General features: G+C 65.4%; 49 protein-coding genes and 2 pseudogenes (2 of these 51 cut by a window edge). 25 read left to right on the top strand and 26 right to left on the bottom strand.

All coding sequences use genetic code 11. The features are described from left to right. From PQV96_RS02830 to PQV96_RS02820, 3 genes are all read left to right on the top strand, one after another. Positions 1-1,624, top strand: partial view of a DUF748 domain-containing protein gene (locus PQV96_RS02830; RefSeq protein ID WP_273624494.1) — the 3' end only. It extends 2,186 nt beyond the left edge of the window; the window shows 1,624 of its 3,810 coding nt (coding positions 2,187-3,810); the start codon falls outside the window, past its left edge; its stop codon occupies positions 1,622-1,624. A gap of 235 nt (positions 1,625-1,859) precedes the next feature. Then, complete coding sequence (locus PQV96_RS02825; RefSeq protein WP_273624493.1) at positions 1,860-4,085, top strand: protein-disulfide reductase DsbD family protein; 2,226 nt, start codon at positions 1,860-1,862, stop codon at positions 4,083-4,085. A gap of 68 nt (positions 4,086-4,153) precedes the next feature. Next, entirely contained in the window at positions 4,154-4,600 is a 447-nt protein-coding gene (locus PQV96_RS02820; protein WP_273624492.1) for a CoA-binding protein, read from the top strand. 32 nt (positions 4,601-4,632) lie between these two features. Here the strand turns inward: PQV96_RS02820 and PQV96_RS02815 are convergent, their stop codons facing one another. From PQV96_RS02815 to PQV96_RS02805, 3 genes are read right to left on the bottom strand one after another with little or no spacing between them, the layout of a single operon-like run. Beyond that, positions 4,633-5,184 (bottom strand): DUF2062 domain-containing protein, encoded by a 552-nt coding sequence (locus PQV96_RS02815; protein WP_207373406.1) that lies wholly within the window; start codon positions 5,182-5,184, stop codon positions 4,633-4,635. A gap of 12 nt (positions 5,185-5,196) precedes the next feature. Beyond that, positions 5,197-5,358 (bottom strand): hypothetical protein, encoded by a 162-nt coding sequence (locus PQV96_RS02810; protein WP_167336956.1) that lies wholly within the window; start codon positions 5,356-5,358, stop codon positions 5,197-5,199. A gap of 12 nt (positions 5,359-5,370) precedes the next feature. After that, positions 5,371-6,354, bottom strand: coding sequence for a TerC family protein (locus PQV96_RS02805; RefSeq protein WP_044397771.1), 984 nt, complete (start codon positions 6,352-6,354; stop codon positions 5,371-5,373). A 170-nt stretch (positions 6,355-6,524) separates the two neighbouring features. Here PQV96_RS02805 and PQV96_RS02800 point away from each other — a divergent pair, with 170 nt between their 5' ends. The 4 genes from PQV96_RS02800 (at position 6,525) to priA (ending at position 13,818) form a co-directional block, all read left to right on the top strand. Continuing rightward, the gene (locus PQV96_RS02800; RefSeq protein WP_273624491.1) at positions 6,525-7,412 is read left to right on the top strand and encodes a LysR family transcriptional regulator; all 888 of its coding nucleotides are present in this window, start codon (positions 6,525-6,527) and stop codon (positions 7,410-7,412) included. A gap of 874 nt (positions 7,413-8,286) precedes the next feature. Further along, positions 8,287-9,867, top strand: a complete 1,581-nt coding sequence (locus PQV96_RS02795) for an MFS transporter (protein ID WP_273624490.1) — start codon at positions 8,287-8,289, stop codon at positions 9,865-9,867. Between the two features lie 87 nt (positions 9,868-9,954). Further along, entirely contained in the window at positions 9,955-11,070 is a 1,116-nt protein-coding gene (hemE, locus tag PQV96_RS02790) for a uroporphyrinogen decarboxylase (protein ID WP_273624489.1), read from the top strand. Between the two features lie 621 nt (positions 11,071-11,691). Then, positions 11,692-13,818, top strand: coding sequence for a replication restart helicase PriA (gene priA / locus PQV96_RS02785; protein WP_273624488.1), 2,127 nt, complete (start codon positions 11,692-11,694; stop codon positions 13,816-13,818). A gap of 339 nt (positions 13,819-14,157) precedes the next feature. Here priA and PQV96_RS02780 read toward each other — a convergent pair whose 3' ends face one another. Further along, positions 14,158-16,128, bottom strand: a complete 1,971-nt coding sequence (locus PQV96_RS02780; protein ID WP_207373402.1) for a gamma-glutamyltransferase family protein — start codon at positions 16,126-16,128, stop codon at positions 14,158-14,160. Positions 16,129-16,504: 376 nt separating this feature from the next. On the opposite strand from PQV96_RS02780, the gene PQV96_RS02775 reads away from it, so the two are divergent. Further along, entirely contained in the window at positions 16,505-17,293 is a 789-nt protein-coding gene (locus PQV96_RS02775; protein ID WP_273624487.1) for a MetQ/NlpA family ABC transporter substrate-binding protein, read from the top strand. Between the two features lie 187 nt (positions 17,294-17,480). On the opposite strand, the gene PQV96_RS02770 is transcribed toward PQV96_RS02775, so the two are convergent. Both PQV96_RS02770 and PQV96_RS02765 read right to left on the bottom strand, forming a co-directional pair. Continuing rightward, the gene (locus PQV96_RS02770) at positions 17,481-18,434 is read right to left on the bottom strand and encodes an AEC family transporter (RefSeq protein WP_273624484.1); all 954 of its coding nucleotides are present in this window, start codon (positions 18,432-18,434) and stop codon (positions 17,481-17,483) included. A gap of 141 nt (positions 18,435-18,575) precedes the next feature. Beyond that, positions 18,576-19,850, bottom strand: a complete 1,275-nt coding sequence (locus PQV96_RS02765) for an ABC transporter substrate-binding protein (protein ID WP_207373401.1) — start codon at positions 19,848-19,850, stop codon at positions 18,576-18,578. Positions 19,851-20,120: 270 nt separating this feature from the next. On the opposite strand from PQV96_RS02765, the gene PQV96_RS02760 reads away from it, so the two are divergent. From PQV96_RS02760 to PQV96_RS02740, 5 genes are all read left to right on the top strand, one after another. Beyond that, positions 20,121-22,193: an ATP-dependent helicase gene (locus PQV96_RS02760; RefSeq protein ID WP_273624482.1), complete on the top strand. Its 2,073-nt coding sequence runs from the start codon at positions 20,121-20,123 to the stop codon at positions 22,191-22,193. A gap of 269 nt (positions 22,194-22,462) precedes the next feature. Next, on the top strand, positions 22,463-22,693 hold the full coding sequence (locus PQV96_RS02755; protein WP_242638045.1) for a hypothetical protein: 231 nt from the start codon (positions 22,463-22,465) through the stop codon (positions 22,691-22,693). Beyond that, entirely contained in the window at positions 22,690-23,916 is a 1,227-nt protein-coding gene (locus tag PQV96_RS02750; protein WP_420482180.1) for a phospholipase A, read from the top strand. The genes PQV96_RS02755 and PQV96_RS02750 overlap by 4 nt, the downstream gene beginning before the upstream one ends. 270 nt (positions 23,917-24,186) lie before the next feature. Next, positions 24,187-24,573: a hypothetical protein gene (locus tag PQV96_RS02745; RefSeq protein ID WP_044397796.1), complete on the top strand. Its 387-nt coding sequence runs from the start codon at positions 24,187-24,189 to the stop codon at positions 24,571-24,573. Positions 24,574-24,696: 123 nt separating this feature from the next. Beyond that, complete coding sequence (locus PQV96_RS02740; RefSeq protein ID WP_273624481.1) at positions 24,697-26,007, top strand: IS4 family transposase; 1,311 nt, start codon at positions 24,697-24,699, stop codon at positions 26,005-26,007. A 48-nt stretch (positions 26,008-26,055) separates the two neighbouring features. Here PQV96_RS02740 and PQV96_RS02735 read toward each other — a convergent pair whose 3' ends face one another. Together PQV96_RS02735 and PQV96_RS02730 are read right to left on the bottom strand one after the other, a co-directional pair. Then, on the bottom strand, positions 26,056-28,434 hold the full coding sequence (locus PQV96_RS02735) for a cytochrome P450/oxidoreductase (protein ID WP_207373397.1): 2,379 nt from the start codon (positions 28,432-28,434) through the stop codon (positions 26,056-26,058). A 93-nt stretch (positions 28,435-28,527) separates the two neighbouring features. After that, positions 28,528-29,340, bottom strand: coding sequence for an IclR family transcriptional regulator (locus tag PQV96_RS02730; protein WP_242638044.1), 813 nt, complete (start codon positions 29,338-29,340; stop codon positions 28,528-28,530). Positions 29,341-29,425: 85 nt separating this feature from the next. Here PQV96_RS02730 and PQV96_RS02725 point away from each other — a divergent pair, with 85 nt between their 5' ends. Beyond that, positions 29,426-30,403: a Bug family tripartite tricarboxylate transporter substrate binding protein gene (locus PQV96_RS02725; RefSeq protein WP_207373396.1), complete on the top strand. Its 978-nt coding sequence runs from the start codon at positions 29,426-29,428 to the stop codon at positions 30,401-30,403. Between the two features lie 74 nt (positions 30,404-30,477). Here PQV96_RS02725 and PQV96_RS02720 read toward each other — a convergent pair whose 3' ends face one another. Next, entirely contained in the window at positions 30,478-30,948 is a 471-nt protein-coding gene (locus PQV96_RS02720; protein ID WP_207373395.1) for a universal stress protein, read from the bottom strand. Between the two features lie 119 nt (positions 30,949-31,067). Here PQV96_RS02720 and tgt point away from each other — a divergent pair, with 119 nt between their 5' ends. Together tgt and PQV96_RS02710 are read left to right on the top strand one after the other, a co-directional pair. Next, positions 31,068-32,240 carry a tRNA guanosine(34) transglycosylase Tgt gene (gene tgt / locus PQV96_RS02715; RefSeq protein ID WP_067513174.1) on the top strand — a complete coding sequence of 391 codons (1,173 nt, stop codon included), beginning with the start codon at positions 31,068-31,070 and terminating at the stop codon, positions 32,238-32,240. A 154-nt stretch (positions 32,241-32,394) separates the two neighbouring features. Continuing rightward, positions 32,395-33,288 carry a TIGR01777 family oxidoreductase gene (locus PQV96_RS02710; RefSeq protein WP_273624480.1) on the top strand — a complete coding sequence of 298 codons (894 nt, stop codon included), beginning with the start codon at positions 32,395-32,397 and terminating at the stop codon, positions 33,286-33,288. Between the two features lie 299 nt (positions 33,289-33,587). On the opposite strand, the gene PQV96_RS02705 is transcribed toward PQV96_RS02710, so the two are convergent. From PQV96_RS02705 to PQV96_RS02685, 5 genes are all read right to left on the bottom strand, one after another. Further along, entirely contained in the window at positions 33,588-34,040 is a 453-nt protein-coding gene (locus PQV96_RS02705) for a hypothetical protein (RefSeq protein ID WP_273624479.1), read from the bottom strand. Between the two features lie 144 nt (positions 34,041-34,184). Beyond that, entirely contained in the window at positions 34,185-35,240 is a 1,056-nt protein-coding gene (locus PQV96_RS02700) for a serine endopeptidase (protein WP_273624478.1), read from the bottom strand. Between the two features lie 80 nt (positions 35,241-35,320). Then, a complete protein-coding gene (locus PQV96_RS02695; RefSeq protein ID WP_242638050.1) occupies positions 35,321-36,127 on the bottom strand; it encodes a DUF2145 domain-containing protein in 807 nt (268 codons plus the stop codon). 131 nt (positions 36,128-36,258) lie between these two features. Then, positions 36,259-36,723, bottom strand: a complete 465-nt coding sequence (locus PQV96_RS02690; protein WP_156445073.1) for a hypothetical protein — start codon at positions 36,721-36,723, stop codon at positions 36,259-36,261. A 52-nt stretch (positions 36,724-36,775) separates the two neighbouring features. Further along, on the bottom strand, positions 36,776-37,255 hold the full coding sequence (locus PQV96_RS02685) for a YiaA/YiaB family inner membrane protein (protein WP_207373391.1): 480 nt from the start codon (positions 37,253-37,255) through the stop codon (positions 36,776-36,778). A 286-nt stretch (positions 37,256-37,541) separates the two neighbouring features. Between PQV96_RS02685 and PQV96_RS02680 the strand changes: the two genes are divergently transcribed. Together PQV96_RS02680 and PQV96_RS02675 are read left to right on the top strand one after the other, a co-directional pair. Beyond that, a complete protein-coding gene (locus PQV96_RS02680) occupies positions 37,542-38,723 on the top strand; it encodes a saccharopine dehydrogenase family protein (protein WP_273624476.1) in 1,182 nt (393 codons plus the stop codon). A 103-nt stretch (positions 38,724-38,826) separates the two neighbouring features. Beyond that, positions 38,827-39,729 (top strand): EamA family transporter, encoded by a 903-nt coding sequence (locus tag PQV96_RS02675; RefSeq protein WP_420482200.1) that lies wholly within the window; start codon positions 38,827-38,829, stop codon positions 39,727-39,729. Positions 39,730-39,741: 12 nt separating this feature from the next. Here PQV96_RS02675 and PQV96_RS02670 read toward each other — a convergent pair. Then, positions 39,742-40,246: pseudogene (locus tag PQV96_RS02670) on the bottom strand (Lrp/AsnC family transcriptional regulator). A 45-nt stretch (positions 40,247-40,291) separates the two neighbouring features. Here PQV96_RS02670 and PQV96_RS02665 point away from each other — a divergent pair. Continuing rightward, positions 40,292-41,109 (top strand): annotated as a pseudogene (locus tag PQV96_RS02665) (1-aminocyclopropane-1-carboxylate deaminase). Between the two features lie 100 nt (positions 41,110-41,209). Here PQV96_RS02665 and PQV96_RS02660 read toward each other — a convergent pair. Both PQV96_RS02660 and PQV96_RS02655 read right to left on the bottom strand, forming a co-directional pair. Further along, a complete protein-coding gene (locus PQV96_RS02660) occupies positions 41,210-43,162 on the bottom strand; it encodes an MFS transporter (protein ID WP_207373388.1) in 1,953 nt (650 codons plus the stop codon). A gap of 48 nt (positions 43,163-43,210) precedes the next feature. After that, positions 43,211-44,059, bottom strand: coding sequence for a hypothetical protein (locus tag PQV96_RS02655; RefSeq protein ID WP_207373387.1), 849 nt, complete (start codon positions 44,057-44,059; stop codon positions 43,211-43,213). A 136-nt stretch (positions 44,060-44,195) separates the two neighbouring features. Here PQV96_RS02655 and PQV96_RS02650 point away from each other — a divergent pair, with 136 nt between their 5' ends. Further along, positions 44,196-44,936 carry a helix-turn-helix domain-containing protein gene (locus PQV96_RS02650; RefSeq protein ID WP_044397820.1) on the top strand — a complete coding sequence of 247 codons (741 nt, stop codon included), beginning with the start codon at positions 44,196-44,198 and terminating at the stop codon, positions 44,934-44,936. A gap of 149 nt (positions 44,937-45,085) precedes the next feature. Here the strand turns inward: PQV96_RS02650 and PQV96_RS02645 are convergent, their stop codons facing one another. The 3 genes from PQV96_RS02645 to sorT all read right to left on the bottom strand — a co-directional run bounded on the left by PQV96_RS02645 (position 45,086) and on the right by sorT (position 47,574). Next, positions 45,086-45,889 carry a 2-keto-4-pentenoate hydratase gene (locus tag PQV96_RS02645; protein ID WP_207373386.1) on the bottom strand — a complete coding sequence of 268 codons (804 nt, stop codon included), beginning with the start codon at positions 45,887-45,889 and terminating at the stop codon, positions 45,086-45,088. A gap of 118 nt (positions 45,890-46,007) precedes the next feature. Continuing rightward, a complete protein-coding gene (sorU, locus tag PQV96_RS02640) occupies positions 46,008-46,337 on the bottom strand; it encodes a SorU family sulfite dehydrogenase c-type cytochrome subunit (protein WP_420482199.1) in 330 nt (109 codons plus the stop codon). A gap of 22 nt (positions 46,338-46,359) precedes the next feature. Beyond that, entirely contained in the window at positions 46,360-47,574 is a 1,215-nt protein-coding gene (sorT, locus tag PQV96_RS02635; RefSeq protein WP_066690548.1) for a SorT family sulfite dehydrogenase catalytic subunit, read from the bottom strand. 292 nt (positions 47,575-47,866) lie between these two features. Here sorT and PQV96_RS02630 point away from each other — a divergent pair, with 292 nt between their 5' ends. Next, a complete protein-coding gene (locus PQV96_RS02630) occupies positions 47,867-49,030 on the top strand; it encodes a PhnD/SsuA/transferrin family substrate-binding protein (RefSeq protein WP_207373384.1) in 1,164 nt (387 codons plus the stop codon). Between the two features lie 37 nt (positions 49,031-49,067). Here the strand turns inward: PQV96_RS02630 and PQV96_RS02625 are convergent, their stop codons facing one another. From PQV96_RS02625 to PQV96_RS02610, 4 genes are all read right to left on the bottom strand, one after another. Next, positions 49,068-50,384, bottom strand: a complete 1,317-nt coding sequence (locus PQV96_RS02625; protein WP_273624475.1) for an FIST signal transduction protein — start codon at positions 50,382-50,384, stop codon at positions 49,068-49,070. Between the two features lie 107 nt (positions 50,385-50,491). Continuing rightward, on the bottom strand, positions 50,492-51,436 hold the full coding sequence (locus PQV96_RS02620; protein ID WP_273624474.1) for a PhaM family polyhydroxyalkanoate granule multifunctional regulatory protein: 945 nt from the start codon (positions 51,434-51,436) through the stop codon (positions 50,492-50,494). A gap of 198 nt (positions 51,437-51,634) precedes the next feature. Further along, positions 51,635-52,165: a copper chaperone PCu(A)C gene (locus PQV96_RS02615; RefSeq protein WP_066691326.1), complete on the bottom strand. Its 531-nt coding sequence runs from the start codon at positions 52,163-52,165 to the stop codon at positions 51,635-51,637. A gap of 283 nt (positions 52,166-52,448) precedes the next feature. After that, positions 52,449-52,820, bottom strand: coding sequence for a DUF2946 family protein (locus PQV96_RS02610; RefSeq protein WP_066691331.1), 372 nt, complete (start codon positions 52,818-52,820; stop codon positions 52,449-52,451). Between the two features lie 152 nt (positions 52,821-52,972). On the opposite strand from PQV96_RS02610, the gene PQV96_RS02605 reads away from it, so the two are divergent. The 3 genes from PQV96_RS02605 to PQV96_RS02595 all read left to right on the top strand — a co-directional run bounded on the left by PQV96_RS02605 (position 52,973) and on the right by PQV96_RS02595 (position 54,569). Beyond that, a complete protein-coding gene (locus PQV96_RS02605; RefSeq protein ID WP_066694069.1) occupies positions 52,973-53,614 on the top strand; it encodes a glutathione S-transferase in 642 nt (213 codons plus the stop codon). 144 nt (positions 53,615-53,758) lie between these two features. Beyond that, a complete protein-coding gene (locus tag PQV96_RS02600; RefSeq protein WP_142083255.1) occupies positions 53,759-54,133 on the top strand; it encodes a TraR/DksA family transcriptional regulator in 375 nt (124 codons plus the stop codon). Positions 54,134-54,194: 61 nt separating this feature from the next. Then, positions 54,195-54,569, top strand: a complete 375-nt coding sequence (locus PQV96_RS02595; protein WP_273624473.1) for a hypothetical protein — start codon at positions 54,195-54,197, stop codon at positions 54,567-54,569. A 110-nt stretch (positions 54,570-54,679) separates the two neighbouring features. On the opposite strand, the gene PQV96_RS02590 is transcribed toward PQV96_RS02595, so the two are convergent. Further along, positions 54,680-55,234: an Rrf2 family transcriptional regulator gene (locus PQV96_RS02590; protein ID WP_273624472.1), complete on the bottom strand. Its 555-nt coding sequence runs from the start codon at positions 55,232-55,234 to the stop codon at positions 54,680-54,682. Positions 55,235-55,378: 144 nt separating this feature from the next. On the opposite strand from PQV96_RS02590, the gene nhaR reads away from it, so the two are divergent. Further along, positions 55,379-56,287 carry a transcriptional activator NhaR gene (gene nhaR, locus PQV96_RS02585; RefSeq protein WP_273624471.1) on the top strand — a complete coding sequence of 303 codons (909 nt, stop codon included), beginning with the start codon at positions 55,379-55,381 and terminating at the stop codon, positions 56,285-56,287. A gap of 7 nt (positions 56,288-56,294) precedes the next feature. Here the strand turns inward: nhaR and PQV96_RS02580 are convergent, their stop codons facing one another. Continuing rightward, positions 56,295-56,915, bottom strand: the 3' end of a protein-coding gene (locus PQV96_RS02580; protein WP_273624469.1) for an ATP-binding protein. It continues 2,178 nt past the right edge of the window; only the last 621 of its 2,799 coding nucleotides appear in the window; its start codon lies beyond the right edge, outside the window; the stop codon is at positions 56,295-56,297.

Here is a 56,915-nt window from a genome sequence, read left to right as displayed (position 1 = left end):
GGCCATTGAACTGCTGCGCGCAGATGTGGGCTTTCGCGGCCAGGTGGCGTTTGCGCAGTCTGACAAGGGCCCCAGCCTGAAGCTGGCGGGCGACGCGGCCATTGAAGAACTCAAGGCCAACAGCACTGCAGCATCCACCCCCATGACCGAAGCGCAGGTAGGCGAGGAGCTGCTGGCCTGGAAGAGCCTGAACCTGCGTGGCCTGAACGTGGCCACCGCCCCCGGCACCGCCCCCAAGGTGCAGGTGGGCGAGACCAGCCTGCAGGACTTTTTTGCGCGCATCACCATCAACGAAGCCGGGCGCATCAACCTGCGCGACATCGTCAAAGGCGAGCCGCAAACCCCACCGGCACCGGCCGCCATGGCTGCAGCGTCAGCCCCCGTGCCAGTGGCCTCGGCTGCATCAGCACCGCAGCCCGTGCAAACCGCTGCGCGCGACCCGCTGGCGCCCGTGGTGCAGTTTGGCCCCATGAGCCTGGTCAACGGGAAGGTGCTGTTTTCCGACTTTTTCATCAAACCGAATTACTCGGCCGACCTGACCGAGCTGACGGGCAAGCTGGGGGCGTTCTCGTCCGAAGCGCCGGGTAGTGAGCCCCAACTGGCCGCGCTGAAGCTGCTGGGCCGCGCCGAGGGCTCGGCCTCGCTGGAGGTCTCTGGCCAACTCAACCCCCTGGCCCAGCCGCTGGCGCTGGACATTGCGGGCAAGGTGCGCGACCTGGACCTGCCGCCGCTCTCGCCCTACTCGGTGAAGTACGCAGGCCACGGCATCGAACGCGGCAAGCTGAGTGTGGACGTGGCTTACAAGGTGCTGCCCAACGGGCAACTCACGGCCAGCAACCGCATCGTGCTGAACCAGCTCACCTTTGGCGAACCCGTGGCGGGCGCGCCCAACAGCCTGCCCGTGCGCCTGGCAGCCGCACTGCTGGCCGACCGGCGCGGCGTGATCGACCTGGACCTGCCCATCAGCGGCTCGCTGAACGACCCGCAGTTCCGCATCGGGCCGGTGATTGGCAAGATCATCCTCAACCTCATCGGCAAGGCCCTCACCTCACCTTTCAGCCTGCTGGCCAGCGCTTTTGGTGGCGGTGAAGAAATGAGCAGCGTGGCCTTTGCCCCTGGCAGCGCCACCTTGAGCCCCGAAGCGCAGCAAAACCTGGGCAAGGTGGCCAAGGCCCTGGTGGACCGCCCCGCCCTCAAACTGACCGTGACCGGCACCGCCAACCTGGAAGCGGAACGTGAAGGCCTGCAGCGCGAACGCCTGCAGCAACTGGTGCGCGCCGAAAAGCGCCGCGCCCAGCCGGACGGCACCGAGCCCGTCACCGCCGACGAATACCCCGCGCTGCTCAAAGCCGCCTACGGCCGCGCCAACATTCCCAAGCCGCGCAACTTGGTGGGCATTGCCAAAGACCTGACGGTGCCCGAGATGGAAGCCCTGCTGATGGCCAACCAGCCCGCCACCGAAGCCATGGCTGCCGAGCTGGCCGCCCAGCGCGGCCATGCCATCCAGAGCTATCTGGCCGCGCAAAAGCTGCCCGCCGAGCGCCTCTTCCTGGCCGCCCCCAAAACTGGCAGCCAGGTGCCCAAGGGTGCACCCCAGGCAGAGTTGAGCCTGGCGACGCAATGAGCAACACACCCCCTGAGTCGCCTACGGCGCCTTCCCCCTCTCTCGCTGCGCGGGAGGGGGACGCCCCCGGCGCGGCGGGGCGGCGCGGCCGGCGTAGGCCCTTGCGCGGGGGCACTGGTACTGGCGCCGCGCCAGTTTCCACGGGCTTGGGGGCTCCGAGCACAATGACGCATTGAGAATCGAAACCATGGCGGGGCCGGAACTAAACCCGTTCCCCCCGCTCCCACACTGCACCATGCCTTCACGCCTGTTCCACCACCTTGCAGTCACTCTCTTTTTCATAGCTGCTAGCGCTTTAGGAATAAGCGCTAGCGCCCAATTTGGCCCCAAACCCGCCAACCTAGGCGGCAGCACCGTCACCACCCCCCATGTGCAGGCCGAGCTGGTCGCCCACGCGCCGCAGGGCGTGCGCCCGGGCCAGCCGCTGTGGCTGGGCTTGCAAATCACCCACCAGCCCGACTGGCACACCTACTGGAAGAACCCCGGCGACTCCGGCCTGCCCACCGAGCTGACCTGGCAACTGCCCTCCGGACTGGATGCGGGCGACATCGCCTGGCCCGTTCCGCACAAGATCGCCATTGGCACCCTGGCCAACTACGGCTACGAAGGCACCGTGCTGCTGCCCGTGCCAGTCACCGTGGCCCAGACCTTTGCCCCTGGCCCATTGGCCAAGGACGTTACCGTGCAGCTCAAAGCCTCGTGGCTGGTATGCCGCAAGGAATGCATCCCCGAAGAAGGCCACTTCACCCTGCAATTGCCCATCCAGAGCACCACCGCGCTGCACAGCGCTGCCTTTGATGCGGCCCAGAAGGCGCAACCCCAGCCGCTGGCAAAGCCGAGCGCGCAGCAACAAGCCCAGGTCGATGGTGATGCGCTGCAGGTGCGCGTGGCTGGCCTGCCCGCCGCGCTGCACGGCAAAACGTTGGACCTGTTCCCCGAAACGCCGGAAGTGCTGCACAACGCGGCCGACGGTACGCAGCGGTGGGAGGGCGACGTATGGACCGCCCGCATCCCGCTGGCCGAGCAACGCAGCAACAGCCCCAGCACCCTGCCCGTGGTGCTGGCCGAGCGCGTGCAAGGCAGCACCCCACGCCCCGGCTACCGGGCCGATCTGACCGTGCAGGGCCCCTGGCCGGCCGCGGCCGCCAAGGCCAGCGTGTCGCCCGCACTTGAAGCAGCGCTCAAGGCCAATGCGGCCCTGGCGGGCAGCGGGCTGCCCCCTGCGGCGCCCTCAGGGGCGTCCAGCCTCACCCTCACCGCCGCACTGCTGGGCGCCTTGCTGGGAGGGCTCATCCTCAACCTCATGCCCTGCGTGTTCCCGGTGCTGGCCATCAAGGTGGTGGGCTTTACCCGACACGCGCAAGACCGGCGCGCCCACCGCATCAGCGGCCTGGCCTACACCGCCGGGGTGGTGCTGTCGTTCCTGGCGCTGGGTGCTCTCATGCTGGGCCTGCGGGCTGCGGGCGAGGCGGTGGGCTGGGGCTTTCAGTTGCAGTCACCCGCCGTAGTGGCGGCGCTGGCCGGGCTGTTCACCCTCATCGGGCTGAACCTGGCCGGGGTATTTGAGTTTGGAAACATGCTGCCCACGTCCGTGGCCAGCCTGCGGGCACGCCACCCGGTGGCCGACAGCTTCTTGACCGGCGTGCTCGCTGTGGCCGTGGCATCGCCTTGCACGGCGCCGTTCATGGGCGCCTCCATGGGCCTCACGGCCACACTGCCTGCCGCGCAGGCGCTGGCGGTGTTTGCCGCCCTGGGCCTGGGCTTGGCGCTGCCCTATCTGGCCGCCAGCCTGTGGCCCGCCGTGGCGCGCGCCCTGCCCCGCCCTGGCGCGTGGATGGACACCTTCCGCCGCTTCATGGCCTTCCCCATGTTTGCCACCGTGGTGTGGCTGGTGTGGGTGCTGGGGCAGCAAAGCGGCATCGATGGCGCGGCCTCCCTGCTGATCTTGCTGGTGGGCCTGGGCCTGCTGGCGTGGTCGCTGGCCTTGCAAGGCCGCGCACGGCGCTGGCTGGGCAGCGTGGCCACGGTGGCCATGGCCTTGCTGCTGTGGGCCTTTGGCCCCCATGTCACGCGCATGGCAGAGGTGGCGGCAGCCCCAGCCAACGCCACAGCCACCGCCGCACAAGACTGGCAGCCCTGGGCCCCCGGCGCTGCAGAGGCCTTGGTGGCCAGCGGCCGCCCGGTGTTTGTGGACTTCACAGCCGCGTGGTGCGTGACCTGCCAGTACAACAAGAAAACCACCCTTGCCAACGCCGAGGTGCTGGCCGATCTGCACGCCAAGAACGTCGCCCTGCTGCGTGCCGACTGGACCCGCCGCGACCCGGCCATCACCGCCGCCCTGGCCCAGCTGGGCCGCAACGGCGTGCCGGTGTATGTGCTCTACCGCCCAGGCAAGCCCCCGGTGGTGCTGACCGAAGTGCTGAGCGTGGACGAAGTGCGCAGCACCATTGCGCAGTTGTAGGTGGTCAAGATGCTTTGGACGACTGCGGCATCTTTCCTCCACACACCCGCCTGACCGAGGCAACCACCATGCAGACAGACGACCTCCAACCCTACCTGTCCATCCTGCAAAGCGCCAAGACGATTGCCATCGTCGGCCTCTCTCCCAAGCCCGAGCGCGACAGCCACCATGTGGCGCAGTACCTGCAGGAGCAGGGGTACCGCATCGTGCCCATCAACCCTTCGGCCACCGAGGTTCTGGGCGAGCGCAGCTGGCCCTCATTGACCGAGGCCGCAAAGCACCACCGCATTGACCTGGTGGATGTGTTTCGCGACAGCGCTGCCGTGCCGCCCATTGCCGACGAAGCGATTGCCATCGGCGCCAGGGCCTTGTGGCTGCAGATCGGTGTGTGCCATGACGAAGCCCTGGCCAAGGCCCAGGCGGCGGGGCTGAAGGTGGTGCAAGACCGCTGCACCCTGGTGGAGCACCAGCGCCTGCGCAGCGCTGGGCTGTTGGCAGCAGGCGTCCCTCAATGAAACGGGGGCTTGATCACAAGCCCCCGGTCACTTCACCGCCCTCGCGCCCAGCGGCGCTTGCGCTGCAAGGCGGGGGTTAACCACATCAGCTGCACGGCAACGTAGCCCAGCACCGCCATCAGGGCTGCCAAGGCGGGCAAGCCCACCAGCAGCGGCGTGCCCAGGGCCTGCACCCAGGTGGCCAGCGCCTGGACCGACAATTCCCCCGCAGGGGCCACCGAACTCCAAGCAGGCAAGGTCTGCTCACCCGGCATGACCAGTGCCCCCAGGTAGAAGGCCAGCGCATACAGCGGCACGGTAGTGAGGGGATTGGTGTAGAACGTGGCCACCCCCCCGGCCACGATGTTGCCGCGCAGCCAGGCACACACCAGCAAGGTGCCTGGAATCTGCAATGGCCCCGGGATGAGCCCACAGAACATGCCCGCCGCCACGCCCCGTGCCAGGGGCTGGCGCTGGAAGCGAAACAGCGCGCGCCGCTCTAGCCAGGGCTGAAAGCGGGCCAGCGCGCTGCGTTCCAGCCGGGTACGCACCTGGGGCTCCAGCCCCCGAAGCCAGCGACGCAAGGTACACAAGGTCTGCATCATGCGCCCGGCCCCTCAACCCATCAGCACCGCTGCGGCGGTGCCAGCGCCCCACACGGTGGTCAGGGCTGCCAGCAGACCCACGTCACGCAATTCGCTGCCCGCACTGCGGGCCGTCACGGTAGCGATCAGCAGGGCCACCAGCATGCACAACATGACTGATTCGAGCAGGTCCACGGTGCGCGCCTCTCAGTCTTTGTGGGGCAAGGCAGCAGGCTTGCCGTGGGCGCTTTCGCCCGAGCTGCGCAGCGACAGGATGATGGAGCCTGCGATCAGAGAGGCAGTCACCAGCAGCGCGTAGCCGATCGGGATCTTGTAGAAGTCAATCATCAGCATCTTGGCGCCGATGAACACCAGCACCAGGGCCAGGCCATACGCCAGCAGGTGGAAGCGGTTGGCCAGGTCTGCCAGCAGGAAGTACAGCGCACGCAGACCCAGGATCGCGAAGATGTTGGCCGTGAGCACGATGAACGGGTCGCTGGTGATCGCGAAGATGGCAGGAATGCTGTCCACCGCAAAGATCACGTCGGTGGTGCCAATCAGCACCAGCACCGCAAACAGCGGGGTGTAGTGCTTGACGCCATCGACCATGGTGCTGAGCTTCTCACCGTCAAAGTGGTTGGTGATGCGAATGCGCTTCTTCAACAGCTTGAGCACCGGATTGGTGGTGATGTCAGGCTCCTGGCCCGCTGCAAACCACATCTTCACGCCCGTGATGACCAGGAAGGCACCGAACACATACAGCAGCCAGTGGAACGTGGCCAGCAGCCATGCACCCACCAGAATGAGCAGCGTGCGCAGCACGATGGCACCGATGATGCCGATGATGAGGGCGCGCTTTTGGTACTGGGGTGGCACGGCAAAGTAGCTGAACAGCATCAGGAAGACGAAGATGTTGTCCACCGAAAGGCTCTTCTCCACCAGGTAACCGGTGATGAACTGCATCGACACGGTGTTGGCGACGGTGCGCCCCTGCGTGCCATCGAGATACCACCAGAGGATGGCAACAAAGACAAACGCGAGCGAGAACCACAGAATGCTCCAGCGCAGCGCCTCGCCCATGGTTACCTTGTGCGCCCCCTGGCGCTCCATGACCAGCAGGTCGATGGCAATGGCCACCACCACAAACACGGCGAATCCCGCCCACATCCACCACGTTCCTATTGTTTCCATGTTTCTTCTCCAAAGGTGTTTCGGCACATCGCGCAGCCAGCGCGATGGAGCACCGGACTGTAGGGACACTCGGCATTCCTAAAAACCTGTCATCTTGGTACTATTGGTTCGGTTTTTACGAACCAAATGACACCAGACCCCCTGCTTTGCACGAACCCACGGAGTGTGCCATGAGCCAAAGCTTCAATTACCGCCACCTGTATTACTTCTGGGTGGTGGCCAAAGAGGGCGGCATTGCCCGGGCGGCAGAGCGGCTGGACATGGCGGTGCAAACCATCAGCGCTCAGGTGCGCGAACTGGAAAAAGCCCTGGGCGTGAGCCTGCTGCGCAGCGAGGGCCGCAACCTGGTGCTGACCGATGCCGGCGTGGCGGCCATGCACGAGGCCGATCAGATCTTTGCGCTGGGCGAGCAATTGCCGCACCGGGTGCGCGAAGCCGCCGCCGGCCCCACCCTGCGGCTGAACCTGGGCATCTCTGACGGCATTGCGAAACTGGCCGTGCACCGGTTGCTGACCACCGTGCTGGACGAGCCCCACCTGCGGCTGCTGTGCCACGAGGGCGAGTTCCAGCCCCTGCTGGGTGAGCTGGCCATGCACAAGCTCGACGCCGTGCTGGCAGACCGCCCGGCGCCGCCCAACCCCGCCCTCAAAACCACCAGTCAGTTGCTCAGCACCAGCGCAGTGGCCTGGTATGCGCCCCCCTTGTGGGCAGACGCGGCGCGGCAGGCCTTCCCCAAAAGCCTGGCCGTGGTGCCTGTTCTGCTGCCCACCGACCATGCGGCCATGCGTGCGCGGATTGACCACTGGTTTGAACGGGAGCGCATTCGTCCCCGCATTGCAGGCGAGTTCGAGGACAGCGCCTTGCTGAGCACCTTTGCGGCCACAGGCATGGGCGTGATGCCCGCGCCCGTGTTTCTGGGCGAGCACCTGCGGGAGACGCACGGGCTGGAGCATGTGGGCACCACCCCCGAGATCGAGGAGCACTTTCACCTGATCTACAGCGCCCGCAAGGTCATGCACCCGCTGCTGCTGCGGCTGCTTGAAAAGCCGCAGGTGTAAGAACCTGCCGAGAGAATCCGTTCAAAGGCCCCGCGTGGGGCTACCCGAACGCCATCTCACCCCCCCAGGTTACGCACATTCAGCCAGGGTGACGCTCCGCTCCTGAAAAAGTGGTGGCGCGGGCCTGCACATTTCACAATAACTCTGTAAGTCATTGATTTACTTACGATGTTTGGAAATGCCTTTTTGCTAGGCAAACCAATGAAAGCGCGTATCTACGCGGGTTTGGAGCGTACGCAGGGGTGATATCAACAAAGTTATCCACAGAAATTCTGGACTTTCCCCAAAACCCCCGATGAATCAACCACTTGCGTCGCTTTGTGCATATTTATTTGAAAAAGACGGCACAAATCCAGCACCCCATCCGTCGCTCGACCCTTGACTTATGCACACATTTTTGTATGCAGGGCATCAATCAAATAGCACCCCTGCCTAGCACAAAAAAAGCACCATTTCCGCCTCAGATGATTGATTCATAACGTTTTTTTGAATTGCTGAATTGGTGGGCAATGTGTTCAAAGCCTTGTGGCATGCGGGTTTGGCGCGGGTACCGACAGGCTTTCAACAAAGTTATCCACAGAAACTCTGAATCGCTTTTTCCACTGCAGGGTGTGAAGCCTCGTGCCGTCACGCTAAGAGCGGCTAACAAAACTCAGCGAAGCGGTTCTGGCTAGGCGCCGCGTCGCAGGCAGTACGCGTAGTACGACAAGACGCGGCAACGACGCCAGAAGAGTTTTGTTAGCCGCTCTAAGCACGCAGGGTTCGTGCAAGCTTGGTCGCACGGCGATATGCTGTCACGCTCGGTGGGCACGCCCTCCACCACCCTATCTGCCGCCGCTGCTGCCCCAGCGGTTTCCTGCCCCACTTTGCTGCCATGTCTTCTTCTACCTCCTTGTGGAGCCCCCTGCGCCAACCTGCTTTCCGGGGGCTTTGGCTGTGCGGGGGGGTGTTCTTTGTGGGCAATGGCATGCAGGCCATGGCAGCGGCCTGGCTGATGGTGGAGCTGACCGGTTCTTCCTTCCTGGCAGCGCTGGTGCAGACGGCCGTGTTTCTGCCCATGTTTTTGCTGGCCCTGCCCGCCGGCGTATTGGCCGACACCAACGACCGCCGACGCCTCATCTCCGGGGCACTGATCGCCCAAACCGCCGCTTTTGCCCTGCTGACGCTGCTGGTGCTGCTGGGTTGGGGCGGCCCCGCCACGGTGCTGCTGCTGGTGTTTGTGGGCGGATGCTGCACGGCCATGCTGACGCCCGCGTGGAATTCCTCGGTGATCGACCCGGTGCCGCGCGATGAGTGGCCGCAGGCCATCACGGCCGTGAGCATTGCCTACAACGCGGCGCGCGCCGTGGGGCCCACGCTGGCCGGGCTGGTGTTTGCGCATTGGGGGGCGGGGTGGGTGTTTGCCATCTCGGTCTTGTCCACCCTGGTGATGTGGGAGTCCATTCGCCGCTGGCCTCCCAAGGCCCATCCACCGTCCCGCCTGCCGGCCGAGCGCTTGTGGGGCGGCATGCTCAGCGGTTTGCGGTTTGCCTGGCATTCCGACCTGATCCTTGCGCAACTGGTGCGGGTGATGGCTTTTGGCGCCGCGGGCTCGGCCCTGTGGGCGCTGCTGCCGGTGATTGCCCAGCGCCAGCTGGGCACGGGCGCACAGGGGTTCGGCCTGCTCATGGGCTGCCTGGGCACCGGGGCCGTGACCGCCGGGCTGGTGCTGGGCAAGGTGCGGGCCCGCTTCAGCCTGGACACCATCGTGTTGGTCAGCGGCCTCGTCTTTGCGGGGGCCATGGTGGTGGCGGCACTGACCAAAATAGCTCCCCTGGTGTACCTGGCCATGCTGCTGGGCGGCGCGGCGTGGATGTCGGCGATGTCCACCTTCAATACGGCCACACAAGCCAGCGCCCCGCCCTGGGTGCGTTCGCGTGCGGTGGCGCTGCACATGGTGGCAGCCCTGGGGGCTTTTGCGCTGGGCTCGGCCTTCTGGGGCGCGGCGTCTGACGTGGCCGGGCTGGCGCCCACCCTGTGCGCTGCCGCTGCCGCCATGGGCGTGGGCCTGCTGCTGGCACGCCCCATGCCGCTGCGCATGGGTGCGCTGCACGAAGTGACCCCCGCCACCCCCTGGGACGAACTGTTCATTGAAGCCGAGCCCTTGCCCGAGGCGGGCCCCGTGGCAGTGGAAATTGGCTACCGCATCACGCCCGGCACCGATGCCGCGTTTCTGGAGTCCATCAGCCGCCTGAAGGCGCCGCGTCGGCGCGATGGCGCCACCTTCTGGCGGGTCTACAAAGACTTGGGGCAACCCTCGCGGTATGTGGAGCGCTTCATCGTCGAATCGTGGGCCGACTACCTGCACCAGCGCGCCCGCGCCACGGTGGCCGACCAGACGCTGGAGACCGAGGTACGCGCCTTCCTGGCGCCTGGGCAAACCACAACCATGTCGCACTACATTGCCGAGCGGTAGGGCCAGGCCCCTCGGCCTTTCCATCTTCTGCGCTGGCGCAAACGCGGCCATGCGGTGCCAGGCGCGCAGCCTGCGACAATCGGGGCCATGAGCTACGCCCCTCTCACCAACGACACCTTCCTGCGCGCCTGCCGTCGCCAGGCTACCGACTACACCCCCCTGTGGCTCATGCGCCAAGCGGGCCGCTACCTGCCTGAATACAAGGCCACGCGCGCCCAGGCTGGCAGCTTCATGGGCCTGGCCACCAACGTGGATTACGCCACCGAAGTGACTTTGCAGCCGCTGGAGCGCTTCCCGCTCGACGCGGCCATCCTGTTCAGCGACATCCTCACCGTGCCCGACGCCATGGGCCTGGGCCTGTCGTTTGCCGAGGGCGAAGGCCCACGCTTTGCCAAGGTGGTGCGCGACGAGGCCGCCGTGGCCGAGCTGACCGTGCCCGACATGGACAAGCTGCGCTACGTGTTCGACGCCGTGACCAGCATCCGCAAGGCGCTCAACGGCCGTGTGCCCCTCATCGGCTTCTCGGGCAGCCCCTGGACGCTGGCCTGCTACATGGTCGAAGGCAAGGGCAGCGACGACTACCGCCTCGTCAAGAGCCTGATGTACGCCCGTCCCGACCTGATGCACCGCATCCTGGCCGTGAATGCCGACAGCGTGGCCGCCTACCTCAACGCCCAGATCGATGCGGGCGCCCAGGCCGTGATGATTTTTGACAGCTGGGGCGGCGTGCTGGCCGATGGCGCCTTCCAGGAATTCAGCCTGGCCTACACCAAGCGGGTGCTGGCCCAACTCAAGCGCACCGGTGTGGACGGCACGGACGTGCCGCGCATCGTCTTCACCAAGGGCGGCGGCATCTGGCTGGACGACATGAAAGACATCGACTGCGAAGTGCTGGGCCTGGACTGGACGGCCAACCTGGGCAAGGCCCGCGCCATCGTGGGTGGCACGGCAGGTGGCCCCGGCAAGGCCCTGCAAGGCAACATCGACCCCAACGTGCTGTTCGCTCCACCCGCACAAATCGTCACCCAGGTGCACGCCGTGCTGGACAGCTTTGGCAAGCCGCATACCGACCGCACCACCACCGGCCCCACCCACATCTTCAACCTGGGCCACGGCATCAGCCAGTTCACCCCGCCAGAGCATGTGGCAGCCCTGGTGGAGGCCGTGCACAGCTACTCGCGTTCGCAGCGCCAAGCCGGCTGAACCACGCTGGTTGTGCACAGCGGCGGTGCAGGCATCAAAATTTCAAGTCTGGCCCTCAGGTCGATTGAAATTCTTTTGCAGCGCCACCGCCGCTGCGCTAAGTGTTTGATTCATATAGCCACCTGCCCTGTGCCGATTTAGCGGGCAAAGTACTCCAGCCCAAGCATTTCAAGGGTTTGGAGCGGGTATACCGACGATATCAACAAAGTTATCCACAGATTTTCTGAATGACAGGCAAAGCATCAGAAAAATCAACAACTTAGCGTCACATCTGCAACCAGTGGCGCAAGTTTCACCTCCGCAGCAAATCTGACGGCCATCCACGCCGGGGGCTTGACGCCGCAGGCTGTTCCACTTATGCACAGTGCCGCAGCGGCACCAACGACGCGGAGATGGCGTACGGCATACCACAGAAAAAATGCCAAAAATCCCTTCATCTGCTTGATTTAGAAGGATTTTTTCCCTCTGCCTATTTCCCAGGCATTCTGTCAAAAGCCAGCAGTGGCGCGGGTTTGGCGCTGGTCGCTACAGGCTTTCAACAAAGTTATCCACAGAATTTTGGGATTACCCCACGACGGGGCAGCGACAATCACAGCCCCTGTTGCCTTTCACGCCTGAGCCTTGAGTGCTTCTTCCCCTTTCATCGCCCCGGTAGCCCTGCACACACCGTCACACAGCGGCGTGGGTGATTTGCTGAGCTATGCCAGCGACCGGCCCCTGCCGCCCGGCACGCTGGTGCGCGTTCCCCTGGGAAACCGCGAGGTGCTGGGTGTGGTGTGGGACAGCGATGCCGCCACCGGCGAGCTGCCCGATGGCGCCACCCTGCGCGCCATCAGCGGGGTGCTGGAAGGCGTGGCGCCGCTGGATTTGCCCTGGCGCCGCCTGGTGGCCTTCACGGCGCGCTATTACCAGCGGGCGCTGGGCGAGGTGGCACTGGCCGCCTTGCCGCCCCAGCTGCGGGATCTCAAGCCCGAGCAGCTCGCACGGCGCCTGCGCCGCCCGGCCCTGGCCACTGATGATTCTGGCAACGCTATTGAAAACATAGCACTTACCGCTGAGCAGGAAAGCGCCAGAGCCCAAATTGCTTCAAACCCTGGCCCCTTTCTGCTGTTTGGCAGCACCGGCAGCGGCAAAACCGAGGTGTACCTGCGCTGCGTGCAAGAGATGCTGGAAGCCAACCCCTCCGCGCAAGCGCTGGTGATGGTGCCCGAGATCAACCTCACGCCCCAGCTGGAAGAGCGCTTCGTCAGCCGCTTTGCGCCGCGCTTTGGCGCGGGCGCGGTGGTGTCGCTGCACAGCGGCATGACCAACCCGCAGCGCCTCAAAAGCTGGCTGGCCGCGCACAGCGGCACCGCGCGCATCGTGCTGGGCACACGCATGGCAGTGTTTGCCAGCCTGCCAGGCTTGAAGCTCATCGTGGTCGATGAGGAGCACGACCCCAGCTACAAGCAGCAGGAAGGGGCCCGCTACTCGGCGCGCGACCTGGCCATCTGGCGCGGGCGTGAGCAAGGCGCCAAGGTACTGCTGGGCTCGGCCACACCGTCGCTGGAAAGCTGGCACGCCAGTCGCCCCCCCACACCCGAAGACCCTGAGGGCGGGCGCTACCAGCGGCTGCACATGCCGAGCCGCATTGGCGCGGGCGCGCTGGCCCGCGTGCGCCGGGTGGACATGAACCAGCAACCCCGGCGCGCCGTGTTCAGCGCCCCGCTGCTGCAAGCCATTACCGAGCGCGTGGCGCGCGGCGAGCAAAGCATGGTGCTGCTCAACCGCCGCGGCTACGCCCCCGTGCTGCACTGCGTGGACTGCGGCTGGAAGAGCGACTGCCCGCACTGCAGCGCGCACCAGGTCTTCCACAAAACGGACCGCACCCTGCGCTGCCACCACTGCGGCTTCACCGTGCGCGTGCCCCACCACTGCCCCACCTGCGGCAGCCCTGACATCCACGCCATGGGCCGGGGCACCGAGCAGCTCGAAGAACAACTGGCCGCCCTGCTGCGCAACGTGCAGCGCCCCGATGGCAATGCCGCCCGTGTGGCCCGCATTGATGCCGACACCACCAAGGCCAAAGGCGCGCTGGAAGCGCAACTGGCCCAGGTGCACGCGGGCGAAGTGGACGTGCTGGTGGGCACGCAAATGATCGCCAAGGGCCACGACTTCCGCCGCATCACCCTCGTGGCTGCGGTGCAACCCGATGGGGCGCTGTTTTCCAGCGACTTTCGCGCACCGGAACGGCTGTTCGCGCTGCTGATGCAAGCCGCAGGCCGCGCCGGCCGCGACGCCGCTTACATGGCGGCCCAAGGCACACCGTGCGAGATGTGGGTGCAAACCTTTCACCCCCAGCACGCGGTGTACGAAGCGCTGCGCAGGCATGACTACGAAGCCTTCGCCGCGCAGCAACTGAAGGAACGCGAAGAAGCAGCCATGCCCCCGTTTGCCTACCAAGCCTTGGTGCGCGCCGATGCCCGCACGCAAGAGGCCGCACAGGGCTTTTTGCAGGCTGCCACCGCCGCCGCCCACGCGGCTGAACTGCCGGGGCTGGAGGCCGTGACGCTGTTTCCCCCCGTGCCGCTCACCATCCAGCGCGTGGCCAATGTGGAACGCGCACAAATGCTCATGGAAAGCCCCAGTCGCGCGGCCCTGCAACGCTTTCTGGCCGCGTGGCAGCCCATCCTGCAAACCACACGCCAAAGCCGCGAGCACAAGGGCTTGATACGCTGGCTGGTGGATGTGGACCCGCTGACGATTTGAGGGGCGATGCGGGTGCTTCTTGGTAAGGGCTGCCAGCCTTGCGCAAGACACCCTCAAAAAGCGCGCTTGCGCCCACCTAATAAGCGCAAGCAGCTATAAATTCAATAGCAAATGCAGCCAAAGCCGTATGCAAACCACACCGGCGCGCGCCGCACTGTGCCAGCAGCTGAGTGAGCACCACAAGCCTCCGGCGACAGCGCCACAACTGCGCAAGCGTTTGCCCGCGCCTGGCACGGCACATGCCAAAGGAAAACGGCGCACTGCTCGCACAGTGCGCCGTTTAGCACAAGGGTTGCCTTCAGTCAGCGCCAGTGCGCCAACGATGGCCCTGTGCTGCCATCAGAGGGCACCATCGCCCAGCACAATCCCCTCACGGCGAGGATCCACGCCGCCTTCCAGCTTGGTCTGGCCATTGCGGTTGACCCGCATGATGGTGGAGACGCCGCTGGACTGCGCGCCGTTGTTCACCGTGTGGCCCTTGGCCTTGAGGCCGTCGATCAGGGCGGTCAGATCCAGCGAGGTATTGGCACCGTCCACGTTGGTGGTGGGGCTGTTGGTGGCGCCAAAGTTCACCAGCGAGGTGGCCTGCTGTGCATCGAGCCCCCAGTCCAGCGCACCCACCACGGTCTTGAGCACGTACTGGATGATGGTGCCGCCGCCGGGCGAGCCGGTGGCCATCACAAAGTCGCCAGGGCCGGTGCCCTTGAAGACCAGGGTCGGGGCCATGGTGCTGCGGGGCCGCTTGCCGGGAGCGACGCGGTTGGCCACGGGCACGCCTGCGGCGTCAACGGGCTGTGCCGAGAAGTCGGTGAGCTGGTTGGTGAGCAGGAAGCCACCCACCATGTGGTACGAGCCCATGCTGGATTCGACGGTGGAGGTCATCGACACCACGTTGCCGTAGGCATCGACGATAGAGAAGTGGGTGGTGCCCTTCTCCACGGTCTTGTCCACGCCTAACGGCACGTTGCCCAAATTACCCGCAGTGGCCGTGCCCATGGAATTGCCATTGGGGTTGATGAGCGATGCGCGTTGCTTGAGGTAGGCCTTGTCGATCATCGACGACACGCCGTTACCGGGCAGCGGAATGAAGTCGGTGTCGGCCACGTACTTGTCGCGGTCGGCATAGGCCAGGCGCTGGGCTTCGGACACCAAATGCACGCCCATCACACTGGGCACGCCGCCCTCGTTGCTGGGGTTGGTGGGGCCGTATTGAGACAGGTCGAAGTTCTCCAGAATGCCCAGCGATTGCGCGATGGCGATGCCGCCCGAAGACGGTGGCGACATGGTGCAGATGTAGTAGCTGCTGCGGTAAGTGGTGCACACCGACTCGCGCTTTTTGGCCTGGTAGTTCTTGAGGTCGGTGACCGTCATCAGGCTGGGGGTGATAGGCGTTTTGGCTGCATCGTCGCCCACCGATTGGGCGGCCTTGGCCACGATGGCTTCCGCCAGAGGGCCGGAGTACATGGCATCGGCCCCGCCGGTGGCCAGGGTGCGCAGCGACTGGGCGTAAGGCAGGTTGGTGGTCACGGTGCCTGTGGTCTTGGGTGTGCCGTCGGCGTTGAAGTAGGCGGCCACGGCGTTGGCATCAAGCTGCAGGTTGGCGGCGTTGGTGCGGATGGCGTCGCCCATGCGGCCAGGGATCTTGTAGCCCGATGACGCCAGGCGAATGCCTTCGTCAAACAATGGCGCCCAGGCCAGCTTGCCGTGTTCCTTGTGGGCCATGTCCAGCATGCGCATCACGCCCGGCACACCAATGGAGCGGCCGCTGCGCCGCGCGCTGGGCACGGGGGCGGGAGACGAGGCATTGCTTTGGTCCTGCCGCGCCAGGTAGTAGCCGGTGGCGGCGGGTGCGGTTTCGCGGCCGTCATAGGCCACCACCTTCTTGTTGGCGGCGTCGTAATACATCATGAAGGCGCTGCCAGCGATGGTGCTGGACTGCGGCTCGACCAGGCCCAGCACGGCCTGCACGGCCACGGCGGCATCCACCGCCGTGCCACCGGCCTTGAGCACATCGCACCCGGCCTTGGTGGCCAGCGGGGTGTTGGCCACCACCATGTAGTTGCTGGACTGCTTGGCCTTGTAGCCCAGGCGGTAGCCCGAAGCGGCTTCGGGCGCAGCAGGGTCGCCCGGCAGGCCGGAACCCACCACCACCGCAGAGCCGGTGCCCGAGACGACCGAACAGCTTTGCGCGTTGTTGTCCACCGCCAGATCGGAATCTGAGCCATTGCCGCACCCGTACAGCGACAAGGCCACGGCCACGGGCGGCCTGCACTGACGCAGCAAGTTGTGTGCCGCATCACCTCCCCCCATTGCCGCGCGGCTGGTAAAGCACACGGGCTGGCGGCGCGGCCATCATTGCACTGGCTTCACAACGTTGCCAGGCCGCTGGCGAATAACCCACGAATGGCGTCCAGCGCTCAGCGCTGCCAAAGCGCGAGCCAGCCTGTGCTGCACGGAGCCAACAACTCTTCTGCGCCCTGCGCATCAACCGTGCGAACCCCTCTGCCTGCAGGTTTCGCAGGGCAAGGCAACGCCGATAGACGTGTTCCCAATATCAATATGAGAACAAAGTGTTGGACTGATTTTTTGCGCTACCTAGACTTCACCATTCACCACCAGCGCCGGGGTGCACAAGGCATCCACGGTGGTGTTGAACCTTTGTTACTGCCTTAGAAAGTCATTTTTCATGTTGAAGAAAACAATCTCCGCGATTGCCCTGGCCACCCTGGCCCTGGGCGCACAGGCCGCCGATGTGGTGCTCAAGGTCGCCGCGTCTGCCGTGCCACACGCCGAGATCCTGAACTTTGTGAAACCCCAGCTCAAGGCACAGGGTGTGGATTTGCAGGTGCGCGAATTCAGCGACTACATCCAACCCAACGCCGCAGTGGAAGAAAAACAGCTGAATGCCAATTTCTTCCAGCACCAGCCCTACCTCGACAGCTACAACCGGGATCGCAAGAGCAGCATCGTGGGCGTTGCAAACGGCACGGTGCATGTGGAGCCCTTCGGCGCCTACTCGCGCAAGATCAAGGCAGCCAGCGAACTCAAAGACGGCGCCACCATCGCCATTCCCAACGACCCCGCCAACACGGGGCGTGCGCTGTTGCTGCTGCAAAAGCAGGGGCTGATCGAACTCAAAGACCCGAAGAACATCACGGCAACGCCGGTAGACATCGTGAAGAACCCCAAAAATCTCAAGTTCCGCGAACTGGAAGCCGCCTTGCTGCCGCGAGCGCTGGACGACGTGGACCTGGCCCTCATCAACACCAACTATGCGATCGAAGCCAAGCTCAACCCCACCAAAGACTCGCTGTTCCTGGAGTCCGGCAGCTCGCACTACGCCAACTTCATCGCAGCGCGCAAAGATCGCGCCAACGACCCGAGCATCCTGAAGCTGGTGAAAGCCTTGCGCACACCGGAAGTGAAGAAGTTCATTCAGGACAAGTACAAGGGCGCCATCATTCCGGCGTTCTGATGCCCCCAATGGCCTGCCGGAGCTTGCGCTGACGAAGAAAGGCGCAAGCACTCTGCGGGCCCACTGGATTTAGAAGATTTGAGGCTCCAGCGCTCATGAATAAAGCGCTGGCAGCTATCAAAAGTGAAGCACGCAGCGCAACTACCGGTGCTCAAAAATACCCGGTTCGACTGCGCAGTGCCGGAACTCAGGTCAGGAGTGCCACCGCAGCCGAGAAGCTCACAAACGCCAGGGCGGTGGACACCAAAATGATGCGGGCGATGCGCCCGTTGTGCGCGCCGAATTTTTCGGCCAGCAGCGACACATTGCTGGCACTGGGCAGCGCAGCCAGCAGCACCAGCACCGTGAGGGCAAACGGCGCCAGCGGCACCCCCAGGGCGATGGCGGCTGTGCCCACACACCACACCAGCAGCGGGTGCACCAGCAACTTGGCCAGTGCCACGGGCACGTAGTCGCGCGCGAGCACCTGTTCGTGCTGGTTCATCTGCGAGCGGGCCAGCACGGCACCAATGGTGAACAGCGCCACGGGCGATGCGGCGTCGGCCAGCATGGCCACGGTCTTGTCCACCGGCCCCGGCAGCTGGACCTGCAAAGCCGAGGCCACCGCGCCCAGCGCAATCGACCAGGGCATGGGATTCGTGGCGATGCCCTTGAGTGCGCTGCGCACGGCCGCGCCCGCGCCCTGCGCACCGGCACCATCCAGCCGCGACAGCGCAATGCACACCGAGCTGGTGAAGACCATATCGATCAGCACGATGAAGATGGCAGGCCCGGCGCTTTGCGCCCCCAGCAAGGCCACCAGCAGCGGCACGCCCATGAAACCGGTGTTGGGAAAAGCCGCGACCAGGGCGCCGAAAGCAGCGTCGTTCCAACCGATGCGGGCATTGCGCGTGAGCGCCACCGTGCCTGCCACCATGACCAGGGCGCACAGCACATACACGCCCGCCACGGCCGGGTCCAGCAGCTTGCCAATGGGCGTGCTGGCGCCAAAGCGGTACAACATGCAGGGCAGCGCAAAGTACAGCACGAAGGCATTGAGCCCCGGGATGGCCGGCTGGGGCAGCACGCCGCGCCGCGCGGCCAGGTAGCCGCACAGCACGAGCGCGAAGAACGGAAAAGTGATGGTGAGGACGGAAAGCACGGCGCTATTGTGGGTGCTGCGCCCCGCGGCCAGGCATAGCGCGCAGCGGGTTGGTCAGCGCAAAGTCAGGCGGCAGCCATCACCCGCCGAGAATGCGCGGAGCGGGCGGGCGGCAGTGGCTGACCGTTTTTTGAGTCGCTCCTACTGCTTGCGCTGCACGATGAGGTTGCGCTTGGCATCCTCAGGGTAGGCGAAGGTGACGGCGCCGTTTTTCACCATGCCCACGATGAGCATGTTGCGGGTGATGGCGTCTTTGTCGGTGGCGCTGAAGGGGCGGTCGTAGGTGGTGACCACGCCGTAGTACGGCTTCATTTTGCCTTCCAGCGATTCCTTTATGGCCGGGCCTGTCAGGTTGCCGTCGCGGATGCCCAGAAAGGAATACATCAGCAGGTAGGTGGCGTCGTAGGCGTTGGCCGCCGCCATGGGCACGGCCGGCTTGCGCTGGTATTTGCGGGTGTAGCCCGACAGGAAGGACGCGCGGCGCTCGTTGCTGGGCTCGGCAATGAAGGTCTGCACGGTCAGCGCGCCCTCGGCGGCATCCTTGGCGCCTTCGAGGAAGAAGGGGAACGACAGCGTCCAGGGGCCCACCTGCGTCACCTTCCAGCCCAGGGCCTTCTTGCCGTTGGCAATGACGGCGTTCTCGGGACCCACGGTGTAGCTGTAAATGACGTTGGCACCGGCGCTGCGCGCGGCGGCCAGCTCGGCGCTCAGGTCCTTCACCCCCAGCGGAAAGCGCGACACGTGTACCGGTTTGAGGTTCTTGGCCGCCAGGGCGTCCACCACGTCCTTGTAGCCGCCTTCGCCATAGCCGGTGGTGTCCGCAAAAATGGCCACCTTGTCCCAGCCGCGCTTGATGATTTCATCCACCATCAGCGGCGCCTGCAGCGCATCGCGGCCCTGCACGCGGAAGATATAGCTTTCAGGCGCGGGGTAGGTGCTGGTCACGGCCGTGCCGGTGGCGCAGGGCACGATCAGCGGCGTTTTGCTCTGCTGGAACAAGTCCAGCGCCTTCAAGGCCACGCCGGTGTTGCAAAAGCCCAGCACGGCGCTGACTTTTTCGGACAGCAGCTCCTGCGCCGCTTGGCGCCCCCGGGCCGGGTCGGCCATATCGTCCTTCACCACCAGTTCCATGGGCCGACCCATGTAGCCGCCCACGGCGTTGATCTCGTCCACCGCCAGCTTGATGCCGTTGAGCATGGGAACGCCAAAGTCGGCCGATGGGCCGGTGAACGGCCCGACCACGCCCACGCGCACAGGCACAGGCCCCTGGGTGCTCTGTGCCTGGGCCAGCCAGGGGGTGGCCAGCGCCACCACAGCCAGGGCCAACGCCGCGCGCCGCAGGCCGGGGCTGCGAGAGGAACCAGCCGAAGAAGATGGCAAAGATGAGATCTGGGCAGGGAAGCGGGATGCGTGCATGGTGCGGTTCTCTGTAGTCTTGGAATGCCGGGGGCCGCTTGGCAGTGTCTTGCGCCAACACCAGAAACCCAAGAGGGATTTCCCGGAACATCCGGTGACAGTTGTTGACGCGCCGCCACCCACGGCCGGGCCAGCCCGCCGCACCCATACCGACAACTCCCCCTGAAGGCACTGCAGGTGGGGGCTTGTCACAGCCCGCGGGGTATCATTCGCGCCCCCTGCACGCTGCAGTGCCGCCCTCCCCCCACGCCTTTTCTCCCGTCTATTCCCATGTCTGCCGGTCTCAATCTTGCCCAGCTTCAGGCTGTTCACTACACCGATGGCGCCTGCCTGGTGCTGGCCGGCGCGGGCTCGGGCAAGACGCGGGTGATCACCATGAAGATCGCCCACATGATCGAAAAGGGCATGGACCCCAAGCGCATTGCGGCCATCACCTTCACGAACAAGGCGGCATCGGAAATGCGCGAGCGCGCCGGGCACCTGATCGGCAAACGGGCCAAAGATGTGCTGATCTGCACCTTCCACGCGCTGGGCGTGCGCATGGTGCGCGAGGACGGCCATGTGCTGGGCCTCAAGCCCCAGTTCAGCATCCTGGATGCCGACGATGTGACGGGCATTCTGAAGGATGCCTCGGGCGGCACCACCGACATGGCCACGGCGCGCCAGTGGCAGTGGGTGATCAGCAAGTGGAAAAACATGGGGCTGACCTCCGAACAAGCCCTGGCCCAGGCGGCGGACGACAACGAACGCATCATCGCCACGCTGATGGCGCGCTATGAAGAGCGCCTGGCGGCCTACCAGAGCGTGGACTTTGACGACCTGATCGGCATGCCGCTGCGCCTCTTGCGCGACTTCCCCGAAGTGCGCGCCAAGTGGCAGGCCGCGCTGGGCCATGTGCTGGTGGACGAATACCAGGACACCAACGCCACGCAGTACGAGCTGCTCAAGCTGCTGGTGGGCGAGCGCGGCCACTTCACGGCCGTGGGCGACGATGACCAGTCCATCTACGGCTGGCGCGGCGCGACGCTGGACAACCTCAAGAAACTGCCGGTGGACTACCCCCACCTCAAGGTCATCAAGCTGGAGCAGAACTACCGCTCCACCAGCGCCATCCTGCGCGCGGCCAACAACGTGATCGGGCCCAACCCCAAGCTGTTCCCCAAAACCCTGTTCAGCGAACTGGGCGAAGGCGAACCGGTGCGCGTGGTCGATGCCGACAACGAGGAGCACGAAGCCGAGCGCGCCGTGGCCCGCATCCAGAGCCTGCGCGCGGCCAGCAACCCGCCGCCGGACTGGAAGAGCTTCGCCATCCTGTACCGCGCCAACCACCAGGCCAAGCCGTTTGAAAAGGCGCTGCGCAAGGCCAACATCCCCTACAAGGTCTCGGGCGGCACCAGCTTTTTTGACCGGGCGGAAATCAAGGACCTGTGCGCCTGGTTTCGCCTGTGGATCAACAACGACGACGACCCGGCGTTTTTGCGCGCCATCACCACACCCAAGCGCGGCATCGGCCACACCACACTGGCAGCGCTGGGCGCGTTTGCCACGCAGCACAAGCAGAGCATGTTCGGTGCGCTGTTCAACGGCATGCTGCCCGCCGCCATTCCGAAACGCGCGATGGATGGTCTGCATGAGTTTGGCCGCTACATCAACTACCTGGAGTACAGCGCCCGCCGCGTGCACGGGGCAGAAGAAGCTCGCACCTTCCTGAACGAATGGCTCAAGGAAATCGGCTACGAGCAGCACCTGTACGACAACGAAGACAGCGAGAAGGTGGCCGCCGCCCGCTGGAGCAACGTGATGGAGTTCTGCGACTGGATGGCCCAGCGCGCGGGCGGGCAGATCGACGACACGGCCGGCGCCGTGGTGGCCAAGGAGACCAAGAGCTTGCTGGAGGTGTCGCAGACCATTGCGCTGCTCTCCACCATCAGCGAGCGCGAGCAGGAACAGGACATGGTGACCCTGTCGACCCTGCACGCCAGCAAAGGGCTGGAGTGGCCCCACGTGGTGCTGGTGGGCGTGACCGAAGGCATGCTGCCCTTCAAGCTGGACGACGACGAAGGCCGCCAGCAGAAGGTGAGCGACGACACGCTGCAGCGCTTGCAGGAAGAGCGCCGCCTGATGTATGTGGGCATCACCCGCGCCCAGCGCACCCTGGCCGTGAGCTGGACCAAGAAGCGCAAGAAGGGCCGCGAAATGGTGTCGGCCCAGCCCAGCCGCTTCATCGCCGAAATGGGCCTGGACAAGACCACCGCCCGCGAAGACCCGCGCGAAAAGCTCAAGGCCCTGCGCGCCGAATTTGCCGCCAAGAAAGCCTTGGCCGATAGCACCCCGCAGCGCTGAACGGCGCAGCCCACCACGGCACACACCCTTATGGCACGCTCGCGCACCCATCTCCCCCGCCCTGCCGCAGCCCTGCTGCCCGCTTTGTTTTTGATAGCTATCAGCGCTTATCCTACAAGCGCCAGCAGCCAAAATGACCCAAAATCCAGCGCAGCCTGCCCTGCCGCAGTGGACATGAGCCACCTCCACCTGCAAGGGCACTGGCGCGCCGAGCTGCAAGCCACCGACGCCACGCTGCAGCTGGGCCCCACCCCGAGCTGGCCCACAGCGTGCGCGGCACCGTGCAGCGCGCTAGCACCACGGCACAGGTCAGCGGCGATGTGGATGACGGCGACCTGACTCTGGAAGAATCGATCAACGGCACCAACATCAGCGCCACCTGGACAGGCCGGGTGGTGGATGGCAGTTGCGGCAAGGAAATACGCGGATCATGGACTCAAAGCACCTCTCCCGACACACCCCAGCCCTTCGTCCTGCGCAAGCAGGCCAGCTGGCAATGAGCGCCGTCCGCCCCGCGCGGCCCCGGCGCATGGGCTGGCCCGCTGCCCTGGCACTGCTGCTGGCCCCCGCAGCAGCCATGGCCCAAACCACGTCTGGCGGGGCAGCCGCGCCAGCCGCAGGAAGTCAGGACGCCGCCTGGCGCCGCTGCGCCGCCTTGTCGGGCGACAACGCGGCACGCCTGGCCTGCTTTGACGCCTGGGCCGGTCAGCAGGCCTGGCAGGCGCCGGCCGCTTCAGCCGTGGCAGGCGGCTCCGCCCCCGGCAGCGCCACCGCGCCAGCGGTAGACCCCAACGCCCCCGCCAAGCCCGTAGACACCACGCTGCCCGCCACCCGCATCATTGACGTGGCTCGCACCGAAGGCTGCCGCGACCCGCAGTACAGCGACCTCTCGCGCTTCTGGGAGCTGGAATCGGGCAGCGACTGCGGCACCTTCAGCTTCCGGGGCTACCGCCCCATCACCGTGTCGGTGGTGGCGTCAGACTCGGTCAACCGCCAGCCCACGTCGGCGGCCGTTGGCCACTCGGCCACACAAAGCACGCCCTACCGCACCACCGAGAACCGCATTCAGCTGTCGGTGCGCACCAAGCTGGCCCAGGGGCTGCTTACCCAGGGGCACCCCACGCTCAAGGATTCGGTGTGGTTTGGCTATTCGCAGCAGTCGTACTGGCAGCTGTTCACGCCCCAGATCTCGCGCCCGTTCCGGTCCACCGACCACGAGCCCGAAATCATGTACGTCTACCCCACCACCGCCCAGCTGCCCTTTGGCTGGCGCTGGCGCTACAGCGGCGTAGGCCTGGTGCACCAGTCCAACGGCCAAAGCAACCCGCTGTCGCGCAGCTGGAACCGCGTGTACCTGATGACCGGCATGGAGCTGGACAACCGCTGGACCGTGACCGGCCGACTGTGGAAGCGCCTGTCTGAAAGCGCCGACAGCGACGACAACCCCGGCATCAGCGACTACGTGGGCCGGGGTGAACTTGCCGTGCGCTGGAACGTGAACAAGGACAACACCCTGGGCGCCACCTTCCGCAGCTCGCTGGCCAGCAGCGACCGCGGCTCTGTGCGACTGGAGTGGATGCAGGCGCTGGGCAGCGGCCTGTGGGGCGGCAAGAGCAACCTGCGCCTGCACACGGCGCTTTTCAGTGGCTACGGCGACAGCATGATCGACTACAACCGCAAGCGCACCGTGTTCAGCCTGGGCGTCAGCCTGGTGGACTTCTGAGCACCTGAACAGGTTTTCACATCCGGGCCCGGTCCAGCGCAGGAATACCGGGCCCGCTGAAACTTGAGGCGCGTCAGAGGCCTCGCAAATTGTTACAACCTTACCCTCAAGTTTCACAAAATGCCGCCGGTGCGCCGCCACAATGGCCCGCGCACCCCAGCCGGCAAACCTGCGTGCCACGCGCCCGATAAGCGCGGCTTTTTGGCCGTTTTACCCCCGATTGCCTGGTGCATATGCCCTCGAAAATGCCGACACAAGAGGAAACAGCCCATGGACATGCAATACCAACTCAAGGCAGGCAGCTACTACCTGTACGACATGCGTGAAGCGCCCAGCGCCGTCACGGGTGAGCGCAGGTTCAAGCTCAAAACCGACACCGTTGCGATTGCCTTTGATGTGCACACCGGCAAAGTGCACCAGCACGGCAGCCCCACCCGCATCCAGTCGTGGGCCAACAACACGCGCCGCCGCCTGCGCGCTGCGGGTGCCCAGCAGGAAGCCAATGACATCGTGGTGGTGTCCGGCCCGCTGCCCGTGGATGAACTCAACAAATGCCTGTGGGTGAGCGGCTACGTGCGCCGCATGTTCTCCCGCCTGGCCACGCTGCCGCACGGCAAGCTGCAGCGGCCTGCGGAGCCGTTTCGCAAGGCGGCCTGATTACGAGGCCACACTCAGCATCAAAAAAAGGGAGCCAGACGGCTTAATGCCAGTTAGTTAAGCCCGCAGGCGGCTTGATCCAGTAAAAAGGGGACGTGTTCAACACGTTCCCTTTTTTGCTTGATGAGCCTGCTTGCAAACGCCTTGCGCCAGACCCTGCCCCGAGTACCTGATCGCCTCGAGCAGCTCAGCGCGTTGATAGACCCCACCTGGATCGCACAGGCGCTGGGGACCAGCGGCAAGGCCTCCATCCGCCGGCGCAAGCTGCCTGCCGAGCATGCCGTGTGGCTTGTGATCGGACTGGCGCTGTTTCGAGATCGGCCACTGTGGCAGGTGGTGCAGCAGCTGGATTTGAGTCTGGATGGACAAGCGCCGCCTGCACCGAGCGTCAGCGTGCAAGCCCGCCAGCGCCTGGGCAAGGAGCCTCTGGCCGAGCTGTTCGCTCTACTGACCCAAGCCTGGAGCCGTCCTGCGGTGAATGTGCGCCAGCCACTGCGCGTACTGGCTGTGGATGGTGTGGTCTGGTCGGCGCCGGACACCCCTGAGAATCGAGTCGAACTGGGCAGCTGCAGCAACCAGCATGGCCTCTCGCCCTGGCCGCAGATCCGCGCCACTTGCCTGATGGACACACACAGCCACGAGATGCTTGATGCCAAGCTCGGCGCCATGGACTGCGGCGAATTGAGCCTGGCAGCGCAGTTGCGCGGCGAGGATCACTCCGTGACCCTGTTCGACCGGGCGTACTTCTCGGCCGCGTTCCTGTTGGACTGGCAGGCTGCGGGTACGCAGCGCCACTGGTTGATGCGCGCGCGGGACAATCTGCGCCATGAGATCGTCCAGCAACTGGCGCGCGGCGATGCGCTGATCCGCATGCCGGTGTCCCCACAAGCGCGCAAGGCACACCCGCATCTGCCCAGCCACTGGCAGGCACGCCTGATCGAGGTGAGCGTGGGTGGACGGCTGCGCCGCTTCATCACATCCTTGCTGTGTCCCCGCACGCATCCGGCGCAGGAGCTGGCCGAGCTCTACCGCCAGCGTTGGGAGATCGAGTTGGGGTTCCGGGAGATCAAGCAGACCCTGCAGGAGGGTGAGCCGGTGCTGCGCAGCAAGCAGCCCGCGCTGGTGCGCCAGGAGCTGTGGGGCGTGCTGATCGCCTACACGCTGCTGCGCCGCTGGATGCGCGAGATGGCAGCGCACGTCCAGGTCGAGCCCCAGCGCATCAGCTTCCACACAGCCAGCTACGCCATCGTGAACTTGCTGGCGGTCCCCAGCCTGGACTCTGCCGGCACCTTGCCCAAGCAGTTGGCAGCCCTGTTGGCGCAATCGCGACACTTCGTGCTGCCGCCACGCCGCACTGGGCGCAGCTTCCCAAGGGTCGTCAAAAAACGCGCTTCCAAATTCCCAACGAAAAAATGCCAGTCAGCTCTTAACTGACTGGCATTGAGCCATACGGCTCCCTTTTTTTGTGCCCGGCGCAGGCGTTCACAGCGCCAGCACCACCTTCTGCCCCGCCGCGCGCGAGCAGCAAGCCAGCAGACGGGTGTTGGCGGCGCGCTCGGCCTTGGTGAGCACCTTGTCGCGGTGGTCCACCTCGCCAGACACCACGGCCACCTCGCAGGTGCCGCACAGGCCTTCGCCGCAGTCGCAGGGCACGTCCACCCCCGCCGCCTGCAGTGCCTGCAGCAAGGTGCGGTCAGGGGGCACCGTCACTTCCAGGCCAGAGTCTTTCAGCACGGCGACAAAAGCATGCTCCTTGTCGGGCTGCAGGCCCGAGCCTTCGCCGCTGAAGTGCTCGTAGTGCAGCACCTGTTCGGGCCACTGGGCGCCCAGGGCTTCCAGCTCGTCAATCAAGCGGTTGGGGCCGCAGGCGTACACCCGGTGATTGGCCTGCACGCCCGCCACCACGGTAGGCAGGTGCATGCGCCCGCCCTCGTCCTTCACATGCAGGGTGAGCGCCGGGCCATGGTCGCGCAGCGCGCGTGACAGCAGGGCCATCTGGGCGCGGCTGCGGCCCGCGTAGTGCAGCGCATAGGGCTTGCCCAGGCGCTGTAACCGGTCGGCCATGGCCAGCATGGGAGTGATGCCGATGCCGGCGGTAATCAGCACGTAGTGGTCGGCCGTTTCATCCAGCCGGAACAGGTTCTTGGGGCCTGCCAGTTGCAGTGTGTCGCCAAGCTGCAACTGGTCGCAGAAGTGGCGCGAGCCCCCGCGCCCCTCGGCCTCGCGCTGGATGACGACCTGCAGGTGCTGGCGGTCGTCTGCCGCGCCGCACAGCGAATATTTGCGGCGAAAGCCACCGGCCACCACGTCCACATGCGCGCCGGCAGACCATGCGGGCAGCGCGGCACCCTGCGGGTCGGCAAACACCAGGCGGAAGGCACTGTCGCCCTCGGGCTGCTTGTCTTTCAGCACCACGGTGCGGGTGATCGAATCCTTGGCGGGCGGGCCGATGTAGAACGGCGCCTGCTCGGGCGCGGAATGGGTTTGCAAGCGCTCGGGGTTACGGGCCGGGTCCCACTCCATCCACAGCTGCGCTGGGCCACGGAACGAGGTGTTGGAGAGGTATTCCAGCGGCTGCCCCTGCACCAGGCGCATGTGCGGCAGGCGGCGCACAAACTCCTCCAGAAACACGCGCATCTGCAGGCGGCCAATGTTCTTGCCCATGCACTGGTGGGCGCCGTAACCAAAGGTCAGGTGCTCCACCGCCGCTTCGCGGTACACATCGACCTCGTCGGGGTTTTCAAAATGGCGCGGGTCGAAGTTGGCCGAGGCCTGCACCAGCAGCAGCTTGCTGCCCTTGGGGATGGGCACGCCGCCCACCACGGCATCGGCGGTGGCCTGGCGCCTCCACGCGATGATGGAGCCTGCCACGCGCAGGCATTCTTCCACTGCGTTGGGGATGAGCGCCGGGTTGGCGCAGATGTCTTCCCACGCCTTGCGGTGCGACAGCAGCGTGAGGAACGCATTGGCCGTGGCGTTGGAGGTGGTTTCGTGCGCCGCCGCCAGGATGGCCATCATCATCGAGCGCAGGTACGACTCGGGCACCACGTCGGGGTGCTTGAGGTGCTGGCGAATGGTTTCGTACATCCAGCCCTCGCCGTCGGGCTGGGCGCGCATGGTGTCCAGAATCTGCTGCGCGGTCTGCCAGAAGCGGCCCACGTTCTCGGCAATCTTCAGCTGCTCCTGCGGCGTGGGACGGCCCCAGGTGTTGAGCGTGTGCGCCACGGCAAACTGCCGCAACTGCTCGGCCCCTTCATCGGGCACACCCAGAAACTTCAGGGCGATGTTCAGCGGAATCTCGTAGAACATCTCCGCCACCAGGTCGGCGCGGCCCTGGTTCACGAAGCGGTCCATGTACTGCCGCGCCAGGTTGCGCACCATGGGCTCCAGGGTGATGAGGCGCTCGGGCAGGAAGGCGTCCATCAGCAGGCGGCGGCGCTCCATGTGGTCGGGCTCGTCCTCGTTGACCATGGTGCGGTTCATCGCAAAGCCGTAGCGCTGCAGGATGGACATCACCTCGGGCGTGGCCGGGGTGATTTTTTCGAGCGCGATGGAGGGCGAGAACAGCAAGTTGTCGCGGAACACAGCCTTTACATCTTCATAGCGCGTGACCACCCAGTAACCCAGCTGCGGGCTGAAAAACACGGGCTCTTGCTCGCGCGCCCAGCGCAGGTACTCGGCAGGCGCCTGCATGTAGGCGGGCTCAAAGGGGTTGAACGCCGCCGCGTTGGCACTGACCGGGCAGCCCCCAGGCGCTGCGGCCTGGGCAAAACTGCGGTGGTCCACAGGGCAGCGCCCCATGGCGGGGGCAGATGGAAGGGCCGAAGAGGTGGCGTTGGTGGCTGGTGTCGGAGCTGTCATGGAGCAGATGGTATTAACCGAAATCAATTTACGCAATGCGTAATTTCCCTTCGACAACCACCCATCCAGCCCGCCAGCGCGGAGTTCAACCGCTCAGGCAGGCGGTGCGTACCCCATGGCGGCGCTGATGGCGGCCGCTTCTTCCACCACCCGGGGGCAGATGCTTCCGCCAGGGCGGGCGTCAAAGCCGTTGCTGGCACCCAGCGCCGTGAGCACCGCCGCCACATGGCCCCGGGCATCGAACACCGGGGCTGCCACCGCGCTGATGCCTGCCAGCAGCGTGTCGCGCACGATGGCGCAGCCCTGGCCAAGCACCTGCTGGCGCAGCCCCTGCACCGGGTCGCTGCCGCCCACCAGTGAGCGTTGCTCGGGCGTGGCTGCCTCGTACTCGGCCCGGGCCGTGGCCTGCAAGGTTTCATCGTCTGAAAAGGCCAGGAACGCCTGCCCCGACGCAGACCACAGCAGGGGCAGCACCGAGCCGGGGCGGATGTTGACGGTGACCGGCAGCGAGGGCTCTTCCATGCGCATCACTGTGGGGCCCATGTTGCCCATGACAGCGATGAAACAGGTCACCCGCAGCGATTCCCGCAGTCGCAGCAAGGCGCTTTCGCCCATGCGCACCGGGTCGCACTGGCGCAGGGCTGCCAGGCCAATGCGCACCGCCTCGGGCCCCAGGTGGTAGTGCTGCGTGGCGGGGTGCTGCGCCACCAGCCCCTCGGAGGTGAGGCTGGACAGATAGCGGTGCACCTTGGCGGCGTTTTCGCCCGCTTCGGCCGCAATGGCCGTGAGGCTGGCCGCGCCCCCCAGCCGCGCCAGCGCTTTCAGGATGGTCATGCCGGTTTCGGCCGACTGCACGCGTTGGCGGCGCTTGCCGCCGTCTAACGGGAGGGAGGAGGAGTTTTCCATGATCCAGATCACAGGGTTATCACGACTGAATGATTACGCATTGCGTAATATCAATGCAAACAATAAATCCATTCAAGGAGCCAACATGCTGAACCGCCGCTGCGCCACCGGCCTGATCACTGCCATCGCCCTGCTGGGGGGAACCGTGGCCGCCCACGCCCAGAGCTACCCTGCCAAGCCCATTCGCTGGGTAGTGCCCTACCCTGCGGGCGGTGGCTCGGACTTTTTGGCGCGCACCATCGGCCAGCAGCTGTCGCAGCAGATCAGCCAGCCCGTGACGGTGGACAACAAACCCGGCGGCAACACCGCCATTGCAGCGTCAGAAGTGGCCCGCTCGGCGGCAGACGGCTACACGATCTTATCGGCCGACAACGGCACCATGGTCTTCAACACCGCGCTGTACTCCAAACTCACCTACAACCCCGAAAAAGACCTGACCCCCGTCACGCTGATGGGGCGCTTCCCCATGATCCTGGTGGTGGGCCCGAACTCTGACGTCAAGGACGCCAAGGACTTCGTGGCCAAGGCCAAGGCCGCCCCCGGGAAGATCAGCTACGGCTCGGCCGGTGCGGGCAGCCCGCACCACCTGGCCATGGAGCTGCTCAAGGTGCAAGGCGGTCTGCACATGGTGCACATCCCCTACCGCGGCGCGGCCCCCGCCCTCACCGACCTGGCCGGCGGGCAAGTGGCCGCCATGATGGTGGACCTGGCAGCCGGCGCGGGCTTCATCAAGGGCGGCAAGGTGCGCCCGCTGGCGGTGGCCAACCTCACCCGCCTGCCCCAGTTGCCTGACGTGCCCACCTTTGCCGAACTGGGCTTCAAGGGCGTGGAAGCCTCGGCCCAGGTGGGCATCGTTGCCCCTGCCAACACGCCAGCCGACACGGTGGCCGCCCTGCAAAAGCAGGTGGCCACGGCCATCCAGCAGCCAGCCATCCGCCAAAAGCTGATTGATTTCGGCATTGAGCCCGTGGGCAGCACGCCCCAGCAATATGCCGAGCTGATCCGCACCGAAGTGCAGCGCTGGCACCAACTGATTCGCGAGCAGAAGATTTCGCTGGATTGAAAGGGGGCAAGCGCCCCACCATGCAAAAAGGCCGCAACGCGGCCTTTTTTCTTTGGCAGTGCGCTGACTTGCAATCAGTCATCGCCCTCCACGTCACCGTCCACCACCGCATCCTGCAGATGCTTGACGATGGTGACCGGCACCGCACAGGCACGCGCCACCTCTTGCGACACCGAGCCCAGCAGCGCACTGCTGAGCGCCCCATGGCCCTTGGCGCCGATGACCACCATGTCTGCACCATTGCGCTCGGCCATGTCCACCAGCGTGTGGGCGGGGTCGCCCAGGCCAATGTCGGTTTCATAGGCCACACCGGCCGCATCCAGCAAGGCCCGGGCGGGCGCCAGCAGGTGTTCGCCAGCCTCCACGCTGGCTGCAGCGATCAGGTCGGGGTCCCGGCTGGTCACCAGCTCGTACAGCGATGCGGGCTCTTGCACATGGGCCAGCACCACCGTGGCCTGCAGCCCCTGCTGCAGCCATTGCAGCGTGTGCCGCACACCGTCGAGCGACAACTCCGAACCATCCACGGCCACCAGAATCTTGAGCATGTTGTTCTCCTTGCGGGTTACTGACCAGACCAGTGTAGTCACCCCTGCTGGCTGCACCAGCACCTTGCGCAAAGGTCCTCCAAAAACAGGCCCGGGCGGTGTCTGGGACAATCCCGCCCATGCTTCAGTTCGACCTTCTCAAAACCGACCCCTCCAGCCACGCACGGCGCGGCAAGCTCACGCTCAACCACGGCGTGGTGCAGACCCCCATCTTCATGCCCGTGGGCACCTATGGCACCGTCAAGGGCGTGATGCCGCAAAGCCTGCACGACATGGGCGCGCAGATCATTCTGGGCAACACCTTTCACCTGTGGATGCGCCCCGGCCTGGACGTGATGCAGAGCTTTGGCGGCCTGCACGGCTTTGAGAAGTGGGACAAGCCCATCCTCACCGACTCGGGCGGCTTTCAGGTGTGGAGCCTAGGCGCCATGCGCAAGATCACCGAAGAAGGCGTGCACTTTGCCAGCCCCGTCAATGGCGACAAGCTCTTCATGTCGCCCGAGGTGAGCATGCAGATCCAGACCACGCTCAACTCCGACATCGTGATGCAGCTCGACGAGTGCACCCCGTACGAGACCAAGGGGCATCTCACCACCGAGGCCGAGGCGCGCAAGTCCATGGAGATGAGCCTGCGCTGGGCCAAGCGATCCAAGGACGAGTTCGAGCGCCTGGGCAACCCCAATGCCCTCTTCGGCATCGTGCAGGGCGGCATGTACAAAAACCTGCGCCAGGAATCGCTCGAAGCCCTGGTGGCCATGGACTTCCCCGGCTACGCCGTGGGCGGCGTGAGCGTGGGTGAGCCCAAGGACGAGATGCTGGACATCATGGCCCACACGCCCCACCGCCTGCCGGCCCACAAGCCGCGCTACCTGATGGGCGTGGGCACGCCCGAAGACCTGGTGCAGGGCGTGGCCGAAGGCGTGGACATGTTCGACTGCGTGATGCCCACGCGCAACGCACGCAACGGCACCATCTTCACCCGCTACGGCGACCTGAAGATCCGCAACGCCCGCCACAAGGCCGACCACCAGCCGCTCGATACCAGCTGCACCTGCCACGCCTGCGCGGGCAAGGACGGCGTGGCGTGGGACCAGGGCGGGCGCGGCGGCTTCTCGCGTGCCTACCTGCACCACCTGGACCGCTGTGGCGAAATGCTGGGCCCCATGCTCACCACCATCCACAACCTGCACTACTACCTGAACCTGATGCGCGAAGTGCGCGAGGCGCTGGACGCGGGCACCTTCAGCCAGTTCCGCGCCCAGTTCAAGGCCGACCGGGCCCGGGGCGTGTAAGCCCGGCCCCGGACCCCGGGGCCCCCAATCCCCCTGGGCAGCAGTGCCCCGCCCCCGAAACCATAATGCGGCTGCTGGAGTTCACCCACTGGAGCACGCAGCTGTGACTGTTTCGCCTTCTCCCGTTTCGCCCGTTTCTCCCGCCTCCCCCGCCATGCATGTGCTGGTCACCGGCGGCACCGGCTTCATCGGCTCCGCGCTGGTCCAGCAGCTGCTGGCCACCGGCCACAGCGTCACGGTGCTCAGCCGCAAGCCCGCCAGCGCCCAAACCTTGTTTCAGGGCCGCGTGCAGGCCGTGCGCAGCGCCAACGACCTGCCTTCCGATGCCCGCTTTGATGCCATCGTGAACCTGGCAGGCGCCCCCGTGGTGGGCCCGCCGTGGACGGCTGGGCGGCGGCAGGTGCTGCTGGACAGCCGCGTGGGCGTCACCGAATCCTTGCTGGCCTGGCTGCAACGCACCACGCACCGCCCCGCGGTGTGGGTGCAGGCCTCGGCCATCGGCTTTTATGGCGTGCGCCCCCCGCACGAAGTGCTGACCGAAACCAGTGCCGCAGGTGGCGGCTTCATGTCCGAACTGTGCGTGCGCTGGGAAGCGGCTGCAGCCAAGGCCCAGGCGCTGGGCGTGCGCCAGGTGGTGCTGCGCCTGGGCGTGGTGCTGGGCCCCGGCGGCGCATTGCCGCCCCTGCTGCTGCCGATTCGCCTGGGTGTGGGCGGGCGCATGGGCAGCGGCCAGCAGGTGATGAGCTGGATTCACCGCGACGATGTGCTGGCGCTCATCCACGCAGCGCTGCGCGACCCGCAGATGCACGGCATCTACAACGCCACCGCCCCCGAACCCATTGCACAGGCCACCTTTGTAGCCACCGCAGGCAAGCTGCTGCGCCGCCCCGTGTGGCTGCCGGTGCCCGCAACGCCGCTGCGCTGGGCCATGGGCGAAATGGCCCAGTTGTTTGTCGATGGGCAAAACGTGGTGCCTGCGCGGCTGCAGCAGCAGGGCTTTGCCTTCAAGTACCCCACGCTGGAGCAGGCGCTGCGCGATCTGGTGTAGCGCATGGGCCCTGATTTGCTATGCAAAACATAGCTGCTGGCGCTTACCCTGATTGCCTTAGAGGCCATTTTGATTTAAACAGCGCACGCTGCCTTCATGCGGCCTTGCATTCAGCCAGATCATCGGGCGGGCAGCCGCAGACCAGGCGAACCGACGACGCAACACGGCTAAGAGCGGCTAACAAAACTCTTCTGGCGTCGTTGCCGCGTCTTGTCGTACTACGCGTACTGCCTGCGACGCGGCGCCTAGCCAGAACCGCTTCGCTGAGTTTTGTTAGCCGCTCTAAAGGCACACCCGTATCAGAGGGCCCCGAGCACCTGGGCCTGCAGCACGCGGCACTGGCTCGCGGGCGCAGGCAGTTCGGCACTGCGGTGGCTGGCGCCATCGCGCAGCACCACGCGCAGATAGCAGGGCCGGCCGGGCTTGCCCCAGCCCACCAGCACGGTCTGCACCTGGTCTCGCGGCACGCGCACCGGCAGTTGCCACGAGCCGGCGTAGCGCAGCTCCAGCCCCGCCCCATTCACCTGCAAATGCACGAACCGGCCCCAGGTGCTGACATACACCGTGCCCACGGCCAGGCACAGGGCCAGCGCGTACCCCACAGCCACCCAGCGCAAGCGCAGCGGCGTGGCCAAATGGCGGCCCCCTGCGTAGGCCGCGATGGCCATGGCCGACACGGCGATGAGCATGGCGGTCAAGCCTGTGCCGAAGCCTTCCTGCACCTGCGCTGCCGTGGCAAATTCCATGTTCATGGCGAAGGCTCCCGCCGCACACCGCGCAAAAGATTCAACCGATCACTATATTTTTCATAGCTGGCAGCGCTTATCCCCCTTAGGCTTACAGCGCTTTTGACCCTCAAACCGGCCCTGGTTCGCACGGTGTGCACCGTCACCTCGTCAGGCCTCGCTGGCCAGGCGCAGCTTGGCGCTGGTGCCACAGGCGTGGCAAAAGTGGGCAAAAGCGCTCTTGCGGGTGGTGCACTGACCGCACCGGTCAAACAGGCCAATGCCGCAGTGGGGGCAGAAGTCGATGGTTTCGTTCTTCAGGTCCACCGGGCGCTCGCAGCCGGGGCACACGTTCTTGGCCAGACGCGCCAGGGCCACGTCGTAGCTCAGTTCTTCGCGGCGCTGGGCATCGGGCATGGCTTCGGCCAGCTTCTGGCGCTCCAGGTAACGGTTGAGCGCCAGGATGGCATAGCGCCCCACCAGCACCGTGATGCCAATGCCCACCACATAGCGCACATAGCCGCCGTAGCTGGGCAGGTAGGGCACCAGCTCGACGAAGAAGGCAAACAGCGCAAAGAAGATGAAGCCCCACACAAACGGCCAGTAGGTGCTGTGGCGCTTTTTGGCAAACAGCCAGCCTGCGGCCACGAGCAGAGGCAGCGTGAGCGCCAGGCGGTACAGGAACACGCGCAGCTCCAGCTTGCGGAGCTCTTGCTGCAGGCGGGTGTAGCCCTCAGCCTCCAGATCGCTCAGCTGCCTTTGCGTGGCGGCTGCCGTCTGGCGGGCGTCCAGCGCGGCCTGCTGCTGGGCCTCTACGGCGCGCAGGGCCTGGCGTTCGGCCTGTTTGAGCAGGTCGAGCTTGCGCGTGCGCTCCAGCACCTCGGGGTCGTGGTCGGCGCGCTCGGTCACGCGGCGGGTGGCTAGCCAGTTGTTGAAGGTTTCGCGCTCGGCCTGGTTGTCGCTGATGGCCTTGCGGTGCTGCAGTTGCGCCTGTTCCAGCGCAGTCTGCGCGTCCTGCTCGGCGTCGCGCTGGGCGCGGATGGTGTCGCGCAGCGCGCGGGCCTGGGCCTTGTCGAGAAAATCATCGACCTGCAGCGGGCGTTCCACCTTGGGCAGATCGCCCACGATGGTGCCGCCCAGGCCAATCAAAAAGCTGGCGAACACCACCGCCACCAGCCACAGACCACGCCGAAACCACTTCTCTGACAAACGCAAGGCTTTGCTCATGGTTGCTTCTCCCGTTGATAGTTGCTATTTTTTTTATAGCTTACAGCGCTTACCAGACAAGCGCTATAAGCCATTTTTTCTCATTGCTTCTGATACAGCACCGTGAAGGGGGCCGCCGCCAGCTGGGTGCGCTGCATCCAGGCCAGCACCGAATCCACCGTCACGGTCTCGATGCGGTCCGAATAGCGCTTGTCGCTGGGGTGGTCGTCAAACGCGATGTTGGCAGATCCCACGCGCCCGCCTAGCCGGGTCAGCGGACCCAGCCGCAGGGTGGTGGGCTCATAGCCCTTGAACCGCAGCCAGGCCTGGGCCTGCTCGCGGGTGCGGATGGTGGCGGGCTCCATCGCCGCAGCCAGCGTCTCAATCGCCCACTGGTTGGACTGCTGGTACTTCTGCCCCCACACGTAGCTGACCATGCTGTAGTGCGGCGTGTGCAGCGCCTTGGCCCGCACGTTGTCTGCCAGCACGGGCCACAGCTGCGCCTGCACGGCGGCGCTGGGCACGGCCACCACGGCTTCAAAACGCCACAGGTCGTCCAGAAAAAACTCGCCCAGGCCCTGCCGGTACACATGGCCCAGGGCCGTGCCGCAGTCGTTGAGTTTGTGCGTCACGCGCCACGGGCCTTCGGGCGTTTTGTAAGCCCAGCCCAGGTGCGAATAGCGCAGGCCGTACTTGCCCAGGTCTTGCCCGGCACGGCCAAGCAGCACCACCTTGGCGCCGCTGCGCGCGTGCTCGGCGTCCAGCGCTTGCGAGGTCTGCGCCGCCAGCGCCATGCCGCGCTCCACCACCTGGGGCGTGGGCTTTTTCGCCTCGCACGATCGACCCGCGTGGGCGGGGGCCGATACCAACACTGCGGCGACCGCCAGCGTCGCAAACCCGCAGCACATCCAAGGTGCGCGAACCAAGCGAGGGATGCCAAGCAAGGGCCGCCCCGCAGCGAGGGCATCGTCTCCCTTCCCGCGCGCAGCGCGAGAGAAGGGAGAAGCCGCGCAGCGGCTCAGAGGGATGTACTTCATCATCACAGGCGTTCGTTGTGCAGCAAGGCACGACCCAGGGCATTGGGCACAAAGGCCAAGGCCTCGCCCGCTACCGACAGAATCACCCCGGTGCCGATGACACTGCAGGTCACCACCGTGCCCACGGCATGGACGGATGCGCCCACGCCGCGCCCGGCCACCTCCACACTCACCTGCGCGCCGTCTGACGCGCGCTCCAGCAAATAGACGGTGCCGATGGCCGAGCCTTCCACCGCTTTCACCGAAAGAACAGCACCCGTGGCCGACAACGCCACCGGCAGGGCCACGGCAGCACCGGCCACCGCCGAGCCTGCACCCGCCACGCCCACCACCGACGCCACTGGCAACAAAGACAGCGCGGCGGAGGCTTCGCTGTGCGCATGGGCTGGCGCTGCGGCCAGCGAACCCCACACACCGGCGGCCACACACAGGCCTGCTACGGCTTTTTTCAACAATGCAATACGCATGAATGACTCCTTAGCAATCAGAACAAAAAGGGGGGAAGCTGGGCTCAGGCGCTCAATCAGCGCTCTGGGCTGCGGCTTGGGCCGCTTCGCGCCGGCCCTGTAGGCGGGCTTCCATCAGGTCGGCCTCGTAGCGGTCGCGCAGCATCTTGGCCAGCGTGAAGGCCGAAGTGATGAGGTACAGCCAGCTCACACCCAAAAAGGCCTTGTAGGTGACGTTGATCTCCATGCCCACCAGGCCCCAGCCGGTGAGCCCCATGGCCACCGCAAAGCCGCCCCACACCACCAGCTTCCACAGCGGGGTGTCGCCCGCGCCACGCCGGGCGCTCTGGTTGTCACGCACAAACTTGGACAGCATGAACGTGGCCGAAAGGCAGAACACGTAGCCCATCACCATGAACACTTTTTCCAGGTCAGCGCCTGGCAACCAGGCCAGCCCCACGGCGCACAGGAACACCGCGATGCCGAAGGAAATCCAGACCTGCATTTGCCATGCACGGGTGTCGCGAAGAACAACGATGGGAGAAGCAGACATTGCGTTGGTGCCCGCAGGGGGCCTTGGTTGAACACGGACTGCATCGTGCCGCCCGTGGCCCCACATCGCGCCCCCGGAACAGCACAGTTCTCACGCATCAGCCAAAAAGTACCGTTATTCGATACTTTTCAAGCGACAGCGCGGCAAAAACTGGCCTCCACCGCCCCGCACGTATGCGACAGACAACCGCCCTGCCCGCCCAGACAATGCGCCACCCGCCTGCCGGGCCCGCTGCCACCCCTGGCACAACACCGGCAGCCACTGCGCTTTTTGGAGTTTGAACCGCATGAACAAGCCTTTTGATCTGGTCGTCCACGGTGCCACCGGCTTTACCGGCCGCCTGGTCGTTGAATACCTGCTGCAACGCTACCCCGCAGGCAGCGGCCTGCGCTGGGCCATGGGCGGGCGCAATGCCGACAAGCTCGCCGCCGTGCGCGACGAGCTGGGCGCACCGGCCGACACCCCCCTGGTAGTGACCGACACCACCAACCCCGCCAGCCTGCAGGCACTGATGAACGCCACGCGCCTTGTGCTGACCACCGTGGGCCCGTACCAGCTGTATGGCAACGAACTGGTGGCCGCCTGCGCCGCCAGCGGTGTGGACTACGTGGACCTGTGCGGCGAGCCCGCCTGGATGCGCCAGATGATCGACGCGCACGAAGCCACCGCCAAAGCCAGCGGCGCGCGCATCGTGTTCTCGTGCGGGTTTGACTCCATCCCGTTCGACCTGGGCGTGTTCATGCTGCAAAAGGAATTTGCCCAGCGCTTTGGCCATGCTGCCCCCCGCGTGCGCGGCCGGGTGCGCAAGATGAAGGGCACCTTCTCAGGCGGCACTGCCGCCAGCCTCAAGGCCACCATGGCCGCGGCTGCCAGCCAGCCCGGCGTGATGGATCTGCTGAAAAACCCCTTCTCGCTCACGCCCGGGTTTGAAGGCCCGCGCCAGCCCTCGGGCCACAAGCCCATGGTGGACGAAGCCCTTGGCGATGGGGTGTGGGTGGCACCGTTCGTGATGGCGGCCATCAACACGCGCAACGTGCACCGCTCCAACCTGCTGCTCAAGCATGCCTACGGCACCGACTTTGTGTACGACGAAATGCTGGTCACCGGCCCGGGCGAGAAGGGTGAAGCCATCGCCAACGCGGTGGCGGGCGACAAGTCGCTCGGCTCCGACCAAGGCCCCAAGCCCGGCGAAGGCCCCTCGCGTGAGGAGCGCGAGAACGGCTTCTACGACGTGCTGTTCCTCGGCACCGACAACGAAGGCCACAGCCTGCGCGTGGGCGTGAAGGGCGACCGCGACCCAGGCTACGGATCCACCTCCAAGATGATTGCCGAGGCGGCGGTGTGCCTGCTGCAAGACGCTGCCACCACCCCCGGCGGTATCTGGACCACGGCGCCTGCGCTGGGCGACAAGCTGATCGCGCGACTGCAGGCCAACGCCGGGCTGGGCTTCGCCGTCGAATCGTCGTAACGCCCCAGGCTCCGCCGGTTTGTCCGTTTTTGCACCAGGACGGTCCTGAAACGCACGGCTGACCGCCCGGTGATCCAGCAAAATGCAGGGCATGAACACTGCTCTGCGCCCCCGTGACCTGGCCCTTGCCCTGCTTGTCATCGTCGTCTGGGGGCTGAACTTTGCGGTCATCAAAGTCGGTGTGGCCGATGTGCCGCCCATGCTGCTGGGCGCGCTGCGCTACCTCTTGGCGGCGTTTCCAGCACTGCTGTTCGTCAAGCCGCCCAAAGTACCCTTGCGCCTGTACCTGCTGTACGGCATGACGATGGCCGTGGCCCAGTTTGCGCTGCTGTTCACAGCCATCCACATCGGCATGCCTTCGGGCTTGGCATCACTGGTGCTGCAATCGCAGTCGTTCTTCACGCTGCTGCTGGCCGTGGTGCTGCTGCGCGAGCAGTGGCAAGGCAACCAAGTGGCCGGTCTGGCTCTGGCAGGGGTGGGGCTGGTGCTGATTGGCAGCGCGCATGGGGCCTCGATGCCACTGGCCGGCTTCGCGCTCACGGTAGCCGCTGCAGCGATGTGGGGCTGCGGCAACCTGGTGACCCGCGCAGTGGGGCGTTATGGGCCGATGAACCAGTTTGCCTTCATCGTGTGGTCCAGTGTGGTGGCACCGCTGCCGTTCGTGGCGCTGTCGCTGCTGCTCGACGGCCCCGCTACGGTGTGGGCTGCGGTGCAGCACCTGTCGCTGAAATCCATGGCCGCCGTGGCGTACATCGCGTGGATCTCAACGCTGCTAGGTTTTGGGCTTTGGACGTACCTCATGTCGCGCTACCCCGTGAACCGCGTAGCGCCCTTCACCCTGCTGGTGCCCGTGGTGGGTCTGACCACCGGCTGGGTGGCGTTCGGCGAGCAGTTGCTGCCCGTGCATTTTGCTGGCGCAGGGCTCTTGATGGCGGGGCTGGTGGTGAATGTGTTCGGCGGCCCGCTGTGGGCTGCCGTGATGGGCAGGCTGCGCGCAGCCCGGTAAGTCCGGCAGGCTCTAAAGCGCCAGCGGCAGCTCGGTGGTGGAGAGCACGTTGCGCAGCACCATGAACGAGCGCACCTGTCGCACCCCCGGCAGGTAGAGCAACTGCTCTGCGTGCAGGCGGTTGAAGCTCTCGCTGTCGCGGGTGCGGATGAGCATGAAGTAGTCGAACTCGCCCGTGACCACATGGCATTCCATGCAGCCGGAGACCTTGGCTGCGGCCTTCTCAAAGGCGGCGAACGATTCGGGCGTGGAACGGTCCAGCACCACGCCAATCATCACCAGCATGCCAGCCCCCACGGCCTGGGGGTTGAGCAACGCCACCACCCCTTCAATCAGCCCCAGCCGCTTGAGCCGCTCCACGCGCCGCAGGCAGGCAGGCGGGCGGGCTCAAATGCACCTTCTCGGCCAGCGCGACGTTGGACAGAGAGGCATCGCGCTGCAACTGCCGCAGGATGGCTTTGTCGGTGCGGTCCAGCTCGGCAGAGACATCGGCCTGTCTACGATGAAGGCACTGCAAGCCCCCCCCGGCTTGCGCCTCCTCTTCATCGACCGGAACACCGCCATGAACCGGCAGAAATTTGCCCGCCATCCGCTCACCTTCGGCCCCTCTCCCATCACGGCGCTGCCCCGCCTGTCGGCCCACCTCGGCGGCAAGGTGCACCTGTACGCCCAGCGCGAGGACTGCAACTCAGGCCTCGCCTTTGGCGGCAACAAGACGCGCAAGCTCGAATACCTGATCCCCGAAGCCATCGGAGGCGGCTACGACACGCTGGTCTCCATCGGCGGTATCCAGTCCAACCAGACGCGCCAGGTGGCCGCCGTGGCCGCGCACCTGGGTATGAAGTGCGTGCTTGTGCAGGAGAACTGGGTGAACTACTCCGATGCGGTGTACGACCGCGTGGGCAACATCGAGATGAGCCGCATCATGGGCGCCGACGTGCGCCTGGATGCTGCGGGCTTTGACATCGGCATCCGCCCCAGCTGGGAGCAGGCCATCGACGACGTGAAGAAGGCGGGCGGCAAGCCCTTCCCAATTCCCGCCGGTTGTTCTGAGCACCCGTACGGCGGCCTGGGCTTTGTGGGCTTTGCCGAGGAAGTGCGCCAGCAGGAGAAGGAGCTGGGCTTTCAGTTTGACTACATCGTCGTGTGCTCGGTCACGGGCAGCACGCAGGCGGGCATGGTGGTGGGCTTTGCAGCCGATGGCCGCGCGCACGGCAAGAGGGCATGCTCACGGACCCGGTGTACGAAGGCAAGTCCATGCACGGCATGATCGATAGGGTGCGCCGTGGCGAATTCCCTGAAGGCTCTCGCGTGCTGTATGCGCACCTGGGAGGGGTGCCGGCGCTCAACGCCTACAGCTTTCTTTTTCGCAACGGCTGATGACACCAGTGCGGCCGGTGATGCCATGGCGCGCATCACCGGGCTGTCACTGATTTAGCGCGACCTGATCAATGCCCTTGGCTTTGTTGGCCTGGGGCGCTCAGGCTTGCAGCAACTGCGCCACACGCCCGCGCAGCGGCTCGGGCTGCACCTCGCTCGCGGCCACGGGGGCGCCCACATTCAGGCCCACGCGGCTGAACATGCCCCGGCGGAAGGGTCGCACCATGGCCGTACCACGCTCGATGCGGCTGAAGTACGAGCCCCACAGGTTGGTCAGCGCCATGGGCACCACAGGCGCCTGAATGCCATCGGCCTGGGCGCGCTCGATGATCTTCATGATGCCGCCCTTGAAGGGCTGCAGCTCGCCATCCTTGGTAATGCCGCCTTCGGGGAAGATGGCCAGCAGATCGCCCTCGCGCAGCACCTGGGCTGCGCGCTCGAACGCGGCTTCGTAGGTGGCAGGGTCTTCCTTTTGCGGCGCGACCGGAATGGCCTTGGCCAGACGGAACAGCCAGCCCAGCACCGGCACGCGGAAGATGCGGTGGTCCATCAGGAAGTAGATGGGCCGGGGGCTGGCGGCCATGAGCAGCACGGCATCGACAAAGCTCACGTGGTTGCACGCCAGAATGGCCGCGCCGGTGGACGGGATGTGCTCGTCACCCCGCACCTTGAAGCGGTAGATGAAGCGCGACATCACCCAGGCCACAAAGCGCAGCAGGTATTCAGGCACCAGCAGGAAGATGTAGGCCGCCACCACCGCGTTGGCAATGCCGGTGAACAAAAAGACTTGCGGCACGGTGAAGCCCGCGCCCAGCATGGCCCCGGCGATGACCGAGCTGCCGATCATGAACAGCGCGTTCAGGATGTTGTTGGCCGCAATAATGCGGGCGCGGTGCGTGGACTGGCTGCGCATCTGGATGAGTGCATACATGGGCACGCTGTAGAGCCCGGCAAACAGGCTCAGCAGCGCCAGATCCAGCAGCACGCGCCAGTGGTGGGGCTGCGCAAGGAAGGCGGCAGCGCCCATCATCTCGGCAGCGGGCAGGCTGCGGGTGGCGAAGTACAGATCCACCGCAAACACGCTCATGCCGATGGCGCCCAGCGGCACGAGCCCGATTTCGACATGGCGGCGCGACAGCACCTCGCACAGCAGAGAACCCACGCCAATGCCCACCGAGAACACCACCAGCAGCAGCGAGGCCACTTGCTCGTTGCCGTGCAGCACCTCTTTGGCCAAGGCCGGAAACTGCGACAGGAATACGGCACCAAAAAACCACATCCAGCTGATGCCCAGGAGCGAGCGAAACACCACCACATTGCCATGCGCCAGCTTGAGGTTGCGCCAGGTTTCGGTGAAGGGGTTCCAGTTGATGACGAGACCGGGGTCGGTGGCCGGGGCCGACGGAATGAACTGCGCCACCAGCCGCCCGGCCAGCGCCAGGGTGATGCAGCCCACGGCCACGGCGGTGTGGCCAATGCCGGGCAGGGCCACCAGCAGGCCGCCTGCCACCTGGCCCAGCAAAATGGCCACGAAGGTGCCCATCTCGACCATGCCGTTGCCGCCTGTTAGCTCGCGCTCGTTCAGCACCTGGGGCATGTAGGCAAACTTGACCGGGCCAAACAGCGTGGAATGCAGCCCCATGAGGAAGGTGCACAGCAGCAGCACCGGCACGTGGTTGGCCACAAAGCCCCAGGCCGCCAGCGCCATGATGGCGATCTCCAGGTTTTTCACGAAGCGGATCATCCGCGTCTTGTCGTACTTGTCGGTGAGCTGGCCCGAGGTGGCCGAGAACAGCAAAAACGGCAGGATGAACAGCGCGCCAATCACCAGCCCCGCCATGGCGGGCGGCAGCCACGACACGCTGAGCTGGTAGGTCACCATCACGGTGAATGCGAACTTGAACAGGTTGTCGTTGGCGGCACCGGAAAACTGCGTCCAGAAAAACGGGGCAAAGCGGCGCTGGCGCAGCAGGGCAAACTGGTTGGGCTCTTCGTGGGCTGGGGGTGCCAGGGGCGCTGGCTGCGCGGCAGGCTGCCCGTGCTGGGGGGTCATGCAGTTCTCCTCAAGGCTTGTGTGGGATGGTGAGTTGTGCGCGCAGCGTCACTGCCCACGTTGGCCGCCATTCTGCATGGCGCGGCGCGGCAGCGGCACGGCAACGTAACGGCTGTGGTGCAGACGCGCCATGGCAAACAACACAGGCAGGGCAGCGCCAGCGGCCAGCAAGTGCTTGAGGGTGTGGCCCGACACCCACCCGGCCGTGGCTTCGTACACGGAATGGTCGGCCAACTCCATCACCTTGGCGGCGGCATACCAGGCAATCAAGGCCCCCAGCTGCAGCACCAATGCGCCATGGCGGTGGGGCAGGCAGGCCAGGGCCAGCACCACCAGCATGCCGCCAAACTGCACCACGGCCCAAGGCGTCAGGTTACCGGTGCGGGCCCAGGCCAGCACGGCAGCGGGTGCCGCCACCATCAGGCCCAGCGCCGTGGCCAGCCCGGCACGGGGGCTGATGCGTCCCACCACCGCCAGGCCCAGCAGGCCAGCAAAGGCGACGGACATGCCCAGGCGGTCCCACAACAGACCGGCGTCGTCGGGCTGCCAGTGGTACCAGCCGGAGCCCACCGCCGTGAGCACCAGGCCACCAAAGAACAGCGCCGCTGTGGCTCGGGTGGCCGGGCACAGCCGCAACGCGCCCAGGCGGCGCAACCACACCAGCCCCCACGCTCCTGCCACGGCAAAGGGCAGGTTGCTCAGTACATCCAGCGCGCAGGGCAGGCCCTGCAAGCCGCGCTGGTCGGCAAAGTCGTGCTGGTGTGCGCTGGCGGGCAAAAATGGGCCCCACACGGCAAAAGCCAGCAGCGCGACCGCAGCTGCCAGAAGGGCCCATTCGGCCGACTGCAGCGGCAGCCAGCGGCGGGAAGAAGTTTGCAAGGGGTGGACAGCGTTCATGGCGGGGAGCCCTCCTGGGGCGGCAACACAAGGTGGGCGCAGTGTGCAAACGCCGGTGGCTTTTGCACCGAAAAAGTCGCATGCAGGGCTACCCAGGCCACTGCGGGTATCCATAATCGATACCAAGGAGCCCCCCATGAGCACAACCGCCGACCTGGTGATCGCCCTGAAAAAGGAACTGAAGAACGCCCAGATGACCTACGCCGACCTGGCGCAGGCGCTGGGCATGGCCGAGTCCAGCGTCAAGCGCATGCTGGCCAAGGGCGACATGCCGCTGTCGCGCATTGATGCCATCTGCCGCGCGCTGGCGCTGGACTTTGCGGACCTGGCCCGCCGTGTGGCCGACGAGCAGCCACTGCTCAAGGAGCTGACGCAGGAGCAGGAAAAGGCCGTGGTGGCCGACAAAAAACTGCTGCTAATCGCGATCTGCGTGCTGAGCCAGTGGACGCTGGAACAGGTGGTGGCCACCTACCGGCTGACCGAGGCCGAGGGCATCAAGTACCTGGCGCAGCTGGACCGCATCGGCATCATCGAGCTGCGGCCGCTGAACCGCTACCGGCTCAAGCTGGCCAAGACCTTCCGCTGGCGCCCGCACGGGCCGGTGATGCACTACTTTCGCGACAACGCGCTGCTGGACTACTTTGCCGGAGGCTTCGACGGCCCCGGTGAAGGCGTGCTGCTGGTGCACGGCTCCATCAGCCGCGCGCTGGCCCCGGCTTTTCAGGAACGCATGCAGCGCGTGGCGCAAGATTTTGCGCAGCAGCACCTGGCCGACCAGAAGCTGCCTTTGCAGGAGCGCGAGGGCTACACCGTGCTGCTGGCCATGCGCAGCTGGGAATTCGAGGCCTTTGCCAGCATGCGCCGCACGGGGGCGTAGGGGCCGGCTGAAACGGAGCGGCTGCGCTGGTGGCACACCAGCGGGTTGATTGCTATGCTTTCAATAGCTGCTACCGCTTACCCATCAAGCGCCAGAGGCCAAATTGGCTTCAAACCACAAGGCGCCTGTGGCAGGCGCTGTGGCACGCCTCAAACGCACTGCAGCTCGGCGCAGCCAATGCTGCCGAGCTTGGCCATCACCCGGGCGCCGGGCGCCACCAGCACGGTGCCGGTGCAGGAACCGGTGGTGACCCACTGGCCCGCGCGCAGGCCGCCCAGGCTGCGTGCGCCCTCGTTGGCCAGCCAGGTCAGCAGGCGCAGCGGGTCGCCCGCCGGGTTGCCCCAGGCGGGGCGTTGCACGGCCAGGGTGCCATTCACCCACAGGCTGACGGGCACCGACAAGGGCTGCAATGCCGCCACGTCGGTGCGACCGCTGCCCACCACCAGCGCACCGTGGCAGGCCTGGTCTGCCAGGCGGCTCCACTCGCCCTGCACACCCCAGGCGGCATAGCGGGTGTCGCACACCTCGATGGCCGCATGGGCCGCGCGCACGGCGGCCAGCACGTCTGTCTCGGAGTAAGGCTGCTCACGGGGCGGCAAGTCGCAGGCCAGTTCGTAGGCCAGCTCTGCCTCCACGCCAATCACGGCGTTGCCTGCCACCGGCAGGTCTTGCACCTGCCCCTCGGTGCAGACCCAGACGGTGTCTTGCGTCAGCGCCGCGCGCGCAGGCAGCGCCTGCGGGTTGGCCGCGCCCACCTTCCACCCCACCACCCGGCCGCGCGCCTGCACCACGGCGTCTTGCACCGCATAGGCCTGGGCTGCGTCCTGGGGCCGCAATGCGGCGGGAAGATCCAGCGGGCGGGGCAATTGCCCCAAGCGGGCCTGGGTCAGCACGGCAGCGCTGGCCAACGGATCGAACACAGTGGAGGCAGAAGCAACGGTATCAGGGGACATGGGTCAGTCAACAACGATCTGGAAGCAACCAATCAACCGCCGGATGGGCTGGTCTGCAGGCGCATGGTAAGGCCAGGGCACAGGCAGATGGCCCAGCCCCGGCAAGGGGATCACAGCATCAGGGTGCAGCGCCTGTGGAATGCGCCACAAAACGGGCGACGGCCTGCATGTCTTTTTCGGTCATTTTTTCGGCAAACGAGGGCATGGCGCCAATGCCGTTGCGCAGCGCGCTGAGCACGCGGTTGGCATCGGGCTTGATCTCGTCGAGCACGGGCCCAACCTGGCCTTGCGCGCCCGCCGCCTGCAAGGTGTGGCACACGGCGCACGCCGGCTGCAGGGTCAGAAAAAGCTGCTTGCCGCGCGCCAGCTCGGCAGGGTCAGCCGCCCAGCTGGCGTTGGCAAAACCGGCCAGTGCCAGGGCACAGGCCGCTGGCGCCAGCCGCCGCAAAGGGGTGGGTTGCGCGACCAACTCAGGCCACCGACACCGTGACGGCATGGTCGGCCCAGCTGGCGTTGTTGTAGCCGCCCACGTTTTCCTCGCGCTGCTCGGGCTGCACGTTGCCCGCCGTGTCGGTGGCGCGGCTGGCCAGCACATGGGTGCCTGCGCCCAGGCGCACCGGCAGCACAAACTGGCGCCAGGCAAACCGGCCCAGGTCCGGCCCGATGAGCTGTGCGGCCTGCCAGGTCTTGCCGCCGTCTACCGACACTTCCACGCCCTTGATGCCACGCGTGCCGCCAAAAGCCACGCCATGCACCTGCACCATGCCGGGCTTGAGCGGCCCTTGCTCGGGCAGCGGGCCGTTGATCCAGGACTTGACCGTCATCTCCCACACCGAGGGCTGGTCTGGGCTGGCCTTGGCGCCGGGGGGCGTCATGCGGTAGCCGTGCTGCATGATGCGCGCCTGCGATTGCGCTTCGGTAAAGGCCAGGCGCTTGATGTACTTGATGTTGTTCACGCCCTGGTAGCCCGGAACGATGAGCCGCAGCGGGCCGCCATGGGCCAGCGAGAGCGGCTCGCCGTTCATCTCCCACGCCAGGATGGCGTCTTCCATGGCCTTGATGGGCACCGAGCGTTCCACCAGCACCGTGAGCGGGTCCACGCCTTCGGGCAGCTTCTCGCCGCCCGTGCCCGTCACGTAAGCCATGCCACTGGCCACGCCGCCCAGGGCGGCCACCACGTTGCGCACGGGCACGCCGCTCCACACCACGCAGCCGGCGGCACCCACCGTCCAGGGCGTGCCACTGGGCTTGGTGGGGAAGAACCCGCGCCCATTGCCCGAGCACTGCAGCACCGTGGCCACGGTCTCCAGCCCCAGCGTCTTGAGTTCCGCCAGGGTGATCTCACGCGGGTTCTTGACGCCCTCCACCCGCACCACCCAGGCGTTGCGGTCATCCAGGATGGCGGCATCGGGCGCCGGCAGGTTGTTGCGCACATACAGCTGGCTCGACGGCGTGACCACGCTGGTGCCAAACGCTCCGCGTCGGGTCTCCAGGGTGCTGCTGCTGTGCACGATCAGCGCGTTGCCAGCCTTCCAGCCTGCGTAGCCCGGCAGCGGCTTGGGCGCAGCCGCTGCGGTGGCTTGGGCTTGGGCGGCGCCAGTCCAGCTGGCAAGGCCCGCAGCGCTCAGTGCGGCGGCGCTGGCTGCCAGCAGGTGGCGACGTGGCAGGGTGGTGGATGGGGTCATGGGTGCACTCCTGTGAATGAAGGGACGGTACGCCGGGATTCACGTACGGTTTGCCGCTGCGCGCGCGCAAGTGCCTACGCAAAACGACGCCATTCTCGAGGTCATCACGCGCTGCGGCACAGCTCGCCTCGCCGCACTTGTAAGCAACAGAAACAAAGTGCCACTGGTGTTGACAAAGTAGCCGCCTGGCGCATATTTAACACTTATTTAACAAAAACCCACCATGCTCTGCGTGGCCCTGCGCACAGCAGCGCAGCACGCCCCACCAGCAACCACTTCGAAGGGAAAGACCATGCACCCAGGCACCATCCATCGTCTCGTGTGGGGCGCTTTGTGGATCAGCGCACTGGCGGGCGGCATGGCACACGCGCAGCTCACCGCCATCGTCGCGGTGGAGCCGACCGAGAAGAAAGCCGGGAACTCCATCCTGCGCAGTGCGCTGGAGGCGGGCTTGTCCAAAGCCAGCGGCCAGACAGTGACGGTGACCACCACCGAAGACCTGGCCGACGCCATGCGCGCCACGCGCAGCGGGGGTTACGACATCTTCATCGGCCCGCCCCAGGTGGCTGCATCGGCATTGCAGCGGGGCTACGAACTGGTGGGGTGCAGCCAGAAATCTGACCACTATGTGCTGGTGGGACTGCCCCAGATCGAATCGGTGGGCGCCCTCAAGGGCAAGCGCCTGTACCTGCCGCAGCAGGACTCGGTCTACAGCTACATCGGGCGCGGCATGCTGAACGAGGCAGGCCTGTCGTTCAAAGACCTCAAGAGCGTGCGCCACGAAAAATACCCGCAAGCCGGGCTGAGTGCGCTCACCCTGGGCACCACCGACGCGACCGTGGTGCGGGCGGAAGAATGGGCCCAGTGGTCGGCCACGTTCCCCGGTGCGGCCAAGGTGCTGGCCACCTCGCGTCCGGTGCCCGGCGGCTTCAGCGCCGTGGTGCGCAAGGAACTGCCCAGCGAGGTGCGCGGCAAGCTTTCGCAGTGGCTCAGCACCGCATCCAGCGGCACAGGCCTGGCACCCACGGGCCTGCGCCCCGACATGCAGGAATATCAAAAAGTGGCCGAACTCGGGCTTTTCACCCCCACCAGCCTGCCGGGCGTGAAGCGGGTGAGCGCCAAGGATGTGGTGGAACTCCTGGGCCAGGGCGCCGTGGTGGTGGACACCCGCACCGAAAAGGAATACCGCGCCAAGCGCATTCGCGGCGCGGTGTGGGCAGCCTACGGAGAAAAGAGCCTGAAGGACGTGGCCTTCAACCCCGAGCAGGACGACTTCAAGGCCCTGGAAACGCTGGACCGCAGCAAGGCCCTGATCTTCTCTTGCAACGGGGCGGAATGCTGGAAGTCTTACAAGGCCGCGAAGGTCGCTGCCGACAAAGGCTTTCGCAACGTTTACTGGATGCGCGGCGGCCTGCCCGAGTGGGACGCCGAGGGCCTGCCAACCGAAGGGGGCTGAAGCAGGCCGCCAGCTGGTTTAGCTGGGCTCAACAGTCTTACGCATCGGTAAACACCGTGAGCACACCGGTGTAGCCATACAGCTGCTGGTGCGCGATTTCGCCGCCTGCAAAAAAACCGACCAGGGGCACATCGCCCAGGGCGTGCCGCACGATTTGCAGCTCAGCGCTCGGCCCACCAAAGTGCGGCCCACCCCGCCCCGAGCAGCTCACGTAAATAGCGCCCCGAATGGTGCGGCCCTGCGCAGCGCCTGCAGGGCTGGTCATGGCACCTGTGCCGGGCGCCGGGGCGGCTGCGCCTTGCGCCTGGGCACTGCGTTCTGCGGCTGGCGCGGGCTCCATGTCCTGGGGCGAGAGCTCTTCCCGAATTTCGGCGCAGATGCGCATCAGGTCGGCCCGCGCAGCAGTGACGTTGCGCTGGCAAAAAGCCAGGTGCATACCGGGCTGCACATGCTCAGCCAGCGCCACGCCGCGCCGCGCACCATCCAGGCCAATGATGTGCCGCACCCGCGTGTCGGTACCAAAGTGGCCCGTGCGCTGGCGCCCCAGGGGCTGCGCGCCAGCATCCACCAGCCCGGCCAAGGTGGCCCGCACGCGGCGCAGGGCTGGTTGGGGGTCTCCGTCCAGCGTCACCTGCAAGGTATCAAGCAGCACATCCAGCGCAGGTTCATGGTCCAGCTCCAGCACCACGTTGTCGTTGGCTGCCGTGATGGTGTGCAGCGGGCCCACCGGCTGGCAACCCTGCGTAACGCGCGACAGCAGCGGCACCTGCGGCCCAAAGGCCACCCCCGACAAGCCGCCGTCGAACACCCCACTGGCTGCGCCCTGCCCGGCCATGTTGCCGTTGCCGCCCACGGCAAACTGCACGTTGGCGGTGCGGCTGGCACTGAGGCCACCAAACAGGTAGCCGGTTTCGGTGCGGTCGGCCATTTCCTGCAGCAACTCTGCCAGGTCGGGCGTGTGCCCATCGGCGTGGACCAAGGCGGTCTGGGCGACAAAGCCGCTGGCGGGGTGGCGCGGCAGCGGTGCCACGCCCGAGAACACGCGGTATTGGTCAGCGGGAACGTCCAGCAGCATCACCGACAGGGCTGGCTCATCAAAATACTCGGCGTTGTTGGCAGACACGCCCACCCCCACGGTGCCGCTCCAGTCGGTCACCTCGGGCAGTTCGCTGGCCAGATAGTCGAGCAGTTCGCGCGCGTCACTGGCGTAGTGGTCGGTGATGTACAGCAAGCCCAGCGTGGGCGCCGCGGCATAGGCGGGCAGCGCCATTTGAGCGCGCAGCTGCGCGAGAACCAGCGCCGCCGCCATGCGCCACTGGGGATGGGTGGCATGGCCAGTAGGAAAAAGAGTCATAGTCCGGCCACTTTAGCGCGCTGGGGCAAAGCTGGCAGACCCCGGCCCGCTTGCCCACGCAGAAATCCGGCCATCGCACCACCTGCGGTGGGTGTGCCCACTCCACCTCACCGCTGGCGCGATGACTTGGCGGGAGCCTTTTTGGCAGGCGCCTTCTTGGCTGCAGTTTTGCGGGCTGCGGGCGCTTTGGCGGAAGCGCGGCTCGACTTGCCCGCCGGTGCAGGCGCCGCGCGCTGGCTGCCAGCAGATTTGGCGGGGGCAGGTTTGGGTGCCGCAGCGGAACGAGACGGCGCCTTGCGTGGGGCCGCGGCAGGTTTGGCGGCCTGCGCGGCGCGGGCCACTTCCTGCAGGCTTTGCACACCCTGGGCCGCCAGGTGGCTGGCCATGTCGGTGGCCTTCTTCAACGCATCTTTGGCCAGGTGCTGCGTGGCGCCCAGGGGGTTGCCGTGGTGGTTGGCGTCTTTCAATGCGTTGGCGGCAATCTCCTGGAACTGGGTGGTCAGCGCGCCCCACCAGTGCAGTGGGTCCACCACGCCAGGGCTGCGAGGGGCTTCTGCCTTGGGGGCATCGGCAGCGGCCTCGGGTGCCGGGGCGGGGCTGGGTGCAGGAGCTGGCGCAGGGGCTGGAGCCGGTGCCGGAGGAGTCGGCGCGGGGGCAGCCGCCTGCGGTGTGGCAGGCCGTGCGGCACTGCTGAAAGCATCGGCCGCTTTTTGCATGCCCTGCATCACCGCGTCACTGCCCTGGAACTTGAAGGCATTGGCCACGTCGCCCATGCTCACGTTCATGCCCTTGAGGGTCGCCAGGGTCATCTTTTGCACTTCCAGGGCCTGGATGGTGGCGGCCAGTGCGCGGGAGTTTTGCTCCAGCCAGAACTGCACGGCCTTGAGTTCATCAATGCGCTTTTCCAGCTCTTCCACACTGAGGGTGGGCGCCACCCAGTGCGAGAGTTGCGGCATTTGCGGAATGCCACTGGCAGCCCCCTTGGCCAGGCTTTGCAGAAAATCAAAGCCGGGGACGAATTTGCCAAAACTGAAGTGGGATGTGTCGCTCATGGCCGCCTTGCAGGAAAAGAAGGAAGTGGGAGTCCCGCCAGGGAGCCCTTCAGCGCCGCACGCATGTCGGCCCGAATGCTCCTGAGCAGGTCGCAAGGCAGCTTACTCCAACCCGCGGCCGCTGGCGATGGGGGTGCCCCGCAGCGCGCCGCCACAGCGGCGGTGCGGGGTTGCATCACCCGAGGCCCCAGGGTGACTTCAGTGCTTGGCAGCGCCGTGGCCATGCCCGTGGCCCGCAGCACCGGCTGCGGGCATGGCAGGCGTGCCAGGGGCCGAAGTGGCCACGGGCAGGGTCAGCTCCTGGGTGCTTTCCACGCCCTTGGCGTCCTTGAAGGTCAGCTTCACGGGCACGGTGGTGTCCTTGGCCAGTGGGGCCTTCAGGTCCAGCAGCATGATGTGGTAGCCACCGGGCTTGAGTTCCACCGTCTTGCCGGCGGGCAGATCGAGGAAGGGCATGGCGCGCATCTTCATCACGTCGCCTTCCATCTTCATCTCGTGCACTTCCGTCACGCCAGCGGCGGGCGACGAGGCACCGACCAGTTTCGCGCCTTCAGGCGCAGTGATCTTCATGAACGCACCAGTGCCCTTTTGGCCCTGCACGGTGGCGCGCGCCCAGGCGCCTTCCACCTTCACGTTGGCGGTTTGCGCCCAGACGCCACCACTCAGGGCGCAGGTCAGGGCAAAGGCCGCAGTCAGGTGGCGGGCCAGGGGGTTACGAATCAAAGACATGGAATCACTCCTAAAAAAACAAATAAAAGCCGGATGGAGAACTACGGGCCAGACTTGCCGCATAGGCTTTGGTCTGTGCCTAACACGCAGGACGAGGAACAGGGGGTGGAGCGCTGGAGCAGCAAAGACAGCGCAGATGCCGGTAACGCCAGGGGCGCGAACCAGCGGGGCCAACCCAGCGCCATGCATCTGCAGCCAAAGCAGACAGCGCCTTTGCTATTGAGCCAAATAGGCCTCTAGCGCTTTATAGGCAAGCGCCAGCAGCTATTAAATCAATAGCAAATCAGGAGATGACCGGAGGGCCGCGTGGCGGCAGCGGCGCCGCCGTGCGGGCCGCAATGTGCGCAGCGGGGATGGGAAGCAACGCGTGCGCCAGTGGATGCACCTCTGGCAGCCGGGTCTGCAATATCGGTAGCGGTGCGCCTATGTGTACGCACAACGGGCAGTCCAGCGTGTGGCTGGGCATGTCTTGCGCGCCATCGTCTGTCTTGACCACCAGCTTGACGGCCCCCGAGCCCAGGCAGATCAACTCCACCGGCTTGGGTTGGACCAAGGGCGACGCCACGGCAACCCCTATCGACAACACAAACCACGCCAACACGAGGCGGGCGAGCCATCGAAGGCTGCGAAGGGTTTGCAGGGGCACGGGTGGCATGTCGCGGAATTGTAGGCGCCCCCTGCGCAGGGCGGGATAGACCTTTTCGCTTCATGACCCAGGTCAACTCCGCGACGCCCGCTTTGCGCACGGACTTCTAGGATGTGGAAACACTCGCGCCCCATTTTTTACAACCTTCAGGAGACCACCCCATGCTGACGCTCTGCGGCTTTTCTGCCAGCAATTACTACAACAAGGTCAAGCTTGCGCTGCTTGAAAAAGGCGTGCCCTTCCAGGAACAGCTTGCCTGGGTGGGCCAGACCGATCTGGCGGCTTCACCCTTGGGTAAGGTGCCCTATCTGCTCACCCCCGAAGGCCCGCTTTGCGAATCCGCAGTGATTGCTGACTACATCGAGGCCGCCTACCCCACTCCGGCCCTCGTCCCCGCCCAGGCGTTCGCGGCCGCCAAAGTGCGCGAACTGATCACCTTCATGGAGTTGCATCTGGAACTGGTCGCCCGCAACCTCTACCCCCAAGCCTTTTTTGGTGGCACGGTGAGTGAAGCCGCACGGGAGAAAGTGGGCATTCAACTGGAGAAGAACATCGCGGCCTTTGCCAAGCTGGCGTCTTTTGCCCCCTACGTGGCGGGCGACAGCTTCAGCATGGCCGACTGCGCCGCCATCGTGCATCTGCCCCTGGTCAGCTCAGCCACCAAGGCCATCTATGGCCGGGACTACCTGGCAGAACTGCCCGTGCGCGACTACCTGGCCCGCATGGCCGAACGCCCGCACGTACAGCGCATCAATGCAGACCGCAAAACCAGCACGGCGGAGATGCTCGCGCGGCGCAAATAAGCCCTCGGCTCCCAAGTCAGTGACCATTCCAGGTCCGCTAGCGGCGGTCGCCGAGACGCGCCAGAAAATTGACTTGCGTCAACACGCCTATCACCCAGCAGGCGCACCATGAAGGTGTTCAATCACTTTCCAGGAGTTGACCGCATGGACAAGACCCAGGTCGCATCGTTACGCCAGCAGCTGCTGGATCACAAAGCCGGCATCCTCGCCCAGATTGCGCAACAGCGCGGCGGCAACGTGGGCCGGGTCGAAGCTGCGGCCGAGCATTTCGGCCACGCGGAAGACTCCCGAGCCCAGGTGGCCAGCGAACGCTCACTCGAATTTGCCATAGAAGAGCACGAGTCGGCACAGCTCAACGCCATCGCGTCGGCACTCGAACGCATGGATGCCGGCACCTACGGCGAGTGCACAGACTGCGGCCAGGACATTGCGCCGGCCCGCTTGCAGGCAACCCCCGAGGTTGCACGCTGCCTGCCCTGCCAAGAGGCCGCAGAACGCCACGCCCGGCCCGCCAAATAACCCACGATTCCAAGAACTGCCCCGCGCGGGCGGATGTTTTTCACTTCAAGAAAGTTGACCCATGAGCACTTTTCACGCCGTTGTCTGGATGGACCATTCCGAAGCCCACGTGGTGATGTTTGACCGCGAACACATGGAAGCCCAGCGCGTCAAATCGCGCAGCCACCACAAGCACCAGGGCAAAAACGACGACACCAGCGCGTTCTTTGCTGACACTGCCAAAGCGTTGGAAGGCTCCCATGAAGTCCTGCTGTGCGGACCCGGCCTGGCTCGCAACCAGTTCCGCGACTGGTGCAGCAAGCACAACGCAGCGGTCGCTGCCGCTGTGGTGGATTCCGTGGCGGCCGACCACCCTACCGATGCGCAGTTGGTGGCGATGGCTCGTCAGTACTTCAAGAAGTTCGACAACATGGCGGCGGATCCGTCCTTGAGCTGATGCACATGCACAGTCAGCGCTGAATCAGCGTTGGCTGTGCATTGCGGTCTGCTGGTCAGATGCGACTCACCGCAGGGGATCAATCCCCCGCAAACTTCCAAAGACAAAACTCAGCGCCGGGGTGCCAGCGGCATCGTGCCCAATGCAAACACCGAATTGGGAATTTGCAGGCGTGACATCAATGGGCGCTTCACAGGCACCACCCCCAGCGCCTTGCGCGGTGCAGCAGCCGACTGCTCGGGCGCCGCAACCACACCCTGGGCTTGCGCCTGCGTCATGAGGTCGCGCAGCGAAACGGACTTCAAATAGTCCAGCACCCGGGCATTGAACGACACCCACAACTCACCCGTCATGGCCTTGAGCTGAGCCACCTGGGGCGGCGTGAGGGGCTGGTAGTCATCCACCTCCATGTTCTCCACCGCCAGGATGATTTCCGCCACAGCGATTTGCTCGGGCTTGCGGGCCAGCGTGTAGCCGCCTCCAGGCCCACGCGTGCTCTCCACCAGCCCTGCGCGACGCAGTGCGCTGAACAACTGTTCCAAGTAAGAAAGTGATGTGCCTTGGCGCTGGCTGATGGTCGTCAGCGACACCGGCTTCATCCTCTGATGCAGGGCCAGGTCCGTCATGGCCGATACAGCGACTTTTCCTCGGGTCGTAATACGCATGGCAACTCCTTCTGAACACGAATGTGCAATACCGCAGACAAGGTGTGTTGTCCTTGCCAGCCCTGTACTCTAAAGAAATCAATACTTCGCGTCTATTCGTTTTATTCAACAAAATACTTCGTTTTTCGCAAATAATTTGCCACCATGAACTTCAAACATCTGCGCTACTTCTGGGCCGCAGCCAAGGCGGGCGGTGTAATGCGCGCCGGTGAGCAATTGCACACCACGCCCCAAACTTTGTCGGGACAGATCAACCAGCTGGAGGAATGGCTGGGCCATGAACTGTTTCGCAAACGCGGACGCGAGCTGGAATTGACGAACGAGGGCCGCATCGCCTTGGGGTACGCAGAGCAGATCTTTGCGCTGAGTGATGAGCTTGAAAAATCCATCCGACTACCCAGAGGACAGGCAAAACCGCTGGAATTCAAGGTGGGTGTGGCTGACTCGGTCGCCAAATCGGTGGCTTACCATTTGCTGGAGCCCGCGCTGAGGATGCACGAACAGGTTCACATGACATGCCACGAGGGCAAATTCCCCGAACTGCTGGCGCAACTCAGTATCCACCGGCTCGATCTGCTGCTGGCCGATGAACCAGCCTCCAAGAAAATCGGCGTGCGCGCGTTCAACCACGCCTTAGGCTTATCGAGCATGAGCTTTTTCTGCGCGCCGTCTCTCAAGAAAGAATTGCAGGGCGCCTTTCCCCAGTGCCTTCACGGGGCGCCCATGCTCATTCAAGGGCCTCAGTCGTCGGTGCGCCAGCAACTCGACCACTGGCTCAACAAACACCACCTGCAGCCTCGCATCGTGGGAGAGTTCGACGATAGCGCTCTGATGAACGCCTTCGGGCGGGAAGGCCGGGGTATCTTCACGTCACCCACCGTTCTGGAGCAAGAGACCCAAGCTCAGTTTGGGGTGGAAGTCATTGGTAGTTCAAACGAATTGGTGGAGGAGTTCTTCGCCATTTCCGTGGAGCGGCGCATCAGTCACCCCTGCGTGGTGGCGATCACGGAATCGGCACGCTCCGATCTGTTTGGTCAAGGCCCAGCTGATTGATCTTGCACTACGCCTCGGCAACAGCGACCACAGGCAGAAGGATCGTGACAGCGGTGCCCATGGCAGGTTCACTGTTCACGCTGACCTTGCCGCCCATGATCTCGATGATTTCCTTGACGATGCTCATGCCCAGCCCCGTCCCCGGAATGTGACCTGAGGCATCGGCACGGTAAAAGCGCTCAAAGACCCGCTGCAACTGCTCTGGCGACATGCCCATGCCCTGGTCGCGAATGGTGATGGCCACGTACCGGCCATCGTCTTGAAGCTGGCACTCAATGACCACGTCCCCGCCATCAGGAGAGTATTTGTAAGCGTTCGATAGCACATTCAAAATGGCCTGTTGCAGCTTGCCACGGTCAGCCTTCACATACACCGATACCTCGCAGTCAGACAGGACGGGCCGAGCACGCCCTGTCGGTGGGCTGTAGTCGTCAGCCACCAGGCGCACAATGTCCTGCAACGGCACTGTCTCCATCACAAAATCCTGGCCCTGCCGTGCCTCGATGCGAGCCAGGTCCAGCAATTCATTAATGATGGTGGACATGCGAGTCGCCTGCCTGGCAATGGTTTCCAGCAGCTCTTGCCGCTTTTCGTCCGAAAACTTGCGCAGCAATAGCAGTTCGGAGAA

The sequence above is a fragment of the Acidovorax temperans genome (assembly GCF_028596105.1).
Lineage (GTDB): Bacteria > Pseudomonadota > Gammaproteobacteria > Burkholderiales > Burkholderiaceae_C > Acidovorax > Acidovorax temperans.
The sequence above is the reverse complement of the archived record's forward strand: the minus strand, read 5'-3'. Positions and strand labels throughout refer to the sequence as shown.

Excerpts from the sequence above, each read along its gene's own strand:
- PQV96_RS02825 (WP_273624493.1), top strand. The coding sequence starts at position 1,860 with ATGCCTTCACGCCTGTTCCACCACCTTGCAGTCACTCTCTTTTTCATA.
- PQV96_RS02820 (WP_273624492.1), top strand. The coding sequence starts at position 4,154 with ATGCAGACAGACGACCTCCAACCCTACCTGTCCATCCTGCAAAGCGCC.
- PQV96_RS02815 (WP_207373406.1), bottom strand. The coding sequence starts at position 5,184 with ATGATGCAGACCTTGTGTACCTTGCGTCGCTGGCTTCGGGGGCTGGAG.
- PQV96_RS02805 (WP_044397771.1), bottom strand. The coding sequence starts at position 6,354 with ATGGAAACAATAGGAACGTGGTGGATGTGGGCGGGATTCGCCGTGTTT.
- PQV96_RS02800 (WP_273624491.1), top strand. The coding sequence starts at position 6,525 with ATGAGCCAAAGCTTCAATTACCGCCACCTGTATTACTTCTGGGTGGTG.
- PQV96_RS02795 (WP_273624490.1), top strand. The coding sequence starts at position 8,287 with ATGTCTTCTTCTACCTCCTTGTGGAGCCCCCTGCGCCAACCTGCTTTC.
- hemE (WP_273624489.1), top strand. The coding sequence starts at position 9,955 with ATGAGCTACGCCCCTCTCACCAACGACACCTTCCTGCGCGCCTGCCGT.
- PQV96_RS02780 (WP_207373402.1), bottom strand. The coding sequence starts at position 16,128 with ATGGGGGGAGGTGATGCGGCACACAACTTGCTGCGTCAGTGCAGGCCG.
- PQV96_RS02775 (WP_273624487.1), top strand. The coding sequence starts at position 16,505 with ATGTTGAAGAAAACAATCTCCGCGATTGCCCTGGCCACCCTGGCCCTG.
- PQV96_RS02765 (WP_207373401.1), bottom strand. The coding sequence starts at position 19,850 with ATGCACGCATCCCGCTTCCCTGCCCAGATCTCATCTTTGCCATCTTCT.
- PQV96_RS02760 (WP_273624482.1), top strand. The coding sequence starts at position 20,121 with ATGTCTGCCGGTCTCAATCTTGCCCAGCTTCAGGCTGTTCACTACACC.
- PQV96_RS02750 (WP_420482180.1), top strand. The coding sequence starts at position 22,690 with ATGAGCGCCGTCCGCCCCGCGCGGCCCCGGCGCATGGGCTGGCCCGCT.
- PQV96_RS02745 (WP_044397796.1), top strand. The coding sequence starts at position 24,187 with ATGGACATGCAATACCAACTCAAGGCAGGCAGCTACTACCTGTACGAC.
- PQV96_RS02740 (WP_273624481.1), top strand. The coding sequence starts at position 24,697 with ATGAGCCTGCTTGCAAACGCCTTGCGCCAGACCCTGCCCCGAGTACCT.
- PQV96_RS02735 (WP_207373397.1), bottom strand. The coding sequence starts at position 28,434 with ATGACAGCTCCGACACCAGCCACCAACGCCACCTCTTCGGCCCTTCCA.
- PQV96_RS02730 (WP_242638044.1), bottom strand. The coding sequence starts at position 29,340 with ATGGAAAACTCCTCCTCCCTCCCGTTAGACGGCGGCAAGCGCCGCCAA.
- PQV96_RS02725 (WP_207373396.1), top strand. The coding sequence starts at position 29,426 with ATGCTGAACCGCCGCTGCGCCACCGGCCTGATCACTGCCATCGCCCTG.
- PQV96_RS02720 (WP_207373395.1), bottom strand. The coding sequence starts at position 30,948 with ATGCTCAAGATTCTGGTGGCCGTGGATGGTTCGGAGTTGTCGCTCGAC.
- tgt (WP_067513174.1), top strand. The coding sequence starts at position 31,068 with ATGCTTCAGTTCGACCTTCTCAAAACCGACCCCTCCAGCCACGCACGG.
- PQV96_RS02710 (WP_273624480.1), top strand. The coding sequence starts at position 32,395 with ATGCATGTGCTGGTCACCGGCGGCACCGGCTTCATCGGCTCCGCGCTG.
- PQV96_RS02705 (WP_273624479.1), bottom strand. The coding sequence starts at position 34,040 with ATGAACATGGAATTTGCCACGGCAGCGCAGGTGCAGGAAGGCTTCGGC.
- PQV96_RS02700 (WP_273624478.1), bottom strand. The coding sequence starts at position 35,240 with ATGAGCAAAGCCTTGCGTTTGTCAGAGAAGTGGTTTCGGCGTGGTCTG.
- PQV96_RS02695 (WP_242638050.1), bottom strand. The coding sequence starts at position 36,127 with ATGTGCTGCGGGTTTGCGACGCTGGCGGTCGCCGCAGTGTTGGTATCG.
- PQV96_RS02690 (WP_156445073.1), bottom strand. The coding sequence starts at position 36,723 with ATGCGTATTGCATTGTTGAAAAAAGCCGTAGCAGGCCTGTGTGTGGCC.
- PQV96_RS02685 (WP_207373391.1), bottom strand. The coding sequence starts at position 37,255 with ATGTCTGCTTCTCCCATCGTTGTTCTTCGCGACACCCGTGCATGGCAA.
- PQV96_RS02680 (WP_273624476.1), top strand. The coding sequence starts at position 37,542 with ATGAACAAGCCTTTTGATCTGGTCGTCCACGGTGCCACCGGCTTTACC.
- PQV96_RS02660 (WP_207373388.1), bottom strand. The coding sequence starts at position 43,162 with ATGACCCCCCAGCACGGGCAGCCTGCCGCGCAGCCAGCGCCCCTGGCA.
- PQV96_RS02655 (WP_207373387.1), bottom strand. The coding sequence starts at position 44,059 with ATGAACGCTGTCCACCCCTTGCAAACTTCTTCCCGCCGCTGGCTGCCG.
- PQV96_RS02650 (WP_044397820.1), top strand. The coding sequence starts at position 44,196 with ATGAGCACAACCGCCGACCTGGTGATCGCCCTGAAAAAGGAACTGAAG.
- PQV96_RS02645 (WP_207373386.1), bottom strand. The coding sequence starts at position 45,889 with ATGTCCCCTGATACCGTTGCTTCTGCCTCCACTGTGTTCGATCCGTTG.
- sorT (WP_066690548.1), bottom strand. The coding sequence starts at position 47,574 with ATGACCCCATCCACCACCCTGCCACGTCGCCACCTGCTGGCAGCCAGC.
- PQV96_RS02630 (WP_207373384.1), top strand. The coding sequence starts at position 47,867 with ATGCACCCAGGCACCATCCATCGTCTCGTGTGGGGCGCTTTGTGGATC.
- PQV96_RS02625 (WP_273624475.1), bottom strand. The coding sequence starts at position 50,384 with ATGACTCTTTTTCCTACTGGCCATGCCACCCATCCCCAGTGGCGCATG.
- PQV96_RS02620 (WP_273624474.1), bottom strand. The coding sequence starts at position 51,436 with ATGAGCGACACATCCCACTTCAGTTTTGGCAAATTCGTCCCCGGCTTT.
- PQV96_RS02615 (WP_066691326.1), bottom strand. The coding sequence starts at position 52,165 with ATGTCTTTGATTCGTAACCCCCTGGCCCGCCACCTGACTGCGGCCTTT.
- PQV96_RS02610 (WP_066691331.1), bottom strand. The coding sequence starts at position 52,820 with ATGCCACCCGTGCCCCTGCAAACCCTTCGCAGCCTTCGATGGCTCGCC.
- PQV96_RS02605 (WP_066694069.1), top strand. The coding sequence starts at position 52,973 with ATGCTGACGCTCTGCGGCTTTTCTGCCAGCAATTACTACAACAAGGTC.
- PQV96_RS02600 (WP_142083255.1), top strand. The coding sequence starts at position 53,759 with ATGGACAAGACCCAGGTCGCATCGTTACGCCAGCAGCTGCTGGATCAC.
- PQV96_RS02595 (WP_273624473.1), top strand. The coding sequence starts at position 54,195 with ATGAGCACTTTTCACGCCGTTGTCTGGATGGACCATTCCGAAGCCCAC.
- PQV96_RS02590 (WP_273624472.1), bottom strand. The coding sequence starts at position 55,234 with ATGCGTATTACGACCCGAGGAAAAGTCGCTGTATCGGCCATGACGGAC.
- nhaR (WP_273624471.1), top strand. The coding sequence starts at position 55,379 with ATGAACTTCAAACATCTGCGCTACTTCTGGGCCGCAGCCAAGGCGGGC.